This is a genomic window from Streptomyces sp. NBC_01716, from assembly GCF_036248275.1.
Taxonomy (GTDB): domain Bacteria; phylum Actinomycetota; class Actinomycetes; order Streptomycetales; family Streptomycetaceae; genus Streptomyces.
Window position 1 is genome coordinate 8,591,630 of sequence record NZ_CP109181.1, and the last position, 57,671, is coordinate 8,649,300.

Consider the following 57,671-nt stretch of genomic DNA (forward strand, 5'->3'; position numbering starts at 1 on the left):
CGGCCGGTTCCTACTGAGCGGTATCGCGGACACGTCCACCACCCTCGTGGTCGAGGGTGCAAGCGCGAACAACTCCAAGCGCAGTTACGGCCGTTACGACATCCGGATTAGCCTGAAGGCGGGTAGGACGGTCGATCTCGGGTTCCCGGTGTGGATGACGCCGCTGGACACGAAGAACACGGTGAGGTTCGCGGCTCCGGCGAAGGCCGATGTCGTACTGAAGACCCCGAAGATCCCGGGGCTCGAAGTCCGTATCCCCAAGGGCTCGGTCGTCCGTGATGAGAAGGGGAAGCCGGTCACGGAGCTGGGGATCACGGCGATCCCGATCGACCGGCCGCCGTTCCCGCTGCCGGAGAACGGCATCGTCCCGGTGTACTTCACCGTGCAGCCCGGCGGCACCTACGTCTTCCCCGAGGGCGCGCAGATCATCTACCCGAACTACACCCGTGAAGCCCCGGGCACCCGGGTCAAATTCCTCGACTACGACCCGAAGAAGAAGGGCTGGCACGTCTACGGCACCGGCGAGGTGTCGGCGGACGGCTCCCAGGTCGTACCGGACAAGAAGACCCGCGTCTGGGCATTCCACGGCGCCATGTTCAACACCGACGACCTGATCCCCTGGGACACCTCCTGGCTCCAGGACGTCATGGACTGGCTGTCCGGTGACCCGGTCGAGCTGTCGACGGGCCTGCTCACCGACTCCCGCACGGACCTGGCGGTGGCGGATTCGCGCGGTGGCGCGGAGCTCACGCGGACGTACTGGCAGGGGGACCCGCACCCGCGCGCGTTCGGCATCGGCCGCGACCTGTCGTACAACGTCTTCCTGAACTCCAAACGCCCCTGGCAGGAGGTCGATCTCTATCTGCCGGGCGGCAGCAAGGTCCACTTCACCCGCACATCACCCGGCACCGGCTGGAACGACGCCGTCTTCGAAGCGCTCGACACCTCGTCCGACTTCCAGGGTGTGAAGATCACCAAGGAGACGGGGCGTTGGGACCTGACGTTCCGTGACGGCACGGTGTGGGAGTTCCCGCAGTACGGCCCGCTCAAGGCGATCCACGACCGGCACGGCAACACGGTCAAGCTGACCAGACGCGCCGGCAGTGACGCCGACAAGGGCGAGATCACCCGGATCACCAGCCCCGGCGGCCGGTGGATCACACTCTCCTACGACACCCAGCACCGCGTCACGTCCGCGACGGACAACACAGGCCGCACCACCTCCTACACCTACGACGCCGGCCGTCTGGAGACGGTGAAAGATCCGGCGGGCAAGATCAGCCGGTACACCTACGACGGCACGTCGAACCGGATCAAGACGGCAACCGACGCCCGCGGCATCACGTACATGCAGAACGAGTTCGACGCCGACGGGCGGGTGAAGAAGCAGACGCTCACCGAGGGAGCGGAGTACTCGTTCGCGTACACGCAGACCGGCGCCGGGAAGATCACGTCGGCGAACGTGACGCAGCCGGGCGGCTCGGTCCGGCGGGTGGAGTTCGACGCGGACGGTTACGGCATCAAGGACACCGAGGCGTACGGAAGCACGCTCGCCCGCGAGACTCAGTATCACCGTGGTCCGAAGCACCGGATCGACGCGGTGACGGACCCGTACAACCGGCGCACGGAACTCACCTACGACGCCAACGGATACGTCACCCGCACTACCGAACTCGCCGGCACGGCACAGGCACGCCAGTCGGGTACAGCGGTCTACAACGGCCCCTACGACCAGCCGACTTCAGTGAGCGACCCACTGGGCAACACGACGACTCTCGGCTACGACGAGTCGGGTGATCTGCGGACGGTCACGGACCCGGAGGGCCGGGAGACAACCCTCACTTACACGTCGGACGGTCAGATCAAGACCGTGACGGACGCGTCGGACGCGGTGACGGAGTACACCTACCGTCACGGCGAGCTGGTCTCGGTGAAGGATGCGGAGGGCCGAACGGGGGCTCAGTTCCTGGACGCGGCGGGCCGCCCAACGGTGATCACGGACGAGGCGGGCTCGGTCACCACGCTCACGTATGACGCGCTGAACCAGACGCGGAAGATCACCGATCCGCTGGGCCAGTCGACGTCTCTGGACTTCGATGAGAACGGCAACATCAAGACGCTGACGGACGCCCGGCAGAACAGCACGAGTTGGGTGTACGACGACGCGGACCGTACGGAGTCGGTGACGGACCCGCTGGGCGCGCAGGCGCTGTTCGGGTACGACGCGGCGGGCCGGCTGACGAAGGCGACGAGCCGCTCGGGCCTGGTCGCGACAGCGGAGTACGACCTGCTGGGGCGGGCGAAGAACGCCAAGTACGGGGTGAACGCGGCGGGTGTGGCCGAGTCGACGGCCACGTATGCGTACGACGCGGTGGACCTGCCGAAGACGGTCACGGACACGCAGGCCGGCACGGAGAGCTTCGCCTACGACGCGTACGACCGGCTCAAGACGCTCAACGGCCCGACGGGCACGGTGGGTTACGACTACGACGGGGCGGACCGCCGCAAGGAGATGACGGCGGCCGGGACCACCACCACGTACGGCTACGACACCTCCAGCATCCTCACCTCCGTCACCTCGGGAAGCCAGGAGGTGAGCTTCGGTCTGGACGCGGTGGGCCGTGAGAAGACGGCGAACCTGCCGGGCGGCATCGCACGGACGACCACGCTGGACAAGACGGGCGTGGTCTCCGGAATCGACTACACGCGCGGTGCCGCTGCGGTCGGCGACCTCACCTACACCCGTGACACTCAGGGCTTGCAGACGGGCCTCACGGGCAGCCTGGCTTCCGTCGCACTCCCCGCCGCCGAAAACGGCGCAGTGTTCGGCAAGGACAACCGGGTGACGTCCCTGGGAGGCCGCTCGTTCACGTACGACGCGGACGGCCAGCTGAAGTCCGACGGCAAACGGACGTACGACTGGAACGCCCGCGGCCAGCTGTCCGGGGTGCAGTCCGCCACGGGCGGTCCGGCAAGCCAGTTCTCGTACGACCCCCTGGGCATCCGCAGTGGCAAAACGCTCGGCGACGCGACGCAGAAGTACCTGACGGACGGCTCCAACCCGCTGGTGGAGCAGGATGGTTCAGGCGCTGCGAAGGCGACGGTCGCCACGTCGGGCCTGGACGAGTACCTGACCCGTACGGAGAACGGTGCGACGCAGGTCTACCTGACGGACGCGCTGGGCAGTGTGGTGGGTCTGGCGAACGCGGATGGCACGGTCGCGACGAGCTACACGTACGACCCGTACGGCCAGCCCACCACGTCGGGTACGGCGTCGACGAACCCGTACACCTTCACGGGCCGCGAGTCGGACGGCACCGGCCTGCTCTACTACCGCAACCGCTACTACGACCCCGAGTCCGGCCGCTTCATCTCCCAGGACCCCATCGGCCACGCCGGCGGCACCAACCTCTACCAGTACGCCCTCAGCTCCCCCACGACCTACACCGACCCCACCGGCAACAGCCCGATGCTCGCCGGCTGCGTCATCGGCGGCCTCGGCGAGGCGGGCCTGGACTGGCTCGGCCAACGCCTCTCCGGCCGAAAGGTCAACTGGGGCCAGGTCGGCACCTCAGCGGCACTCGGCTGCGCCGGCGGCATGATCGGCAAGTGGGCATCTCTCGGCAAGATCGACAACGCCAAGTCGGCGATCCCTGGCCCGGGTTGTAGAGTCAAGATCCCCAACAGCTTCACGGCCGACACCCCGGTCCTCCTCGCGGACGGCACCCGCAAACCGATCAAGGACATCCAGATCGGTGATGAGGTCCTCGCGACGGATCCGGAGACGGGTGAATCGGGCCCCCGCCCGGTAACGGCTCTGATCAAGGGCGCGGGCGATAAACAACTGGTCGACATCACCCTCGACACGGGTAAGACCAGCACCGTCACCGCCACTGACGGCCACCCCTTCTGGGTCCCGGCCCTCGGCCGCTGGATCGAAGCTGGCGAACTCACCACCGGCCAATGGCTCCAGACCAGCAGCGGAACCTGGGTCCAGATTAGCGCCGTTACCCACCACACCAAACGCACGACGGTCTACAACCTCACCGTCAACGACCTTCACACCTACTACGTGCTGGCGGGCGACACTCCAGTACTTGCCCATAACATAGGCGGTAAAAAGGGTGGATACGGTGATGCATGTAAGCTCTTCTACCCTGGCAAGCATGCGGGTGGTTCGATCGATGCGCGCAACCAGTCGCGTGCATTCAATAGCGCAGAAATAGTCGACATCAATAAGATCGGCAACAAATTCGGCTGTCATACATGCGGCACCATGAGCTCTGGGTACCCGAATGGGACTTGGGTTAAAGATCATCAGCCTGTGTCGACATTTGTGGATAAATCGGTACCGCAGCAATTGTTCCCGCACTGTCGAAGGTGTAGTTCTCTACAGGGCATTGCGGCCGCACAGTTCAAACGCGACAAAATCAATCCGTACACAGACTTCTAGGGGTAACTGGTGGATGCGGAAGGCGGAGCCTCTTCCTTTCGAGTGGGGGTCCCGTGGGGGGTGCTTCGCTTCGAGTCGGTCGGTGGTGACGGAGATATTCCAGATATTGATCCGGTGGATTCTCCGGTTGAGGCGAACGCGACCTGCATGGTGATCGCAGTCGTTCACCCTGATATCGGGCCCGTTGATGTCACGGTTCTTCAAGGAGAGACCGGTGCAGAGGCGGCTGTTGGGATCTTCGACGGGCTGTTTGACGCTCCAAATGGTGAGGTCGAAGTGGCGGACCTTGTTGGTGAGGACTTCTGCCACCGATTCGCCGTGGCCGGATCCAGAGTCCGCGTAAGAGTCAGTGTTGACGATCCGCAGATGGCGCAGAGCGTCGTTCTTCGTATCACTGTCGAGTGAGTACGGTCGAAATCAGGAGGACCCAGTGCGACGCAGAACGGTGGTGGTTTCGGGGTCGGCGGCCGGACTGGGGCTCGTAGGGGGAGGCGTGGCCGCAGCGAACCTGAGGAGTGGCTCGTCGGAGGAGGAAAACAGCTTTGGAGCGGCAACAGCCCTTGGGGGGCTAGCCGTTGTGGGGGCCGAGCCGCCAGAGCGTTGCGTAGGAATCGTAGTGCTTGATCGTGGGCGCGCAGTGGGGGCGCTAGTTCGGGGTGTGCGGACCATTAGCGGGGATCGGATTTCCGTGACCTTCGGGGCGGGAGCGTCCCTTTTCGAGGGCGCCGGAGTTCCCGGGCCGCGGCAGTTGAAAGCGATGCCGTCCTTCCTCGGAGATCTGCTTAATCCCGCGCGGTCGCACGGTGATCTTCTCGTGCGGGTCGCGGGGGAGGATGCGGAGGCGGTGCGGGAAGCCGTGGAGAGAGTCAAGACGGTTGCCGCCGAGGCCGGTTGGGTCGTCCGCTGGGCCATCGAAGGGTTCCGGGCGGACAATCGTGTCGAGGAGGGTCGGGGGCTTTCCCGTAACCCGTTTGATTTCACTGAGGGGTTCGGGAATCCGGTGTCGGAGCGGGAGGTCGCTGACCGGGTCGTTGTGCGGGAGGGGCAGGGTGAGCCGGAGTGGGCGGTTGGGGGGAGTTATCAGGTGGTGCGGGTTATTCGGTTCGCGACGGAGTTGTGGGACAAGGATTCTGTGGATGAGCAGGAGCGGATTGTGGGCCGGCGGCGTGACGGGAGGTGGCTGGACGGGGCGCCGGTCAGTGAGGAGCCGAACTTCGCGGCCGACCCGAAGGGCCGGCTCACGCCTCTGGATTCGCATGTGCGGCTCGCTGCCCCCGACCGCCGCAATCCGCCCCCATTGGTGCGGCGTAGTTACAGCTACGACCGTGGTGACGGTGACACCGGCATCATCTTCAACTGTTACCAGCGGGACCTGGTCGAAGGTTTCGAGGCGGTCCAGAAGCGGCTTGAGGGTGAGGCATTGGCGAAGTACGTGCTCACGACCGGCGGTGGGTACTTCTTTGTACCGCCGCCTGGCGACGCGTGGATCGACGCCCTCAGCTAGAGATCGTGTGAACTCCCCTGACGGGCACGCACCTTCTCCGTACGCGCTCTCGCTGATGAGCCCCCGGCGCAGCCTGCCGCCTCACGTCACACGCCGCCCTGTGCCCGGGATGCGTGAGGGGTGGACGGGGCCGGGGCCCAGTGCACCTCTTCGCTGTCCTGGCTGAACCGCCATTGGGTGATGACGCCGGCAAGTACCAGTTGGTCGAGTGTCTGTTCCAGATCGTGAGGGTTGAGGCCGCAGGCGCGGGACAGGCGGTCGGTTTCAGTGCTGGAGTGCGCAGTCCCGGGGGAGCGGTGAGCGGTGAGGGCCAGGTGGGTAAGGCGCGCCGGGGGTGAATGGGCGCCCGGAGGCAGTGAGGCAATGATGCGCAGGGCCCAGTCGGCTGCTTGGTGTCGGTCGGTGCGGCTGGGGGCCTGGTTGAGGACGTCGGGGTCGAGGAGTTGAACGGTGCGGGCGTGGTGGCGGGGTGCGTTGTCTGCTGGTGTGAGGGGTTGTAGCCAGCGGGCCGCTTCGAGTTCTTGCCACGGGGCGGGGTCGTGGCGCAGGCGCATGCCGCGCAGGAGCCCGGCGGGCAGGTGGGCCTGTCCGTGCCTGTCGGTGCGCAGGGCGCATTGGAAGGCGAGCAGCCGGGCTTCAGTGCTTGCGTCGTGGGGGAGGGCGGCGGCGAGGTAGCTGAGCATTTCCTGGACGCGGAGCTGCCCGGACAGACCGCCGGGCCTTCTGGGCGGTCTTCTCCTGCCCGGACCGCGGCCAGAGGGCGCCGATCCGTTGGCCGTTGTGGCGGGGGTGGTGTCGGGGACGACGGCCGTGTACGCGGTGGCTGCGGCGCAGGCGGCACAGACGTCGGCGAGACGCCAGGTGCGGCCGCTGCGTTCGCGGGTGAGGGCGAGAAGGATCGGTCCGGCGCAGCCGCGGTGTCGGGGGTGCCAGTGGCAGCCGTGCTGGTGGCACTGGCAGGTCCGCAGGTGGCCGGGGAGTGCCGACCGGCGCGCGTGACGGGCCAGATGCGCGAGGACGGTGGCCCGTGCGGAGGCGGCCGCCACCGGGGTGGAACTCGTGGCGCACTGCGGGCAGTGGAGGGCCGGTCCGTCTGCGTGGGGGCGTAGTTCGACCGTCCAGGTGCGTCGCACCGTCTCGTATGCGGTGGTGCACAGCCTCATGGGGCGCGTGTTCCTCCTTGTCTGGCCGCGCCGGTACGGGGTCCTTCGGTGACCTGAGGCGGGGGAGCGGGGTGGTGGGCGCACCGTAGTGCAGATCTCTGCCCTCTCGTTCGGCCTACCGTCCCGCACAAGTAGGGCAGAGGTCTGCACTGACAGGGCAGGGGTCTGCACCTTCGGATGGGGAAGTGACGATCTTCCCGCCGGAACCGAACCTCGAAGCACTGCGCCTGGAGCTGGCGCGGCTGCGGGGCGATCACGGCTGGACCTATGACGAACTGGCCGCCCGCAGCGGCCTGTCACGGCGCACCCTCATCGAGATCGAGCAGGGACGCACCATCGGCACCCTGGCCACCTGGCACGCCCTCGCCCACGCTCTCGGCGCCCCGCTCGACGAACTCTTCGGCACCCTCTGTGCCGGCCACGAACCCCCAGCCCCGCAGGACGACTGAGACCGTTCGGCCCGCCTCTCAGGACCACGGGACGGATCACCCGTACCGGTGACGACCCGCGAACACGCGAGCGGGTGACCGTACGGGTGTGGCAGTGAAAGAGGCTGTCCGGGGGACATGTCCGGCCGCGACGCCCGCCGGGCGGCGTGCCGCCTGGCACGTTCGCCGCCATGCACTCCACACCCGCCTCGACCAGGCGCCGCTGGGACGGTACCCAGCCCCAGGCGCACCGTCACCACCGTCGGCTGCGGGTCGCGTCGACCAGTAGCAGCCGTCTCCTGCGCGCCGGGCAGAGCGGCCGTTGCACCGCGTGCGGCAACCTCATCGAGTGGTACGACCGCACCGGCCACCGGCCCGTCGCCCTCCACCCCCACGAACTACCTACCAGCGTGATTCCGTCGACCTGTCGCTGGCACGTCAGCTCCGGCACGGCCTACCCCGCCAGCGACGGCACGGCCTGGTGCCGGATCCCGCACCCGCTCCTGTGCCCCGGCCGCGAGGCACCTGATCCGCTGACACCGGACCTGGCCGAGTTCCGCCGTCGCCTCGCCCTGCGCACCCGCCGGATGATCGACACCGGCGCCTTCACCCCCACCACCGCCCAGCCCGCCCATTCCGAGTCCCAGGCGGAGGGCTGCCGCCCGGCCCGCCCCGTTGTGCAGATCCTCTACGGGCGCTACCTCGCCGACCGTCCGGTCGAGGACATCCGGTGCGTCGCCCAGACCCGTACACGCCGCCGCTGCACCCTCCCCGTTCTGGCCCCCGGTGCCCCGGCCGGCATCTGGACGCTTATGCCTGCCACCGCTGTGCGCGGGCAACTTGCCCTGCCCGGGACCGGTATGGCGGTCTACGACCTCACCCGCCTCCCTTACGCCGGGCAGCTGCGCTGGCGCACCCAGCACTGCCCCGCCCACGCCGCCACCCCCACCGGCGCCGACCTCGCGCTCGCCGACTGGAAAACCTTCGACCCCCTGCTCCACCACCAGCACATCCACCCCCGCCTGCCGCTCACGACCCCCGCCGGTGCCCGGAGGCAGGGATACGAACAGCTCAACTCGCCGCGGACCGGGGAGGGGTGACCATGGCCCGCCACGCCCTTGAGATCACCCTGACCCGGCCCGCCACCCCGGCCGAACTCGCCCGCGCCTCCCAGGCCCTGCCACTTGCTGCGAACCATGACACGACGCGCCTGATGACAGTGATCAAAGCCAGGAATCCCGGCCGGGCCCTGAACCGCGCCCGGCGCCGTCTCGAAGGACTGCTTCCCCTCGACTGTCTCAGCACCCATTACCCGGACCAGGCGGGACAGGTTCTTCTCTCTGTCGCCTTCAGCCCCGCCGCTGCCGCCGCGATCCGTCATGCCGCGGAACATGAAGGCCAGGAACCGAGCCTCTTCGTGGCGCAGGTCATCAGAAGGGCCCTGGCGGATCACGCCCGGCGGCAGGCCGCGGACCTGGAGCACGCCCTAAGCGAGCTTCTGACCCGTACCAGCCCCGACCGGCTCGTGGCCGCCGTCGGCCGCACCCTCACCCACACCACCGGAGAGCCCGCGTGCTGAACCCGACCGACGAACAGACCGCCGCTGCCGACGCCTTCACCACCGGGGGACACCTGGCCCTCCAGGCCGGTGCCGGTACCGGCAAGACCAGCACCCTGGTCCTCCTCGCCACACGGACGAGACGCCGGGGCCGCTATATCGCCTTCAACAAGGCCATCGCCCAGGGCGCCGCCGCCCGCTTCCCGCCCACCGTCACCTGCCGGACAGCCCACTCCCTCGCATTCGCCGCTACCGGCCACCGCTACACCCGCCGGCTCAACGGCCCCCGCCAGGCAGGGTGGAAAACCGGCAGAGATCTGGGCATCACCAAGAACGTCCGCATCGGCGAACGCGACGTCTCCCACAAGGCCCTGTCCCACGCCGTGCTGCGCACCGTCACCCACTACTGCCACTCCGCCGACCGTCACCTCAGCCGCTCTCACGTACCGCGCCTGCGCGGCCTCGAAGACCACGCCCTGCACGCCCAGCTCGCCCACGTGGTACTGCCGTTCGCCCGCAAAGCGTGGGCCGACCTCCAGCACCCCGACACCGGCGTCGTGCGCTTCGACCACGACCACTACCTCAAAATCTGGGCACTGACCGGCCCGAGAATCGAGGCGGACTTCCTCCTCCTCGACGAGGCCCAGGACACCAACCCCGTCCTCGAACAGGTCTTCACCGCCCAGCGCGACCACGCCCAGCTGGTGATGGTCGGCGACTCCGCCCAGGCCATCTACGGCTGGCGCGGTGCCCGCGACGTCATGACCGGCTTCGACGGCCACGCCCTGTCCCTGTCCCAGTCCTTCCGCTTCGGCCCCCGCCTGGCTACCGAAGCCAACCGGTGGCTGACCATCGCCGGCGCCCCCATCCGCCTGACCGGCACCCCCACCATCCCCACCGATCTCGCCCCCGCCGCCGCCCCCGACGCAGTGCTGTGCCGCACCAACATCGGCGCCATGACCCAAGTCATGAACCACCTCGCCACCGGCCAGTCCGTTGCCCTCGCCGGAGGCGGAGACAGCCTGCGCGCCCTGGCAGGCGCCGCCCGCGACCTCAAGGAGGGCCGCCCCACCTGGCACCCCGAACTCCTCCTCTTCGCCTCCTGGGGCGAACTCCAGGACTACGCCGAACACGACCCCGCCGGCGGCGACCTGAAACCGTTTGTCGACCTCATCGACCAGCACGGCCCCGAAGCGATCCTGGCCGCCGTCGATCAGCTCACCCCCGAAACGCGCTCCGACGTCACCGTCTCCACCGCCCACCGCGCCAAAGGCCGCGAATGGAACACCGTACGCATCGCCCCCGACTTCACCCCACCCAAAGACACCGACCAGAAAGACGACAACGGGCGCCCCGTCCCCGGCCCCATCGACGACACCGAAGCACGCCTCGCCTACGTCGCCGTCACCCGCGCCCGCACCCGACTCGACCTCGGAGGACTGTCCTGGATTCACCACCACCCCGACGGAAACCCCGCACCGCAGCCGGCACCGTCGCCACCATGAACACCAGACCGGACCACCGAACCGGGCAAGGCGTGCGCCGCCGGCACGCATGAGCTGATCCCGCGCATGGGTAAGCAACGTCTGCCCCTCACCGCCCAGGGGTACGAGCCGTAAAGGTAAGCACCACGTGCGGCCCTTCCCCGTAACGTTGGTGAGGCTCAGGTGAGCAAAGGTTGTCCGAGGTCTTCGTCGATGTTGCCGAACAGACGGTCCAGCGCCAAGTGACTCTGGGCCAGATGTTCGGTCGCCTTGTCAACGAGGTGAATCAGCGCGCTGACGAGATCCCAGGACGGATGTGCCGCAGGACCGCAGTCCCCCAGGGACCAGAGATCTGAAACACTCACTCACTCACTCACTCACTCACCAGCCCGCCGACGCCCGCCGCCCTGCGGGCGTGTGACCTCCGTCGGCGACACGACCCAGCCGAAACAGCTTCCACAACTCGTTGGGCACCAACCGCTCAGCAAGGCTCGTCATGCTCAGCACAACGAACGATCACGCCAAAAGAAACGACGACTTAGCCTCACCGGACCGCTGGGGCCCATCGACCTCGCCAGCAGCCAAGCCGTCCACGAGGGGAGCGACGAGGCGCGGGATGAGAGCCCGTCGAAGTGGGCCAGGCAGGTAGCACGACCGGATAGGAGAATGCCGAGACAGGCGACCGGCTCAGTCGGGGGATCGGGATCGTGACAGCGCCTGCAAGAGTTCAGAACCGCCGGACACCGGCAGGTTCAGGCGCCGTAACGTGGGCCGGTTTCCCGCAGCCGCACCCGTTCTCGCGCTATCTCCCGTTCGGAGCGCACCCACGTGGCCTGTGGGAACTGCTCTACAGAGGCGGGGAGTTGGGGCGCACGACGAAGAAGTTCGTCTGCGGCAACCTGGACCGGCGCTCACCCGGTACCGCGTGCACCGGGGGACCGGCCCGCGGGGAAGACCCGCTCGTGCCAGGTGCGGCAGACGAGGCGGCCCCGGTGGATCACCGCACGGTCCGCCCAGGCGTCCGCCATGGCGTCGGCGAGGGCGTTCGCCCGTACGGCCAGCAGCTCAGCGGGAGCTCCGGCTTCGATCGTCGTGCGGGCCAGGCCCATGGCCGTCCGGGCTGCTCCGCTGACGGCGTCGTAGGCGGAGCGCGGCGTCAGGTGACCTGCCAGGACCAGCAACGATGCCGTATCCATGGGGTCGAACCGGCCCAGCGGGTTGAACGGGTCCCGAGCGTTATCTCCACCGCCCGCCACGGTGACCCCGGCGGCGCGGAGCGCGGCGATCGCTGTGAGTCCTCTCGGTACGGCGCGGGTGTGGCCCCGGGCTTGGAGATACAGGTTAGTCTGCGGACAGGCCACGACGGAGATCCCGGCCTCGGCGACCCGGGCGGCCGTCCGCTCCACCAGCTCCTGCGGCTGGCTGCCGAGGCTTACGCAGTGGCTCGCGGTGACGTGGTGGGGGAAGCCGCTCCTCAGGACCCACTCGGCGAGTCCGCCGAGCGTGGTCGAGTCCGGGTCGAGAGTCTCGTCGACATGGAGATCCACTGGGCGCCCGGCCTCGGCCGCCGTGTCCATGAGGATGTCGAGGCACGCCGACGGATCGTCGTCCCGGTAGGGCGCACCGCCCACCACGTCGGCGCCCGCCTTGAGCGCGTCCGCGAGCAGAGCGCGGTTGCTGGCTCCGGCACGGCCGCGGAGCGGGAAGTCCACGAAGGCTACGATCTGGAGGTCAAGCCGCTCCGCCAGCAGTTCACGCGCTTCCGTCAGAGCTTCGACCAGCATCAGCCCGGTCGTCTCCCCGACGTCCACATGGGTGCGGATGGCGGTCGCGCCGCCCGCCAGGAGTTTGGAGGCGGCGCTCAGCGCCCGGTCTCGCACATCAGCCCGGGAGACCGTCCTGCGGGCTGTGTACCAGGACTCGACCGCGCTCTCCAGATCTCCTCGTCCTTGACCGTCGAACCTGCCAAGCAGGACCTTGTCGAGGTGGCAGTGGGGCTCGGCGGGGGCAGGCAGCAGGAGGTAACCGGTCAGATCGACGTGTTCAACGTTGGTTTCCAAGCTGCCGACCGGGCCGACGGCGTGGATGTGTTCGCGGCGCAGGAGCACGTCCGTCAGTGGGCCGTCTGGAAGCTGGGCGTTCGTCAGCAGCAACACGTGGGTCCGCCTCCGGGGTCACCGCTCGGATCCGTCGGGTACAGAAGGCCACGAGACGCCGCTGAAGAGATCGCCGGCGTCGAGTTCTCCCATGTCGGGGGTGACCACCTGGCCGTCGAGGTCCTCGTAGAGGCTGAAACCGACGAAGCTGATGCCCGTCGCCCGGACTCTGTCGGTGGCCGCTGCGGCGCTGCTGACGACTGCGGCCACCTCATGACCGGTGTCGCATCGGGCGGTGATCGCTTCTCTGGCTGCCAGCAGTGTGCCTCCGGTGGCCGCTACGCAGTCGATGTAGACCGTCGCTTGATAGCTGCCCCGCGGAACGTCCGTCATGTACTGGTGGTCCACGCGGAGTCGGTCGGCCGTGCGCCGCATACCGAGCACGCAGAAGTCGGCCTGCGGGAAGGCCGTCGCGAAGCCGGGGTACATCAGTGCGCCGCCCCGCAGCACGAACACGCACAACACGTCCCGCAGGGCACCGAGTTCGGCGCGCATGATCTCGGCGGTCCGCAGGCCCAGGACGCCGCCGATCCCGATGAGGCCGTGCCGGGCCTCGCCGGGATCGGTGGTGTGCTGCAGCCGGGCGTAACGCTTCTCGTCGTCGGGTGCTTCCGCTGCGAAGGTCACCGCGTTTCCCTGTTCCCGAGGATGAGGCCACAGCACATTTCCGCCACGTCGACCGCCGGATCGGCCAGCAGCCCGGCGAGCGGATGCTCCGCGTCGACCGTGGCACGGTTTCGGGTTACTTGTTGCTGGGCCGAGATCAGCGTGACGGCGAGCCGGACGTCGTCGGGGGCGAGTAGATCGTCCACCAGGGAAGCGGAGTCGTTCTTGGCCAGGGCTGCCGCATGGGTCTTCGGGGCCATTTCCATGACGAGGTCGGACAGGGCCCAGATTCCCTCGTAGACGAGCAGATGAGTGATGGGGTCGTCGAAGAAGTACGCCACCGCCTCGGCGAAGCTCTGCTTCTCCAGGAGGAGTTTGCGGTCGGGAGCGGTGCCGCAGAAGATCCAGAACGTTCCGTCGGAGTTGAGCGTGACGGCGACTCCGGTACTGGCCGTGTAATCCCCGCGAATCGCGTCGTTCACGGCGGTGGCCAGCGACAGGTTTCCAGGCTGGGACTCGAAGGGGCCGTAATACTCCCGGATGGTCTTGCTGGCGTCCCGGTGGTCCTCCGCCAGGCGAAGGGCCTTTCCGCTGCGCCGGAAGACATTGAAGGTCAGGGGAACGGTCTTGCCGCCGGGCAGCAGGAGCCGGCGGTTCCAGCCGTCCACTTCGGCGATGCCCGCGCCGAGTTCATCCGCGATCGCCCGGTCCACCGTGCCCATGTCCGGCTGAATGCTGCGTAGCCCTACAGCGAAGCTCGGCTGGGTCTCTGACCAGCAGCGAAGTACGTTGCCGTACTGCTCGATCCGCACCGGGCGGGGCGCGTTGAGGTGGTAGCGGTCGATGCTCAGCCGAAGCAGTAGCTCGGGGTTGACGGCATTGCGAGAGCGTGCTTCGTCGATCTGGCGCATCATGCGCGCCGTGCGTTTGGGGGTTGTGGCCCAGTGGCCGGCGGTGACGATTTCGATTCTTGGGACCTTGGCCGTCTCTAGGAGACGCAAAATGCTGGAGAACTTGAGAAAGGGTTCCCCCCCGCCGGTTATGTTGAGCTTCTGCGAGGAGGATTCTGAAATGAATCGGATCGCGTCCTCAAGCTCACTCTTGGAGAGTGCGGTCTTCTCTGATTTCCGCTCCAGGTCTGATGAATACATACAGTGCTCGCATGCCACCGGGCACAGTTCGCTCAGATGAATGAAGAAGCTCGATCCCTGAGTCGGAATATTTTCGAGCTGATGATGGAAGGAACGGAGAACCCGCTCGCGGGCGACCGAAGGGTCACGGAAAGCGTCCATGAGATGCGGATGATGCAAAATTTCCCTCCCCTAGTTGACGCATAGAATATCCTGCGTCGCGACCTATCGTCCGTCAAGTGATTCGAACGGTCGGGGCCGATTGGCTGGAAAGCGCTTGTTGCGTTCGAGCGGGCACGAAAGTCATGGCATCTGTTCGCTGTCGCCGTTCCCTCCGCCGTGTTTCAATCAGCGTGGCTGATCCGGGAATCGGGTGAATTAATGGCCCGTCGCCATTATTAAACGGAGGGAGTGCATCCGGATGTCGGAGCGGGCGGCGGTATCGGTGGTTCTGTCGGCCGGTGTGGCGGCCGCAGTGTCCCTGGGGAAATTCTCCCCTTTCCTCGACCAGGTGCGTGATGGGTTCCACCTGTCGCTGACAGGGGCTGGCTGGCTGACGTCCAGCGTCACGGTCGTGGCAGCGGTGGCCGCCACGACGGTCGGGCGATGGGCCGGGGCTGGCAGAAGCCGGTCGGCGCTAGCCCTCGGGCTGGTCACGATCGGCTTGAGCGGGCTCGGGACCTCCGTGTTCGCCAACGCCGCCTGGCAGCTGTTCCTCGCACGTCTGCTAGAAGCCGTTGGCTACGTGGCGATTATGGTGGCCGGTCCGGCTCTGCTGGCGCAAGTGCTTGATGTGGCCCTGCGCAAGTGGGCGCTGGCCCTGTGGGGGATGTGCATTCCGGCCGGACTCGCCGCCGCGGCGGCGGGCGGCCTCATGACAGGGGTCGGCTGGCGCGGGTGGTTGGTGGTGCCGGCGGTTGCCTCGCTCCTGCTGGCGGCTGCGGTGTACCGGGGGGCGCCACTGAGGGCAGCCGTACCGGGGGTGGACCCAGTTTCCGGGGGAGCGGACTTCGAGGAGGGAGCCGCAGAATCCGAGTCCACCGCTCGGTTGGGGGCGCCGGTGTGGCTGTTGGCGTCCGGCTTTGCGCTCGTCTCGATGGTCGGTCTGGCGGTGGTGACCTTGCTGCCAGCCTTCCTTACCTCGGAACAGAACCTGCCGCGGGGTCGCGCCGGTGCACTAACGTCGGTCGTGGCGGCCGCCAGTATCGTGGGCAGCGTGGTAGCTGGTCTCCTTGCTCAGCGCGGTGTCCGTGCCCAGCCGCTCTTCGTCTCCGCGCTGCTGATGCCTTTCCTGGGTGCGGGTGTCTTCCTCGGGCCGACGTGGCTCGCGTGCTTCGTCGCCGCTGGCCTTCTTATGATCGTCAACGGGATCGTGGTCGCCGCTGTCTTCTCGGCGCTGCCCTCGGTGGCAGGGATCTCGGGGGCCGGTATGGCAGCTGGCATGGTCACGCAAATCGGCAGCCTGGGGACTCTGCTGGGACCTCCTCTGTTCGGCGCGGCCAAGGACCTAGTCGGCTGGTGGGCCACCTTGCCTCTGATGACGGTGGCCGTGGTGCCGGGGCTGGTGGCCCTTTTGCTGGCGGTACGGCGTAGCATGGCGGCCACTGCGGAAAGCTGACGCCCCGCCAGGGGGGGGCACCGTCCGGGGGCTCAGCCGCTGCCACGATCGTGATCAGGGCAATGGCGGCGGGGGACCGTCTAAAACCTGTCCCGTAACGGGTCAGAGTGAGCAACAGCCCCATGGCCACGGGGCTGGCTCAGGTTTCGAGGCGGCCCGGGCACATCGCTGATCGCCGAAGGGTTTCCCGCCACTTGTCCCTCAAATCGCGGGATTCATCCATGGCGGGATCGCGACTTCCGCCGGGTGCGTAGGCCGGGGACCGGTCTGCGCGGAGCGGCACATGGGCGCAATACCAGGCCCGCTCGGCGCCTGCCTGCTCGGCGTCCGTGCCGTTCCGTAGATAGTCGAGCAGGGCGGTCATGACTTGGCGGCGCCCGAAGGCGTAGACCGCTGGTTCGACGAACCAGAGGCAGAAGCTGGGGTCCGGGTCGTAGACGGCTGCGGCCATCAACGGGGCGAAGAACTCTTCGGGCAGGTGGGCTCGTTCGAGCAGCGGCCTGCGCACCGCATGGGCCAGGTGCCGTGCGCGGCGTGTTTCCGGTATGTCGGCCGCGTTCCCGAGATCCATCAGCCGCGCCACCTCGGTGGCGCATGACAGGAATGAACGTGCAGCTGCCTTGTTGCGCTCTTCCTCGGCCATGGCGGCATTCTGGACCGGCTCAGGCCGAGAGGGTACGGGGCGATGGTTGCTTCTCACCGAGTGAAACGATCTTGTTGTGGCTGGTGTGATCACGGCGTCCGTGCCGTCCCGGATAGAAGCCCTTCACCGGGCTGAGCTCGCGCTGCTTCGGCAAGTTGGTTGTCTCGCTGCGACGAGCAAGACACCCCCTAAGGGCTTGCAGATCATTAACACGTTGTCTTGATCACGCTGCTGGGGTCGCCGCTCAGGGCTCGAGCGCGAGCCTGGAGGGTTGTGAGGGCGGAGGGCGGGGTGGCCGCCGGCGGGATGATGATGGTGTGCGCCTTGAGCAGTGTCCTGATCTTCAGCAGAGTGCGGTGCACGGCGGTCCGACTGCTGTCGAACAGCACGGTGAGGGGTTCCGCGGCCAGTGCGACCTGCGGGTGAAGGACGGCTGCCAGGACCTGTCGGGAAAGGCGAGCCGGGGCGGGCGGCCGTGCTTGACGTCGCCGTCGAGGGCCAAAGTGTCGGTGAGATCGCTCAGTTGCCGCCGGGACATGCCGGTCAGAGCGGGATCGGACAGGAGAGCGTGGTCCCACTCCGGGGCCGGCTCCTGCGGAGCCCGGGGGCACGGCTGGGGGTGAGGGCATAGTTCCAGTCGCCGTGGAGGGCGTGTCGGGTCAGTGGCAGGGACGCCATCTCCGCGTCGACGATCTGGACTCCGGTGGGTAGACGTTGGTGTCCAGCTCGGCCATGACACGCAGTCCGGTGCGGGTGGTGGTCGCGGCGATGAACTGGACGATGACTTCGTGGCTGGTCAGCGGGCGGCCGCGCCAGTTCATCGTGATGTGCGAGAAGAGCCGGTGCTCGCTCTTGTTCCGCTTCGATGTGCCCGGCGGCAGGTGGCACACAGTGATCGTAAGTCCTGTTGCGGCCGCGAGCTGGGCGAGTTCGAGCTTCCAGGCTCGGGTGCGGTAGCTGTTCGAGCCGCCCGCGTCGGCGGTGATGAGCAGTCGCGTCGCCTGCGGGTAGGCGGCCCGGCCCTGGCCGCACCACCAGCGGCGGATCGATTCCACCGTGAACGCGGCGGTCTCGTGATCGGTGCCCACGTTGACCCAGCCGGCGTTCGCCGCGAAATCGTAGATCCCTTACGGGGCGGCCTTGCCCAGCTGGGGGTCGGCGAAGTCATGGACGTTCACCGGCACCGGATCAGCCGCAGGCCGCCACTGGAGGCTGTTGTTCTTGAACTCACCGACGAGCTCTTTCTTCTTGGCGTCCACGCTGATCACCGGCTGGCCGGCGTCCCGGTGATCGCGAGCCTGCTCGTTGAGGTAGCGGAACTGGGCATCCGGGTCCGGATGTTGGCTTCCCTCGATGGTCTTGGTGTTGGCCTGCAGATGAAGCCTTCCTCCCGCAGCAGGTCGGCGACGGTGTCCGCACTGACTTTGTGTCCGGTCCGGGGCAGCTCCCGCGCCAGCGTGCGGGTCGACTTCACCGTCCACCGCAGCGGCGACATCGGATCGCCTCGCTCGTCCGGCTCGACCAGCGCCAGCAGTGTCGGCTGCAGCCCCGGATCGAGATCTGCGACCCTCTTGCGGCCTCCGCCCGGCCGCCGCACCCGCCTCAGAGGCTCCTCGCTGGCCTCCAGCTCGGACATGCCCTTGCGGACCGTGGTCTAACTGACCGAGGCCGCACGCGCCACGGCCCGGACACCACGGTGTCCCAGAACACGGGCCTCTGTGGCCATCAGCAGCCGTCGTTGCCGCTCATCCAGATGCGGGAACAACAACCGCGAACTTCGTGGCGAGTTGGGCATAGAGCTTATCCGGGATGCGCATACAACGAGCCATGGGACGGGAAGCAATACCTTGATGATCTGCAAGCCCTTAGCCTCGTGCCTTCTTGAGGGGTGCTGTCCGGCAGGTGGGCGAGAAGCAGAGAGTGGCTCTGAGCTGCAACGATAGGACTTACTGAGGGTCCTGTGCGTGGTAGCGGAGAGACCCTCTCCAGGTGAAAGAAACGCGGGTCCTGCCCACGTGTCCGTATCGATGGCGGCGGTCGCGGGGTGGTTGCCCAGGCCGGCTCGGCGTTGCTGGTCGATACCGTCCACAAGTCCGCCGGACACCGCAGTATCGGCGGCACTTACGCCGTGATCCAAGCCGTGGGCCGTGCAGGATCCGGGCAAGATTTTGCTGTGGCACTCGACGGGGGGCCGCCTGGCTGATGTCGGCATGCTGCGGGCGGAAGCGGGGGTGTTCGGCCCGGTGGCCTCCGATCCGACGGGCCCCCGTCTCGTCGCCGCTCTTGCCGCGTCCGGCCTGAAGGCTCTCGCTGCGATCCGGGCCACATGTCCTGAATACGAACGCGGGTCTGGGAGCTGGCCGGGGCCCACGCTCCGGCCGCGGACGGGCAGGTGACCGTGGACGTCAACGGCGTGCTGGCCCTTGCGCACTCCGAGAAGCGGTACGCAACCGCGACCTGGAAAAAGCCCTTCGGCCATCATCCGCGCCTCGTGTTCGTCATGGCGAAGCAGCACAGCGGATTCAGGTAGTTGAGGAACTGCAATGGACGGAGTGAGAAGTTCTGCACCTGACAAGGACGGAGACGTACCACCTGACGCGGCCTACCGATCCGCTCGTTTCGAGGCCGCCGAGGCGAGCGTCGTCGGCTTCGGTGGGGGAGCGGCTTCCCGGTTTCCGTGCGCCCTCTCGGAGTCATCAGGCGATGGGTAACGGCGTCCAGCACCCGAGGGCACCAGCCATATAAGTCTCGATTTACACTACAGAATCACAGGAGCAACGGGTTAACGTGAGGAACCGTTATCTCGGGCATGAACGGAAGGAGATGTATCATCATGCCGGAACCCATCTCCATCGAAGCGATCACGCGGAACAATATACGCCGATTTGCCATCGACCGGGAAAATGTGTTTTCCCTCCTCGGGAAGGAGTGGTCAATCTTGCCGAACGTATATCCGTCGGGCTCCTTCTCATCCACTGAATTTTTTACTTACCAAGACATCTACCCGCCAGCTGGCGGAAAATTCCTGGAGATCGGCTGCGGCGCGGGTGTTACTGCTGTCACTGCAGCCATATCAGGTTGTGACGCGGTGGTTGCGTCCGACATCAATCCGCAGGCGGTCCGCAATACTGGGATCAACATAGCCCGGCACGGTGTGGACGAAAAGGTAAGCGTACGCCACGGGGACCTATTCAGTGCTGTCAGAGTCAACGAGAGGTTCGACTGTATTTTCTGGAACTCCAACGGAATCGAGATGCCGTCCGACTACACGCACCAGTCCGAGTTCGAGAAAGCATTCTTCGATCCTGGGTACGAAAGTCATCGGCGATACGTAGAAGAGGGACCGAATCATCTGACACGCGGTGGGCGTCTGCTGATCGGATTCAGCGGGCATGGAAACGTCAGTCTGCTTCGTAACTTCGCCGAACGGACCGGGCACACGTTCATCGAGCGAGCTCGTTCGCAGTCCGCTACCCGAACCATCAAACATCCCCACCTGCTCCTCGAACTGGTGCCGACGTGATACCGCATTGATGGACGGCTGGAAACACGAGGATAGCGCGGCAGTTGTTGTCGGTCGCGCCCGCCGCATGAAAAGATCGCGCCAATCATATCACCGGACCCTGAGTGTCGGATTCGTGAGGCGCCTCACCACCGCTCGGTCTCGCCGAAGAAGTCTGGGATTCGTAGGGAGCTTTCAGACTCGTGAGCCTCATGGAGGATGAAGACACCTACCGCCAGATCGAGGACCCCGAGCCCGAACGGCGAAAAGACAACGGGGCGGCCCGGGTCGAGGGTCACCAAGTTGTTGAGGACGTCGGCAAGCGTGCCGGTGACGAAGTCACGGCTGCCTGACGCCTGCTCTGCGAGGTGGGGAGAGGTACTGGCCTTCAGGCAGTGACCGACGTCGTCGAGGATGTTCTGCGCTGCGAGTATCACCCGTGGTTCGAGGTCTCGTAGCGAGATGTTCAGGACGAGTTGGCCGGCTTCGAACGGCTTGGCAACGTAGGGCTGAAGTGCCGTGGTGGCGAACACGATCGTCTCGGCCTCCAGCGCGGCTGCACGGTCGGCGGTGAAATCGACGGGGACGCCCTGCGTCTGGTCGATATGGTCGGCGAGGGCGTTGCCAGAAAACTCGTCCAGGTCGTGAACCACGTAGGAGTCCGGCGTACAGCCGGCTGTATGAAGGTAGTTGGCGATGTTCCGGGCGATCACCCCGGCACCCACGACCGCGATCCTCGTCCCCCCGTACCCGCCGGGACGCAGGGCGCGCGCCGCCAGCGCCGCCGATGCGGCCGTACGTGCCGAACTGATGGTCGCGGCCTCGATACAGGCTACGGGATAGCCCGTCTCGTAGTCGTTGAGGATGAGCACGGCCGATGCCCGAGGTATCCCAGATTTCGTGTTCTCTGGGAAGCTGGCGATCCATTTGAGACCGGCAAACCGCACGTTGGCACCGAGATGAGCGGGGAGTGCGATGATGCGGGAATCTGAATTCCCGGGAAAGCGTAGAAAGTGGCTGTCCGGATTGACGGCCTCCCCCGCACTGTGGTGCAGGTACGTGTTTCTTACGATATCGAGAACCTTTTCTCTGTTACTCTCCAGGATATCTCGTGCCGTTCCGCCGGTGATGATGTCAAAACGCTGCACAGTTTCTGACTCTCCTTCGCTTACTTCTTCGGACCGTCGGAGACTCGCGGAACCAACAGTGTTTGCGGCCATCGCTCAGCCACCCACGTGTCGTTGTAGATCGTTTCGAGATAACGGTCCCCGAGATCTGGGGAGATAGCCACAATGATGCTGCCGAGCGGGAGTTCCTTGGCCATGCTCTGTACGGCGGCAAGTACGGTGCCGCTCGATCCGCCGAGAAGGATCCCGCGTTGGGCAGCGATCCTCCTACACATGGCGATGGTCTCGGATTCGGTCACGTGAATTACTTTGTCGATCTTCTCTTCGTTGAGGATTTCCGGCCGTCTGCTGGTGCCGAGTCCTGGGATATGGCGCCGGGTGGCGGGACCGCCGAATGTCACCGAACCCACAATATCGACCGCGATGATCCGGGTGGTCAGGCTGTGCTCCCGGACAAAATCCGCGCAGCCCATCAGCGTTCCGGTCGTCCCCGCGCCGATGAAGACATAGTCGACGTGGCCGAGTTCCCCGAATATTGATTGAGCTGTACGGTCCCGGTGGACCCGTGGGCCAGCCGCGCTGGCGTACTGGTTCGGCCAGTACAGACCGGGCTCGCGTGCGAGACGCCGGCGTATATACCTGACGCGAGACTGGAGAAATCCGCCGTTCTCGTCCACCGTATTGATGACGACGATCTCGACACCCAAGGCTTCCATGATCCGTACCGACTGGGCATTCGTGTTGGGGTCGGTGACACAGGTCAGGGGATACCCCTTTGCGGCGCACACCACCGCCAGGGCCACGCCGAGGTTGCCGGACGTCGACTCGATCAGGCGGCCGGGCGGAAACCACCCGGACGCCTCAGCTTCCGCTACCAGGGCGACAGCGGTCTTAAGCTTTACCGACCCAGCAGCGTTGAGGCCTTCGACCTTGAGGTAGACAGAGCTTCTGGGAGCTAGTTCGTCAAATCGGAGGAACAGGTCGTCGGGCACGATTTCGTAGATTTCATTGGCTATCACGATGACCCGATCGGATTCTTCCTGGCCCCGGACGGAGCCGATTTCTGTGCGGCAGCTCGCATGGCTGCGTAGGCGGCTTCCGAGGCGGCCTGCCGTTCCGGTGTGAAGGCGTCGCGCCTGAACTCGGGGGAGCCGTGCGGAGATGGTGCGGGGACGACACCCGCGTATGTGGTGTCGCGGCCTTCAGTCATGTCGTGCGCCACTGCCCTCAGGACGTTGAAGGCCAGCATGAAGGAGTGCCCCTTGCAGCTCCAGATGGATTCGAAGGTGAACGGATCAGTGAACGTCACGGCGCGCACTACGGGCCCGGTATCGACCCCGGTGTCGACGAAGTGGGCCGTCGCTCCGGCGGCGGCTCGGAACAGCGTGGGGTCCTGCAGAAGCGCGGTCTGCTCTATCGCGAAGGTCCCTCTGGCGTGGGGCAGCACAGCGGAATGGGCGTTGATGATGCGGGATTCCGTCATCTCAATCCACCACGGAGCCAGGATCCTGTCGAGGAACACGAAGAGGAACGGTCTACTCGGACCTGCGCACTGCGTGTCGAGCCACTTCCTGGCAGCCTCACTGTTGAGATTCCTGCCCAGGAAAACAGTGTCCGGATCCTGGGTCACCGTATGTCTTGGGACTCCGAAGTCCCTGATCATGGTCCGTTCGGTCTCGCTCAGATCGGGATACAGCTGGTACAGACGCTCCCACGCGCCCTCATCCAGAGACCGTTCGCCCTGATACGTCCGGTGGAAGTTGTCCCGGGCTATCCTGACGGCCTTCGGCAGTGGATCGTCCCGTAGGACAACCCCATGGAAGCTCTCTTTGGTGCCGAACTCGGCAAGCCAGTCGGTGACCAGATAGGCGGCGTGGAGGGTGTTCTCGGTGAGCAGGAAGTAGGGAGACAAGGAGCGGGACTTCCCTTCTGACCGCCGGCAGTGGTTGGCCGGCTTCTCGGTGATCGTCAGCCGTCATGGTTCAGTAGCAGCCCTCGTGCTCGCGGAGCGCTCGAACGCTCCGCCGTCGGCAATGAGGCGCACGGTCACCTGAGCCAGTCAGAGATGCCGCCCAGCAGCGGTGACCACGTAGTGGAGCGTCGGCCTGGCCGTACCGGACGCGTCCACCGTCGCGTGCCAGAATTGCGCCGTGCCACCGAGTTCTTTCAGCCCCTCGGTGGACGGACGCACGGCGTGAAGCCCCGCGCGGTGCGACGTGGACGGGGAGATTCAAGTAGGCCGGCAGTTGGCCGTGCTCGGGTGGAGGGCCGATAGCGGCAAACCGGTTCTGCAGGTCACGCAGTGTGGCCAGATACCGCACCGAGTGGTTCTCGGTGTCCGTGCTGGGGCATCTGCGTGCCTGCTTGCCCCTCGACCTACAGTCTTGTCTCCAGGGGCAGGTATCTGAGCTGGGGAGGCTTCCTATGTGGCGCGGCAGCCGGAGAGATCCCCGGAGGGCCGAAACCCCTACCGATGCCCATGCCGATGACATCGGGCGGGACGCCACTGCCGCTGACTGAAAACTGACTCATCGAATCCTTCCTCATAGGGCATAGAAGCAGGGCGGACTTCTCTTCATCCGGGTGACCGGGCAACGGATAAGAAAGTAACGAAGATCAGATGCCTCGGGCCAAGTCCAGTCACATTTCAAGCCATCGATAAGTGGATCAGAATGGATCTTGAGATGCTCGCTCCACTGGCAGTCAAGGTACGCATGCCCCAACGATTCGGCAATCCGTACACGCACCGTTGACGTCGTTCCGTCACGCATGTAAGGGTGTTTATGACCTTCAAGTGACTACCCCTAGGAGGGTGTACGGATGCTCAATACGCAGGCGGAGTTCGAGCACATCACTGATCCTTTCGCTATCCATCTCGCGCAGAATGCTCTCGCGGTGGAAAGTGTGCAGTCCCTCTACGAGAACGCGCCGAGGGACGGATACAAGCGGGTGGTGGTAACAGATCCGAACCATGACAAGCAGTACGCAATGAATCTGCTTTCGTTACAGAAGGGTGGAGAAAAGATTCCGGCAGTTACCGACTCGCTTTCCCCGCAGTGGGAGCAACTGCTTGAGGAGTTGCGTGGGGACAAGTTCGTTGGTTGGCTCGAACGCGGGACGGGTATCAAGCTGCGGCATCTCGCAGCCGAGATCGGGATTTACATTCACGACCCTGGTGACTTCATATCGGTCCACAAGGACAAGACCGACAAGGCGCTGACAGCCATCCTCTACCTCACGCCGTACTGGCCCGAGGATGGCGGCGGCCAGTACGAGGTGCGGAATTCTCCGGACCCTGTGGAAGAGCCCGCGCGTCGTATCTCTCCACGTGCTGGTCAATTTCTCGCCTTCCCGCCCAGCGAGAAGTCCTGGCACTCGGTGTCCGAGGTGACCGCCGGCGACGAGGTCAAACGCATCACCGTACAGCTGGAGTTCTGGCTGGAGGGCGGCGGCCAGCGGTCCGATTGACGGCCCCCAGCTGTGGCCTGCCCGACGAGGAGCTTGCCGTGGCGAGCATTTCGGCAACACCGGTCAGCGAGTCTGCCGAGGCTGCCCCTGGTTCATCGCCGCGCTCCGTCTCGCTCCCCTTCACAGATTCTGGACGAACGTATTAATGTCACCGTCGGCTGGCACGTTCTTATTTCTCGGGAACTGGTTTCTGGTTCTCGACGTTGCCCTGGCCGTGTCATTAAAATCTGAGTGCAGTCTCAAGGCGAACAGAATCCCCTGTGCGGGGGCAGTGAGATTCCGCACCGCGTCTGGCATTCAGAGACGGAGGCCCAAGCCGGATATTCAGTCTCTGCAAGCCGGCGCTCTGGCGGGAGCTAACAGGAAGCATGGCGCACCCTTCCATCGACGCACCTTTTCGAGTGAACAGGTTTAGTTGGTAGATGATACCGGCGTGACTCCGCGAGGGTGCCGCCATCGAATGAGTCACAAATTCGCGCCGAAGAATATCGAGGCTCCCGCAAGATCACACGCGGACATTCGGTGGACGAAGTATTGGGAGAGGTCCTGTGATCAGCCCGAAGACACAGCGCACGTCTGCATAGCTGATGGCGTGGCCCCCGGGACGATCCATGCACAACTAATTCCGCGCTGCTCGACCGTTCTCTTCTCGGCTGTCGCATCGAGCAAGCTACACAGCACCACACGGAATTCAATGTGTGTCGCGGCAGTCCGGCGGTTCCGGCTCGACAGGCCACCAGAACTCTCCTCATACGCCCCCAGGTGCCGGCGCCGGGCTAAAGCGCTGCACGCCCCCATCGCGGTCCGGCACGGCCGCCCCACAGACGAGAGGCTTTATGAGTGTTCCCGCCGACTACCGGGCCGGGACGACAGCAGTCGTCGAAGGCGGCCACACATTGCGAGGCCGTGTCACCGTACCGGGCAACAAACACAGCATGGTCCTCGGCTTCGCTGCTGGCGTGGCACTCGGCGCCGAGCTGACCCTGACCAACACTCCCTGGTTGTCCGAGCGCGACGTACTGGCGCACACGCTCAAGCTGCTCGGCGGACACGCCGAGTGCGAGAACGACACCGTCAGTATCAGGGGCGACATCACATCATCGAACCTCCCTGCTGCGGCCACCGGGGTCATCCATGGTTCGGTCTACCTGCTGCCCGCCGTCCTGGCCAACAGAGGCAGCGTCACATTCAGCGGATCTGGGGGCGACAGCCTCGGCTCATTCGAATGGGGCTATACCCGCCCCGTGAAGCACATGCTGGAAGTCTCAGAGGCCTTCGGCGCCCAGTGGGAGCGACGCGACGGACTCCTGCATGCCTGGACACCGAGACTGCGCCCCGCGACCGTGGACATCCTGCGCTGGTCGCAAGATCCCACAAGGCCGGCGGGTCCCTACGTCTCGGGAGCGACGAAGACCGCCCTGTTGATGGCGGCCGCGGCCCCCGGTTCGAGCCTCATCCTGCACCCCCACGAGAAGGAGGCATCACATGAACTGATCACCATGCTGCGGGCTCTTGGGATCCGTATCGACCAACAGGACGGCGGCTGGGTGGTGCACGGCGGTACGGCGCTGACCGCCGCTACTCACCGACTGCTGCCGGATCCGGTGGAGATGATGACCTGGCAGTCGTTCGCGGCGATGACCGGCTCCACGCTCACCATCGACTGTGGCGATCCGGCTCACGTTTTCACCTCCATCCATCGCGAGCTGAACTTCCTCAGCACCCTGGGAATAGAGCCCGTCTTCAACGAGGACACCGTCACCGTCGGTCCGGCAAAGCAGCGGTACGAGGGCACGGAACTGGTGGCCGAGTCGACGGGCATCTCGACCGACATCGCGCCCCTGCTCGCCGTCGTGCTGTTACAGGCCGACAGCCGGTCGGTGGTGGAGGACCGGGTCTGGGCGGGCCGTTACTCGTATGCCGACTCGCTGCGCCTCATGGGCGCGCGAATGGAAGTGACCGGGCGTAAGCTCACCATCGACCCCAGTGTGCTGCGCCCGGCGGATGTCGTGCTGCGCCCCACGGACACCCGCAGCACCGCCGTCTGTCTCGCGGCGGCCCTCGCGACCGAGGGCTCCAGCATGGTGGGCGGTCTCGACCACCTCATACGCGGGTACGAAGCTTTGCTGCCCCGGTTGGCCGCCGTCGGAGCCCGTATCGAGCTCGTTCCGGAAGATGCGAAATGCATCGCGTGACCGGGACCGGTGGCACCGAGGGCCGGACCGCGGTTCAGCAGTCATACGAGCAGGCCCCGCCGAAGAGTCGTCGTATCCGTACCGGAGACACCGTGCTCCCGCAGGTACGGCTCAACACCGCCGTAACGCTCGTCCACCATCACCAACAGCGGCTCAAGGGCGGGAGTTCCCAGCCTCATACGGCGGATCAACTCGGCCCCGTTGATGCCTCGCTGCCGCGCGTACGCGTCAACGGCGGGGGTGCAACCGCTTGCCGTCTCCAGTGCTGCGGTGTCGGCGGTGAGGATGTCGCGTACCGGCAGGCCGAGCAGCTTCAGGAGAAGCGCGACTACCACCCCCGTTCGGTCCTTGCCCAGCGAGCAGCCCAAGACGACGCCCTGAGACAGTCGGTCCGCCGTGACTCTGATGACCGCGGCGATCTCCGTGCCGCAGCTCCGGGCCATGTCCTGGTACAGCGACACGTAGTTGTCGGACGTGGGACGGCCCCTCAGCCGGGCCGCGACGCCCGGCATGTCGACGGGCACATGAGCCAGTCGCCGCCTGGCGCCCTCCGTCAACAGCTCCCGCTCGGGGCTGCTGCGCAGATCCACGGACCAGCGTCTGGGGGCCAGTTGGGCATCGGCGTCCGGGCAGCCTGCCAGCAGTGTCCAGCCCGTACGGAAGACCGATCCGGGGCGCAACCCACCCACCGCGTCGGCGACGTCGAAGACGTGGCCTTGTGAGATGAGGCATCCCTCATGAAGATCCTCGTACTGTGGCCGCCCCAGGTGCCCAGTTACTTCAACGCCGGTCATCATCTGACCGTCTTCAACGTTGCCAGTCATCTACGTACCGTCTTCCCGTCCGCGAGCGTCCGCGCCGTCGACGCGGCTGCCCTCAACGTCACCTGGAAAGCACTCGGTGACTTACTGATGGAGCAGCATGACGTCGTGGCTCTGGCCAACGACTTCGACTCCATCGACTCCCTGCACCGCACTGTGCGGTACACCAGGGAACTGGCGCCGAGGGCGAACATAGTCACCTTTGGCCGGCTGAGTTCGCAACTACCCGAGTTCTTCCAGCGGTTCGACCTCGACGCAGTCGTCGGGGCGGGCGATCCGGAGACGGGTGTCGAGGACTTCGTCCGGGCAGCGGCTGACGAGGCGCACACCGCCGCATCCGTCTGGTCTCGTGTGGCGGGCCAATGGCGGGCCCCTGTCGCTCCTCCCCGGCTGCTCTCCGCCGACGAACTGCCGCTTCCCGACGTGACAGAGATCCCTTACGGGGCCTACGAGCAGATGTACGCCGACGACACAGCCCGCTTCTGTGGAATTCCCCAGCGGCGGGAGCTTGTCGTCCCCGTCGCACGCGGCTGCCCGGTCGGCTGCGACTTCTGCGACATCCCCGGCCGCGAGGGCAGGACCGAGCGGCGCCAGCCGATCGACCGGCTCATCGAGTTCATTGAGAGTGCGACTCGGGAACTCGACTTTGAGTACGTGTCGATGTACGCCCCGACGTTCACCCTGCGTCGAGCCTGGTCCTTCGACTTCTGCGACGCGTACGAAAAGTCCGCGATCGGTCTGCCGTGGAAGTGCACCACGACCCTGCATCACCTCAGCGATGAGCTGGTGGGCAGGATGGGCGAGACGGGCTGCGTACGCATCAGCGTAGGTCTCGAAACACTGGAATCCTCAGGACATGCCGCCCTGCCGCGCGCCAAACACATCGAGCAGGAGCGCTTCCGGACCACGGCGGAGGCATGCGAGAAGGCCGGCGTCGAGCTGAACTGTTTTGTCATTCTCGGCCTCCCCGGCACGTCCACCGAAGGGGTGGAGAACACCATCAAGGCCGTACGCGAGGTCAACGGGCGGGTCAGGCCCACGATCTACACCGACTTCGGGCGGATGAGCGCGGCCATGGATGAGGCGTCGATCGCTTCCTTCAACCGCCAGCTCTTTCAGCCCGACCAGTGCCCACCGGACGCCGAACACTACTACCGCGTCCTGTTCGACCCGCTCGCGCCGATCACCCCCGTCTCCGAGAAGATCCCTCGGAGGACGCCGAAATGACTGCCCCGCCTCCCACCGCCGGGCTGTCCCGACACCACGAGGGCCGGGCGCCGGACTGGATCGATGAGCTGTTCCTCGGCACCACCACCGGCGTACGCGCGCAGTGGCGGCACCGGGCCGGCGGTACCGTCAATCTCGCGAACAACGAGATGCACCACCCACGGGTCGAGGAACTGATCGTCAAAGCGGTCCGCAAACTGGGTTCCGCCCACTGGAACTCCTACCCCGACTACGCGTACGAACGGTCGCGGTTCGCCGAGATCGTGGGCGTGCCTGCCGAACGGCTGCTGTTCACCGCGGGCTCCGACCAGACCTACCTGGCCGTTTTCCGTGCGCTCGCTCGCCGCGGCACCCACCTGCTTACCCAGCTTCCCAACTATCAGCAGATCTTCCCGTACGCGGAACTGGCGGGGCTCACTGTGCGAGGTGTCGATTACCGGCCGGGAACCGGCTTCCCTCTCGACACTCTCCTCGGCGCGGTTGCGCGTACTCCCCCCGGCAGCCTCGTGACCGTGTCGAACCCCAATGGTCCCACCGGCGCTTGGTGGTCGACCGACGAACTGACCACCCTCGTCGATGCGTGCGCCGAGCGGCGCTGTCTGCTCCTGATTGACGAGGCATACGGCGCCTTCGCACCAGAGACCGTGCTGCGCCGCGCGGTGGACTGGTCCCATGTCTTGGTCGTGCAGTCCTTCAGCAAGGGGCACGGACTCGCTGGCGCGCGCTTGGCCGTATGCGTGTGCGGCAGCGCCGAGGTCGCCGACCACATTCAGCGGTGGAACGTCTCCAACCCGGTCAGCGGCCCTTCCCTCCAAGTGGCAGCCGAACTCGCTCTTCGGCGAGAGGAATTCCGCGCCATTCATGCCGAACTGGATTCCTCCCGGACTCGGTTGCGCGAGGAGGTGCCCGACCTCGTCGGAGGCAGGGCCGAGACATCATGGGGAAACTTCGTGCCGGTGCGCTGCCCGGACCGGCGGAGCGCCGCCCACACAGTCGAAGGACTGGCCAGGCGAGGATTCGCGATCCGCCACCTCGAACGGTTCGGACTACCCGAGCACATCCGGATCTCCACCGCCGACCTGGCCACCACCGAGCGTCTGCTGAGGTCCTTGCGGGAGACCGTCCACGACGTGCGGGGGAGGCACCAGGCGTGCTGACTCCTCGTGAAACCAGCGCCGGGCCGACGGCCTACAGTGTCCTGGCCGACGCCCGCCGCGTCCTGGTCATCGGCTCTCCCGGCTCGGGCAAGACGACATTCGCCACGTGTCTGTCTGCCGTCCTGACGCTTCCGGTCCACCATCTCGACAACCTCTACTTCACCGTCGCCTGGCGCCCGCGCCCCACACCCGAATGGCACCGGACGGTGGACACCCTGTGCGCGGCCGTCGAATGGATCATCGACGGTAATCACGCCGACACCCTGGAAAGAAGGCTGCCGCACGCCGATGCCGTCATCGTCCTGAACAGAGCGCCCATCCTGTGCCTGGCGTCCTACATGCGGCGGCTGCTGAGATACGCCCGGACCCCGCCCGAGGCGCTGCCGCACTACATGCGCCGCGACGATGGCGGACGCGCTTTGGCCGACCGGCCACTGGCCTTCTCCCGCTTCATCCTCTCCTTCCGGCACCGCTCCTTGCCCGGCATGGCAGCGGCTTTCAAGGCTCACCCGGACATCGCCGTCGTCGAGCTGCGTACCAGGGCCGACATGAAAATGCTCCTCGCCGAACTCGGCAACTCCCCGGGGAGGGACGCCACATGCTGAATCTCGCCGCATTCGAATCGGCCACATTGCGCACGCTGCCCTACAGCTGGGGCAACGTCGGGCAAGTCTTCGCCACCGAGGAGGCTGCACGCGAAGTGGCCGCGTCCTTCCCGATCGGACAGGCCCGGATGCGCGAGTCGAAGCCGGCGGCGAACAAGGCATACCGAATGCTCTCCTGCCCGCTGGTCGAGGGCGGAGAGCGCTTGGACGCCGTGCACCGATTGGACGCCAGGTGGCAGGATCTGGTCGGCGAGCTGCTTTCCCCCTCCTTCACCGGAGCGTTGGTTACAGCGACCGAACTGCCCCTGACGGAGACCTCCCTGGAGGTCCGGGCCTCCGCCTACAGCACCGGCTGCTTCCTCGGCCCGCACACCGACCGGTCGGACAAGATGCTGTCCGTCATTCTCTACCTGGAACCGGACTGGTCACCAGAAGACGGCGGAGAACTGAGCATCCTGCGCACGGATGACCCACACGACGAGGCCGCCCGGATCGAGCCACGCCTCAACACCGCTGCTCTCCTTGTCCGTTCTGAAGGCTCCTGGCATCAAGTTCTCCCCGTGCGGGCCCCCCGGTCAGGCCTGCGCCGAAGCGTCCTCGTCCACTACTGGCGGTGACCGCCCGCACGACCAGTCCAATAGCCTCTGGAGCACGCGTGAACCACACAGTCCCCACCGCCACCCGACCGGATACCGACAGCGCAGGACGATTCCAGGCCTACGGCACCCATCAGCTCGACCAGATCGCCAAGCGGTTCGGACTGACCGGGGACACGTTGGAAGCCGTACGGCTGGTTTCGCTGGTGCTGCCCTTCCGGGTCAACGAGTACGTCCTGCGCAACCTCATCGACTGGGACAATGTTCCGGACGACCCGGTTTTCCAACTGGTCTTCCCTCAGCCGGGAATGCTCTCGCCGGCCGATGAGGCCCGGCTCACCGAGGAACGCCGACGGGCCGACCGACGGTCGCTGGCCATGCTGGTCGCCGGCATCCGGGCCCAGCTCAACCCGCACCCCGGGCACCAGGCCGAGCTGAACGTGCCCCACGACGAGCGCGGCGCGCTGCCGGGGACCCAGCACAAGTACCGCGAAACCCTTCTGTACTTTCCCTCCAGCGGCCAGACCTGCCACGCATACTGCACTTACTGTTTCCGCTGGGCGCAGTTCGTCGGGGAGGCGGACCTGCGCTTCGCCGCGTCCAGCCCACACCGAGCCGTCAGCTATCTGAGGCAGCACCCCGAAGTGAGCGACGTCCTGGTGACAGGCGGCGATCCGATGGTGATGTCCGCGAGCAGGCTGCGCGAGCATCTGGAACCGCTGCTTGACGTGGCTGGGGTGCGCACCATCAGGATCGGGACCAAGTCGGTGGCGTACTGGCCGCACCGCTTCGTCACAGACGTGGACGCGGACGGCACCTTGAAGCTATTCGAGCAGGTGGTGCGCTCGGGTCGCACACTGGCGATCATGGCCCACTTCAGCCACAGCTGCGAACTCGCCCCCGACGTCGCCCGGCGGGCGCTCGCACGGATCCGAGAGACCGGGGCCGTCGTCTACTGCCAGGCGCCGCTGATCGCCCACGTCAATGACGACGCCGGGGTGTGGGAGCGGATGTGGCGGACCGAGCTTGCGGTGGGCGCGGCTCCGTACTACATGTTCGTCGCGCGTGACACCGGACCGCGTGACTACTTCAAGGTGTCGCTGGCGCGCGCGGCGGACATCTTCAGTGAGGCGTACCGGAACCTGCCGGGGCTCGCTCGCACCGTCCGTGGGCCCGTCATGTCCACCACGGCGGGCAAGGTCGTCGTCGACGGTGTCGAACGAGGCCCTGAAGGCCGTTTCTTTCAGCTCCGTTTCCTCCAAGCCCGCGATCCGGCCCTGGTAGGCAGGCCGTTCCGGGCTCACTACCGGGCGGACGCCGCCTGGCTGGACGAACTGCAGCCGGCTCCCGGCACCCCGGCCGACCTCGCCGCCGCCGTCACCGACCCCGTGCCGTCAGGCTCGCACGCACCCGCCGGGGAGGAATCATGACGGATAGTCTTCAGGCTGCGCCGAATCTGGCGCTGAATGAAATCGTCGCGCGGCGTCGGGCCGCGGGCGAGCCTCTAATACATCTCGCCTTCGGCGAGGCACGGTTACCTGTCCCGGCGGAGGTATTGGACTGGCTGAGCACCGGTGCCCGCCGAACCGAATACGGCCCCGTCGCCGGCGACGAGCGGGTCCGCTCCTCCCTCGCCCGCTATTTCGACCGGCGTCGGCTTCCCACCAGCCCCGAGCAGATCGTCGTCGCCCCGGGCAGCAAGCCGCTGCTCATGAGTCTCATGGCCGTCGTCGATGGAGATGTGCTGCTGCCGAGCCCGTCCTGGGTCACATACGAGCCACAGGCCCGGCTGTTCGGGCGGCATGTCCACCGTGTGCCGGTGCCGGCGGAATACGGCGGCGCCCCTGACCCCTCGGCCCTACGGGAGAGTATCCGCACCGCCCGTAGGGGCGGCGGCAACCCACGGCTGCTCGTGCTCACCCTTCCCGACAACCCCACCGGCACCCTTCCGCCCCCCGAGGCGATCCGCCAGGTGAGCGCCGTGGCTGAGGAGGAAGACCTGCTGATCGTCTCGGACGAGATCTACCGCGACATCCTCCACGACCCCGGCCTTCCCTTCCTCAGCCCGGCGGAGGAGGCCCCGGAACGCACCGTCATCTGCACCGGACTGAGCAAGAGCCTGGGGCTCGGCGGCTGGCGGATCGGCGCCGCCCGCTTCCCCGTTGGCAGGCGAGGCGACCTCCTACGCACCCGTACGGTCGCCGTGGCCAGTGAAGTCTGGTCCACGCTGGCCGGCCCCATGCAGGAGGTTGCCACCCGCGCCTTCGACGAGCCCAAGGTGATCACCGAACACTTCCTGGCCGGGGCGCGGCTGCACGGCGCCGTCACCCGCGCCGTACACACTCTGGTCACCACAGCGGGCGCGAGCTGCCGGGCCCCTCAGGGCGGCTTCTACCTGTATCCGGACTTCGAACCCGTACGCGAGAGTTTGGACGAGCACGGTGTGACGGACTCGGTGTCACTGCAGCGGCACCTGCTCGACAACCTGGGCGTGGCCGTCCTCGGCGGTCATCACTTCGGTGACGACCCCGGCGCCCTCCGCTTCCGGATCGCCACCAGTCTGCTGTACGGGGACGACAGCGCACAGCGCGAGCGGGCGCTGACCGCCGAAGCTCCGCTGTCCACACCACACATCACCCTGACGCTCGACCAACTGGCAGAAGCCTTCGACGCGTTGACGCCCCGGAAGGGGATCCATGTCTGAACTCATCGACGACTACCGGATGCTGGCCGGGGCGGTCGACATACTGCGCCGGTACTGGGGCGGCAGACAGGTGATCCTGCTGGCCAACCATTTCACTCACAGCACTCAACTACTCATCGACGAGGTCACCGCGTGTGGCGCCACCCTGGTCGGTGTCGTCACCCGACCGCGGCGGGCACCGGAGCCACGCGTGCCCACCTGGAGTTGCGCCGAGCGCGGTATCGACCTCGCCCCGCACGAGTTCGAACCCTTCCTGGGCAGCCCCCCAGACATGCTGAGGGAATGGTTGGACGACATCGACCCGGCCCGGTCCTGCGTTGTCCTCGGCAGCATCTGGACCACTATGTCCCACCTCTGCGGCCGACCCGTGCACGGGTGGCGCAGGCCCGAGTGGGTCGCGTGGGAGGACAAAGTCCGTATCGAGCGACTCTGGGCGGACCTTGGTATCCCCTCACCACGCCACGTGGTGATGTCTGTGGACGATCCGGGGCTGCGCGAACAAGCGACAGCGCTCGACGGCGGTCGAGGTGTGGTGATGGCCATCGACTCCAGCCAGGGGGTCCCCGGCGGTGGCGGCAGGGGACTCCGCTGGGTGAGAAGTTCCGCCGAATTTGATGCCGCACTGAAGTTGTTCACAGGCAGGACTCGGCAGGTACGGATCGCCGAGTTTGTCGAGGGCGTTCCATGCAGCACCCAGGCCCTCGCGCTCGACACCGGCATCGCCGTGTTTGAGCCGGCCGAGGAAGCGATGCTCCGCGATCCGCGCTTCGGCGAGTTCCGCTACTGCGGTACGTCCACCTCGTGGCGGCCTCCCGATCAGGTGAAGGCCGCCATCGAGACCTACGCGCGTGACGCGGGCCGCCGACTGGATGAACTGACCGGCTATCGCGGGATCTTCACCGTCGACGGGCTACTCACCGACCGGGGCTTCCTCGCCACTGAGCTGAATCCGCGAGGCGCTGGCGGTCTGGGATTCCGCCCTGGCTGGCCCGAGTTCCCCACCTATCTTTTTCACCGCGCCGTCCAGGAGAACGTGCCCGGGATTGTCGACCTCCCTCCCGAGTCGGTCCAGGCCACGTTCCGCGACGTCATCGCCCGCCATCCGTCCTTCTCGGGCACCATCCCCCTGGGCACCGGCCCGGTTGCGGCGGACGTGGTTCGGCCAGGGACGGACACACGGGCGTACACCACCAAGCCGAGTGGCGCGACCGTCCGGTATCGGGTGGGCGGGCAGACCGTCCGTGTGATCGACGTGGCACCCTCATCCGCCGATGGCACCGTGGGGTCGGTGATCGCGGAGTTCGTCGGCCTCCTCGGCCATCCGGGTCTGGTCAGCTTCAGCGATGACTCGGTCCGCTCCACCCTCACGTCCGCCGATAGGGCCACGGACGGGATACGCACTGCCAGGACGCGAGGTGCGCGTTGACGTACCTGGTGATGAACCGACGGCCGATCATCGAGAATCTCGCCGAGTGGTTCCCCCGGTCCAAGGAAGGCTTGGTGGTGGTCACCGACCGTAGCGCGCTGCGGGGCATCGACACCGATCGGATGGCCAACTCCTTCCGGGCCTTCGAGGTGACTGACGACTACGGCGGCAAGGCGACGGAACGCCTAGTCGAATCGTTGTGCCAGGAACACGGCGTTGAGCGTATTCTCACCACCGCCGAGGTCGATCTGGTTCGCTCTGCGGAGCTGCGGGGACGTCTGGGCCTGCGCGGCCAGAACAGGGCCAGTGCCGTCGCGTACACCGACAAGCACGTGATGAAGACTGCGGCTGCCATGGCGGGACTTCCCACCGCCCCAATGCGTACTGTCCACGACGCCGCCGAACTGACGGCGTTCGCCGACGCGTACGGACTGCCCGTGGTCCTAAAGGAACTCAACGGGGCGGCGGCCATCGGTATGTCCGTGCTCAAGAACGACACCGACCTCGCCAGGGCCGCCAGGCGGTGGGGGCAGGGGGGTCCCGGAGGTGTCATGCTCGCTGAGTCGTGGATCGACGGCGACGTTTACCACGTGAATGGCCTGGTGGCCAGGGGCTCCGTCCTCCAGAGCTGGCCATGCCGCTACCTGCACACGCAATGGAGCAGCTATCACTCAGCGGCACCCTGCATCAGCGGGATGCTGCACCCGGACGAACCGCTGTTCGCCCGTCTGCAGAACGCCACGGCCGCCGTGACGGCCGCACTACCCACGGCATCAGAAGTCCTACCGTTCCACGCCGAGTTCTTTCACAGCACCGACGATACGATCATCCTGTGCGAGATTGCCTGCCGGGCCGGCGGCGCGGGAATCATCGAGATGCACGAGCGCGCCTTTGGCCTCAACCTCTACCACGCCGGCCTCAAGGGGCAGGCGGACCGAGCTGACGACATCCTATGGACCGGCCTCAACACTCGCGGCGGGTACGGCTGGTTTCCACCCCAGGCGGGTGTACTGCGGCAGTTGCCGTCCCACTGCCCGCTGCCCCGTGCGGTCGAGTACACCACCAGCGGGGAAGTGGGGCGCCGTTACCCCGGCCCACGCTCCGCCGTTGACGCCGTCGCACAACTCCACTTCGACATCGCCGAGGACGAGGACCTGCTGTCCGTCCTGCGGGAGGTGGACAACTGGTGGACCGGCGCCGTGCGTTGGACATGACATCACCGATCAACTGGAAGGACCTGACCTGCCATGACCTCTTCGACCCCAGCAACTGCCGGCCCGCGTGTGAGTACGGAACTGACCCCGGACAGTCTGCTCGATCTGTCGACGCGAGACATCGCCGCGATTCATGTCGAGGACTTCTACCCCAAGGACATGGCCCGGCGGGTAGTCAAGAGCGCGATGACACACGAAGCGCTCGGTACCTACCGGAAAGAACTCGCCAGCAGCGTCGGCCGCATACACACACCACACGTGGACACGGCATGGGATCCCAAACTCACCGACGCCTACCACCGGCAGGCCGTGCACGCCGTCCACGACGTGCGCTCCATGTTCTACCCGCATCTGTCACCCATCGACCATCTCCGGCTGGTGCTCCAGGAATTCTGGCCTGCGGGCGCCAACCTTCTGCGGCTGAACGGCCGCACCTGCTTTGTCGGCGCGCTGCGCGTCTTCACACCGGGTGCGTCACAGCTCTTGCCGCACAATGACCGGCTGCACCAGGAGACGGACGCTCCGGAGGCGCGGGGCCTGACTGAGCAGATCACCGCCAACGTATATCTCCAAGTACCTGAGACCGGCGGCGATCTTCACCTGTGGCTGCGGGAGCCCGACCAAGCGGAGACCGAACGCATACTGGCAGTGGAAGGGCTCGATCCGGGCAGCATCGAACCACCAGCCCTCACGATCCATCCCCGCGCGGGTGATCTGATCATGTTCAGCTCTTCCATGCTGCACGCCGTTTCGCCCAGCCCGTCCGAGCCGCGAGTCGGAATGGCGGCGTTCATCGGCAGCAGGGGGGCGAACTACCCTCTAGTCTACTGGAGTTGAACAGCGACGGAACAAGGATGAAATGTCATGATGCCACAGGAACGTCAAGAGCAGGAGATCCCCCGCGTCTCGATGACCGACGAGGAGATCGAAGCGGCGAACCTGAAGACGCCCCCGGTACTCAACAGCAAGATCAAGCTGACGGAGTACACGCCGGAATGGGCCACCGCGTTCGCGGAGGAAGCCCGCCGGATCGGCGACGAACTGGGCACACTGCCGCACCGGATCGAACACACCGGATCCACCTCGGTACCCGGGTTACCCGCCAAACCAGTCATCGACATCCTGCTGATCGTTCCCGATTCGGCCGACGAGTCCGCCTATGTGCCCGCTCTGGAGTCCATCGGCTACACGCTCGCGGTCCGGGAGCCCGACTGGTACGAGCACCGCGTTCTGCGCAAGCCCGACCTCGCCCCCAGCGCCGAGTCGGCCAACCTGCACGTGCTCTCCACTGGCTGCCCCGAGATTCAGCGCATGATCCTTTTCCGCGACTGGCTGCGCGCCCACACTGGCGACCGCGACCTCTACGCCCAGACCAAGCGGGACCTCTCGCAGCGGACGTGGACGTACATGCAGCACTACGCCGACGCGAAGAGCGCAGTCATCGCGGACATCCTCGAACGTGCCATGCGAGCTGAACCTCCCAGCGCCCATGGCACCTCGTGAAAGGTGATCTCAGCCTGCTGCGGGAGCGGGATTTCCTTCTGTTCTTCCTCGCCCGCACCTCGTCCCTGACGGGCAATGTCATCGCACCGCTGGGGCTCGCCTTCGCCGTGCTGGCCTTGCCTGACGGCTCTCCGTCCCAGCTCGGACTATTGCTGGGGACCCGCACAGTCGCGCAGCTCGGTCTGATCCTGCTGGGCGGCGTCCTCGCGGACCGGTTCCCCCGCCGGCGTCTGATCATCGTGGGGGAGACCGTCGCCGGGTGCTCCCAGGCCCTGACCGCCGCCGTGTTCCTGCACGGCAGCGTGCCGATGAACCTTCTGATCGTCCTCGCCGCCGTCAACGGCGCGTCCTCCGCCGTCAGCCAACCAGCAGCCACCGCGATCATTCCCCAGCTCGTCGACGCCGAACGCATCCAGCCCGCGAACGCGTTGCTGCGCCTGGCAGCCAACCTCTCGCGTATCGGAGGCGTATTCACCGGCGGAGTACTCATCGCGGCCGTCGCGCCGGGCTGGGCCCTGGCCGCCGACGCCGCCACCTACTTTTTTTCCGCCGTGCTGCTGATGTTCAGCCGCCCTCGTACGCTACCGCGGGCACTCACGGCGACAGAAGCGCCGCCGACCAGTTTCCTCAGCGAACTGCGCAGCGGCTGGACAGAGTTCTCGTCCCTGCGCTGGATGTGGCCGGTCGTAAGCCAGTTCGCAGTCGTCAACGCCTCCTTCGGAGGAGCCATCATGGTGCTCGGCCCGGTGGTGGCCGAGCAGGAGTTGGGCGGCGCGGTCGCCTGGTCGGTCGTCCTCGCCGCCCACTCGGCCGGGTTCGTCCTCGGCAGTCTGATCGCGATCCGCATCCGGCCCCGCTACCCCCTGCGTACAGGCGTTTTCGTCACCTTCGGCTTCTTCCCGGCCTACGTGTTCCTCGCGGCGGGCTCCCCAACCTGGCTCATCGCCACCAGCATGCTGGCGGCGGGCATCTGCATTGATGTGTTCGAGGTCCTGTGGAGAACCACGGTCCACACCCATGTCCCCGAGCATGCCATGTCCCGGATCAGCTCATATGACTCGCTGGTCTCCTTTATCTGCACACCTCTGGGCCTCGCCGTGGCAGGCCCGGTGGCCGCCCATATCGGCATAGCCGAAACACTCCTGCTCAGCGGTGTACTCGTCCTTCTGGCCAGCACCATCCCCCTCTTCTTCTCGGCCGTCCGCACCCTCCCGGCGCGTAGCACCCTCCCGGAACATGTACCGGGATAAGAGCCGATTGACGGGTGTGCTCGACCCACGAGAAGACGTGGCCAGCGAAGCCGGCGCCGCAGCAGGCGCCTCATCGGGCTAAAGCGTGTTGCAGAAGGCTGTGAATCGGGCATTTCCTTTGTATGGGTGGGGTGTTGAGGGTTGAGCCGTTGTGGGTGGAGACGTTCACCGGGTTGCGGATGCGGCAGTTCGATCGGCTGCTGAAGGTGGTCCGGGAACGGGGCGGGAACGGTCCCGGTGGTGGTCGGCCGTGGTGCCTGCCGCTTTCGGACCGTGTGCTGCTGGTGGCCGTCTACTACCGGACGAACCTCACCATGCGACAGCTCGCCCCGCTGTTCGGCGTCTCGCCTGCGACGTTGTGCCGGGTGATCCAGCGGTTGCGGCCGCTTCTCGCGATCGAGCCCGCGTCCCGGCCCGCTGACGCGGTCGAGCGGCTGTGGATCGCGGACGGCACGCTCATCCCCGTCCGTGACCGGAAAGTCGGCGCGTCCTCGCGCAACTACCGGTTCTCGGCGAACGTGCAGGTCGTCATCGACGCCGACACCAGACTGGTGATCGCCGCGGCGATGCCGGTACCGGGCAACACCGCCGACGCGAAGGCCTGGCGGGACTCCGGCCTGGCCACGGACTGCGAGGGCGTGACCGTCCTCGGCGACGGTGCCTACATCAACACCGGACTCGTCGTCCCGCACCGCAAACGCCCCGGACGGGCCCTCCTGCCGGGCGAGGAGGACGACAACGCCGAGCACCGACGGGTGAGAGCCCGCGTGGAGCACGCCTTCGCCCGCATGAAGCACTACAAGATCCTCCGCGACTGCCGACAGCGCGGGTCCGGACTCCACCACGCGGTCCAGGCCATCGCCCACATGCACAATCTCACCCTCGCCGCATAACCAAACCAGCCGAGAACCCAGCCCCGGCCCGCCCAGACACAACCTTCTGCAACACGCTTTAGTTCATCGACGGCCTGTTCCTCAGGCGTCTCCTTGCCCCCACCTATCGATGACGGTGGACAAAGACGTTCACTGACCCGCGGCTCTGCGCGGCGGCGAACGCCTCGCCCAGCGGCCGGACCTACGACGGCCCGGTGGGCAGCAGCGTTGTGCCGCTGCCACGGCGCACGCTGCCGACGGCAACACATGTGAGCTCGACGAGGAGCCGACAGTGACCAGACCCACAGGCGCGCCCCCTCACCCACTCAACTCCGGTGTGCATGTCGACCTCAACCCGGCCACCGCCGTCGTGCACAACGCCCGGTACCAGGCCGACACCATCGCCATCAGCTACCCCGGCGGGCGCCTCACCTACGCCCAACTGGACGACAAGGCTGCCCGGTTCGCGACCGGTACTCGCCGACAGCGGCACCACACAGGGCGACCGGGTCGCCTCCCTCGGACTGAACAGCAGCGCGATCCTGGTGACCATGCTTGCCGCGTTCCGGATCAGCGCCCTCTCCGTGCCGGTCAACTTCCGACTTGCGGAGTCCGAACTCGCGAGTGTCCTGGAGCGCAGCGGCACCGAGGTGATCGTCTGCCAAGAAGGGCACCGCACCGGTGTCGAGGCCCTGCGCGCGCGGACGCGCATCACCCGCTTCCTCCTGGCCGATGACGATCCCGAGGCGCCGACCGAGGGAGCATCGGGCCGGGAGTCCTGGTCCCCACTGATCTCGGCAGCAGCTCCGACTCGGCAGGTGCCCTCAGCTCACCGACGCCCCTGCGATCCTGATGTTTGCCTCGGGCACCACCGGGACGCCCAAGGGCGTGGTCCTCACCCACGGCAACGTCTGGTGGAACGCGGTGAACGTCGAGATGCGCCTCGACACCCGCCGCGGGGACATGACTTACGCCGCCGCCCCCTCTTTCACATCGGAGCCCTCAACAGCTTCGCGATCCGCACCCTGGTCCGTGGCGGCGCGATCGCCGTACTGCCGTCTTCTCTGGGAGGTTCCGCTGTCTCTTGTGAGGGGGACGAGTTCAGCAGGACGGGGACGGGGGCAGGGGGCCGGTATGGCATCGGCAGGTGGCTTCGAGTCGGCCTTGAAGCGTGCTCGGACGTCGCGGAACTGGACGTTGGAGGACGCGGCCGAGCGGTTGAATGTGATCACTGGGGGTGCGACCGATGCCAGCCTGATAAGCGGATGGGAGTCCGGTAGGCGTCGTACTGGTGCTCGCAACCGGGTGGCGTTATGCCAGTTGTACCGGGAACGGTCGGAGGTGCTGTTCGGGCATCAGGACGGCGCGTCCATCAGCGTGTTGGAGGAGTCCGGGACGGATGTGGTCGTGCGGGTCCTCACCCGCTGGGCCGATCTGATGGAGGCCATGATCGAGGTCGTGGTGACCGCGAGGGAGTGGCTGATCGTGACCGGCAGCCGCTCCCGGGAGAAGGCGTACCTGTCGGCGATAGAGACTACGGTGGCCCAGGTTCCCGACCTGGTGCACTACCGCGTCCTGTACGGCCCGCCCCGGTACCAGGAGCTGACCGGCCATCTGCTGCGGCTGCTGGAGCTGCGCGATCCGGGTGAACGCCGCAACGGCGTTCAGACGCTGCGCATCGGCGTCGTGGAGCAGCCGTCGGCGATGGAACGCTTCTTCGTGGCCTCCGAGTGCGCGGCGGTGGTTCCGCTGCCGTCGTTCCACGGCGCGGAGGGCTTCGACTGCGGCATCCTTCTGGGACGCGAGGCTGCGGTCGGGCTGGTCCAGCACGGCCGCGAGGCGTGTGCGTCGGCCCGGCCGGTGGAGACCACCGAAGCGGTCCTCGCACTCACCGCGCGCGGGAAGACGACGGGCAGGCGAGGAGAAACGTGAGCAAGAACAGCGTGGTGGATCAGGCCCGCGGCCGGGCGGCGTCGGTGGTCGACTTGGCGCAGCGACTGGTGCGGGTGCCTTCCCGCGGCGGCCTGGACCCGTACGGTCCGGTCCTGGAGGTCCTGGAGGAATGGCTGTCCGGCCACGGCCTGCCGCACCGGCGCCTGATGAGCCCGACAGGCGACCTGGTGGGCCTCGTGGTGGAGATCGCCGGCCCCGCACCCGGGGCGTGGTGGGCGCTGGACGCCTGCGTGGACACCGCGCCCTTCGGCGACGAGAGCGCCTGGACGTTCCCGCCGACATCCGGCGACGTCAAGGACGGCTGGCTGCAAGGCCGGGGAGCGGCCGACTCCAAGCTCGCGGCCGCCATGTTCTGCCACATCGCCGCCGACATCCACGCCCAGGCCAGTGACCTGGCCGGGGGACTGGCGGTGCTTCTGGACGTCGACGAGCACACCGGAGGTTTCGGCGGCGCCCTGTCCTACCTCGCGGACCCGGACATTCCTGTCCCGGCCGGCGTGATGATCGGCTACCCGGGCATCGACGAAATCGTCGTCGGCGGCCGCGGCCTGTGGCGCGCACGGGCCTCGGTCTCTGGCTGGTCCGGCCACTCCGGCGCCAGACGCCCCACGACCGGCGCGATCTCCCGCGCCGCCCGCCTGATCCAAGCCCTGGACAACATCGTCCTCCCACCCCGGGCTCCGGATGACCCCTTCCCCCTGTCGCCCAAGGTCTCAGTCACCGCCTGCCACAGCGGCGAAGGATTCTCCGTGGTGCCCGACCTGTGCGTCCTGAACATCGACGTGCGTCTCACACCGGCCTTCGGCGCCGATGACGCCCGAAAGCTCGTCCACGACATGATCACCGCCCTCGACCGGGACATGCCCGGCCCGAGGCCCACCAGTGTCGAAGTCGTCGCGGAATGGCCGCCGTTCCAGCTCCAGCCCGGCCAGGAACCGGCCGCCGCACTGTTCCGCGCGGCCAAGGAAGCCGGACTCAACCCCCGCGCCAAAACCGCCGGCCCCTCGAACATCGGCAACCTGCTGGCCAGCCACGGCAACATCCCCGCGACCGCCGGCTTCGGCGTCCCCTACGAAGGACTCCACGGCCTCGACGAACGCGCCCATCTCGCCGAACTCCCCCAGGTCTACACCGTCTATCACCAAACGGTCCTCGACCTGCTGCGCCCCGCCTGACATCCCAGATCCGTACCAGCCCTGTTCCACCCCTCCTCCCAGCAAGTCCCCAGTTGCGTCTCTGTCCGCCCCGGTGCGGGCGCGGTCCCATGGATACGGCAACCCGCGCCGGACCCAGGAGGTTTCGCGATGGACACCACAACACCAACCGGCCGCAGCCCGGCGAGAGCGGCGTGGGAGAAGACAGGAACGGCACTGATCCCCGGCGTCCTCACACCCGCACGCTTCAATACCCTGGTCACCGAAGCACACGACCTGCTTTCCCAGGCGACCCCGCACATTCACGAGCACACCGCCGCGCACCGCGACGGCAGTTTCGCCTCACCGGTCCACTGCGCCTTCGTCCCGCCCGGCCCCACCCTTCAAGCCCTGGCCTACGACCGCACGTTTCTTACCACCCTGCGGGAGGCGACCGGTATCACCCGGCTGATCCCCCGCGGCGGGGCAGTCGTCCGCTACCAGGAGGGCGATTTCCAGGGCCTGCACACCGACTCGGTGAAGTCCACGGTCACCGTGGCGTTCGCGCTGACACCGGACCTCCCGCCGATGGGCTGGGCACCGCACCTGTACAACGCGCACCCGGACGACCTGAGCCAGGTCGTCGCCGATCACGGCATCTTCCCCGAAGGGGAGGCTTTCACCACGCTGCCCCACCCCTACGGGGACGGCAGCGTCCGCGCGTTCGCCGGCTACAGCGTGCCGCACTGGCGCCCGCGCCAGACGGTAGAGGGCCTGCTCGTGACGATGTCGTTCCTTGACCTGTGAAAGCGCCGGGGATGCTGCGCTCCACGTGGCTGGCCGAGGGCCGCGTGGAGGTGCCGCCCGAGACGGTCGAGCCCGGACTGTGGGAGGAGATCGCCGAGGAGGCCGAGCGGTGCGAACCGCACGCGGTCGTGCGCCACAACCAGCGGCCCGGCCTGCTGGCGATGCGCGACGGGTCGATCACCTCGCCGCAGCGCTGCCGGGTCCACCCCGGCGGCAAAGCCCTCAACGCCCTGGCCCGGTCCAGGACGCTCGCCGACTTCGCCGGAGAGGTCACCGGCCGCAGAAATCTGACGGCGATCCGCTTCGGCCTCAAGTACTACGCCCCCGGCGACTACATGCACGTCCACCGAGACGACGGCAAGTGCGAGATCACCCTCTCCACCGGCCTGACCCCGGGACTGGGACCGATGGGCTGGCTGCCCCGTCTGCGGCACCTGAGCACCCGCGAGGTCACCGATCGGCTCGCGGACACCCCCTACCCCGAGGGTGAGCTCTTCCCGATCCGCTACCGCGAGCTCACCGCGTTCGACGGCGGCCGGATCCCCCACTGGCGTACCCCGCTCGACACCCGGTCGCGCGAGGTGCTTCTCACCATCTGCTACGCCGACCTGACGCCGTAGTAGCCGACACCACCAGGAGGACACGCTCATGCCCGAGCCCATGACCACCCCGCTGACCGCCCCGAGTGACCCGGCGGACTTCATCACCGAACTCCACGCGGACGGCATCCTGCCGCAGAACTCCGGCGGCGACCCGGCCGTCCCGGACTCCGCGTTCCCCGACACCCACGTCTACCAGCAGCCCGGCGTCTGACCGACAGCCCCGCCCGGCCGCCGCCACCGCGGAAGGTGGGCTGGCGGCCGGGCCCGTGGAATCCTCCAGGGAGGCAAGCCCATGCGTACGGCTCTCTTCGACGGCACCCACCGCACCCTCCCCCGGCCCGGACATGGCAGGCCATCAAGCCACTGCTCCCCGCCTACGGCATCACCCGCGTCGCCGACGTAACCGGCCTCGACGATCTCGGAATCCCCGTCACGATGGTCGTACGCCCGCTGTCCCGGACCCTGTCCGTCGCGCAGGGCAAAGGCATGAGCCTGGACGCGGCACGCGTCTCCGGCGCCATGGAGGCCCTGGAGGTCTGGCACGCGGAACAAGCCGTGCCACCCGCCGACATCCGGCGCGTCCCGGCTGCCGACCTTGGTCTGCCTTACTCGGTGGGCGAGTTGGAACAGCACGCGGGCGCTCTGGCGACGGACCGGACACGACTGGACTGGATCACGGCCCGCTCCACCGTCGACGGCGCCGTGGTGCCGGTGCCCGCCGCGGCGGTGCGGCTCGGCCGGCAGGAGCACGACGACTGGCGCCTGCATCTGCCCAGTGCGTCGACCAACGGCCTCGCGTCCGGCAACACCCGCGCCGAAGCGCTGGCGCACGGCCTGGCCGAGGTCATCGAGCGCGACGTCCTCAGCACCGTCCCCCGCGCTGGCGGCCGGGTAGAGCTGATCGACCCTGCAACCGTCGACGGCGAGCCCGCGGTCCTGGTCGACCGGCTGCGGCGGGCCCGGGTATGGGTGGAACTGACCTGCCGGCCCAACCGGTTCGGCGTGCCGGTGATGTGCTGCCACCTGTGGCGCGAGGACCAGGCGGCCGTCCTCGTCGCCGGCTCGGGCGCCCACCCTGATCCCGCGGTCGCACTGACGCGGGCGATCACCGAGGCCGCCCAGTCCCGGCTCACCCTGATCACCGGCAGCCGCGAGGACACCCACCCCGCCGTTCACCGAGCCGGCGCCAGCGTACGGCTCCCGCCCGCCCGCCACCTCACCCGCACCCCTGGTGGCGTGGCCGGACACAGCAGCCCGCTACACCACGACGCACACCACCGACACCGGCACGGCCGCGCACCTGGCCGCGTGCGTCACGGCCGCCACCGGCATCCCGCCCCTCGCCGTCGATCTGACCTGGGGCCCATACACGCGTGAGGAGTTCGCCGTGGTCAAAGTGATCGCGCCCCGCCTGCGCTACGACGCCCGGCACACCGTCCCCCGACGCACGGCGGCCGACCGATGAGCGTGCACGTGTTCGCCGGACCCACCATCCCCGCCGCCCGGGTAAGCGAACTTCTCCCCTCCGCCTGCCTCCATCCGCCGGTCCGGCACGGCGACCTCTTACGTCAGCAACTCGCCCCGGGCGAGACAGTGTTGATCATCGATGGCCTGTGGCACCAGAGCGCCCCTGTCCGGCACAAGGAAATCCTGATGCTCCTGGCCGAAGGAATCGCCGTCGTAGGCGCCGCGAGCATGGGAGCCCTGCGCGCCGCCGAACTCGAACCGTTCGGCATGCTCGGGATCGGCGCCGTCTTCCGCGCCTACCGCGACGGTGTCCTGGACGCGGACGACGAGGTAGCCGTCGTCCAGGGCCCTGACGGACAGGCACTCTCACACGCCCTGGTGAACCTGCGCACGGCCCTGCACCGCGCCGCCGGGGCCGGCCGGGTCACCACCGCCGAGGCTCATGCACTCGCCGACCTCGCCCGGGCCCTGCCCTACCCACGCCGCTCCTGGAACGCGCTGGCCCGCGCCGCCGACGGTGCCGGGCTGCGTGAGGCATACGGCCGCGCCAACGCCTGGCGCCTCGCGCACCCGTGGGATCAGAAACGAGAGGACGCCGAAGAGGCCCTGCGCACGCTGGCCCTGCGCACACCGGGATCGGCGGATACGAGCGGGTGGTGCCATGAGCCGTGGCGGACCAGCTTCGTGCGGTACTGGGAAGCAGCCCACCGGACAACCCCCGGTACGGGTGCGCCCTTCCTCGCGCACCTGACGCACCAGCAGCTCTACGACTTGGAGTTCGGGGCCCGGTGGCACAGGAGGGTCCTGGCCCGCATCGCGGAAACCAGCACCACACGGGAGAGCTCAGGAACTGCCGAAGCGGCGTTGGGGGCGGCGGCCGAGGCGGGCCTCATCCCGAATGCCCTGTCTCCTGTTCAACTCGCCCATTGGCTGACCGAGCATGAGCGCCACACGCTCGACGAGCGGGAGATGCTGATGCGCGTGATGGTCCGCTCCGCACGGCTCGACGGAGCGTGGACGATCTGGCCCACGTCACTTCGAGACGCCGGGGACCTGATCAACCCGGAACTGCCCACGGCCACGGCGGTCGAGGAGGCGTTTCGCCTCAACGCGGCCACCGAGGCGGCGAACCCCCTGCACAGCACCGCCCACCTGGCACCAGACCGGATCGCTGCCCATCTGCTCGACCGCTGGCATCTCGCGCGGGACGCCGACCGGCCGGTCCGCGACGCCGCCGCTCGCGACCGTGCATTCCGCGACTTCGCCGGAGCCGTGGAAGCAGCCCGGACGTTCTACCTCGGCGCCGTCGCCAACTCCTCGGCAGGCAAAGCTGGTGGCGGGGCGAGCGTCAGCGTCCGCACCTGACGCATCAGCAGCGGAACGACGACCGCCACCGCGACCATCACGGCGCCGGCCGCGAGAACTTTCCGCATCCCGAACGTGCCTGCGAGCGGCCCGGCCGCCAGGTAGCCGACCGGCACCGGCACCAACTGCCCCAGCGTCGACCAGGACAGGACACGCGACAAACGGTCCGCCGGAATCCGCTCCTGAACCAGACCCGACCACGCGGTCATGCTCACCGCGAGCCCCGCGCCGGCCACCACCACGGCGGCCACCAGCACCGCCAACGGCGCCCGCGCGCCCATTGAGGCCAGCGGCAGGCCCATGCAGCCAGTACCCAGACACACCACGACGCCGACCAGACGCGGCTTCCACACCAGCGCGACAGCCGCCCCCGCCAAGAGCCCAGCCGCGAAGCCGGAGACAACCACCCCCCACAACTCAGGGCCGCCCAGGATCCGTTCGCCGTAGACAGGGCCGAGCATCTGGTAACCCACCAGCCACACCGGCACGACCACCGAACCCTGAAGGACCATCACCCACAGCCAGCGACGCGAGCGGAAATCCGCCCAGCCCTCCCGCAAATCGGCCACGAACCCCCTCCGGACTTTTGCCCGCGCCGGGCCCAGACCCATCCGCGCGCACAGCACGGCGGCAGCGGCGAATGTGAGCGCATCCCAGCCGATCACCCAGCCCGGCCCGACGACCGCCACCAGTACGCCACCCAGAGCCGGACCCGCGACCTTCACCGTGTTCTGCCCCAGCTTCAGCAGCGCGTTCGCGGCGTGCCGCATCTCCGCCGGAACGACATCCACGACGACCCCGCCGGCCGCCGGGGTGAAGAACGCGCTCGCGGCGCCGCAAACAGTCGCCATCGCCACCAGGTGCCACACCTGCGCGGACCCGGTGAACAGCAGGACCGCCGCAGTGGCCTCCGCGAGCGCCGAGACGGCGTTCGTCCACACCATCACCCGAGCGCGGGACCAGCGGTCCGCGACCACCCCGCCCACCAGCAGAAGCAGAATCTGCGGAGCGATCCCCGCCGCGAGCACCAGACCGAGCCCGGTCGCGCCGCCGCCAATGTAGAGCACAGCGAACGCCAGCCCGATCGAACTGACCGCCGACCCTGTCCACGACAGCATCCGCGCCGCGAAATGCAGCCGGTACGAACGGACCGAGAGCGGCGCACCGGCAGCTCGCAGCCGAGCGGACCATCCCACACGCGGCACCGGCGCCGACGAAGAACCCGAACGCGGCGACACCTTGCACATGATCCAACTCCACCCAGGACGTACGAGGCCCCGGCAGCACACACCACCGGGACACCCGCACAACCTAGAGCACCACCAAGATCATGTGGCCCGCACACCCTAAACAGACGTAGCGACAGCGGGGTGATGGTCCTTGGTGTCTTCCTGGACGTCTGTACCGCGCCGTGCTTCTTCCTCACCCACGTGACCTTCGAGCTGGCCGAAGGACGCTCAGGGGATGTCGTAGAACGGTCCCAGGCTCGGACGTTGCCGAGGGACTCGTCCGGCGGGGCCGCCGACTACTCACCGTTCGGCTCGAACACCTTCGGGGAGACTGGCTGACGCGGTGTGCGGGCCTTGTCGTCCACAGGGAGGACTCCTGCCTGGGTGAGGTCCGCGTCCGTCACCATGGCTTCCGCAAGGATGCGGTGGAGCAGCGCCCTCTGCGTGTAGGCGATCTCCATTAGTCGGCGGAGCACTGTGAGCAGGTCGATGAGTTCGACGCCCCACTCGTCGGGCCACCGCCTCACGTGGATGTCGTCCAGTGGGCTCGTCTTCCTGTTGTCCGGCCGCGCCTTGCGGTAACCGAACCACTTCTTGAGGACGTTCATTCCGCCCACGTCATAGGACCACACCTCGGCAGGCACCGGCCCGAAGGCACCGTGACCGACGTGAAGGGTCTGGGTGTCCGCGTCATAGCGCATATCGCCCGGGACGTTGTCACCGACGGGTGCCAGACACCTGACCCTCCGGGCGTCACCGGGCTCGTAGGCGACGGAGGCCTGGTGACGTCCGGAAGTTGAGTCGAAGCACACCTCGCCGTAGGTGGATGCCCACAGCACCTCCTCGCCGAGGCGCACGGCCGCTTCCCAGAGCCTGGGGTTGCGGGTCAGAGGCACCCGCACGCCCGAAGTGAGGAGCTCTTCCTGGAAGTGCTCGGTGAAACCGGAGTGCCCGGCTACCGCCACGACGTACGCGGCCACATCCTGGGCGCTCACCCGGCTGTGATTCAGGTGGGCCGAGAGGACCGGCAGCAGCCGCGGTGGGACGTTACTGGTGCCGTCCGGGTGCAGGACGGGGTGCACCCGGCCACCTCGCCCGTTGAAATGGTGCATGTCCGGGAGGAGGCTGGTGGCGACGACAGCAGGCCCGGATTCGATCGGATGCCCCGATGGCTGGTTGAGGAAGACCTGACCTGACTGCAATGCCGCCCAGAGCGCTGGGCGCGGCCGGTCGATGACACGATCGTCGGCGACCAGCCATTGCCGGTCGAAGCTGCGCATGCCGATGCGCACGACTTCCGCGAGCGTGGAGGTCTCTTGGCTGATCGGCACGCCGTGCGAGGAACGACCGGGCAGCCCGCCCCGGATTCTGTCCGTGGATCGGTCCCTCGTCTCCTTGAACAGCTCGGCTTTGACCGCGGGATCCTCTTCGCCGATGAGCTGGTTCCAGCGCTGCTCCAGGATCTGCTTGCCCGGCGACACGACCCATCCCCGGTGCGTGGCCACGCCTAGGCTCCCCCAGGGGAAGAGATCGCTGAGTGCGGGGTACGCATCCCAGTCGGAACGCGGGGCCGGGGTGAAGGGAGCGGTACTGCCCGTACGGGTGGTCCGCCACTCGCCCTGGTCCGGCCGCACGGTCTTGAGCTGCTCGAATTTCTCGGTCCGGGGACTGTGCGCGCCCAGTGCCCGACCACCCAGCTCGAGCAACTTCGCACGCGTCTCCGCATCCGTCGAGTAGACGACAGTCCCCGCCATGCCCCGTGTCAGCAGAACCTTGTAGGTGTTGCGGATTAGCCGGTCCGCCTCCTCGTCCGCCACTGTGCGCCCGAGCACAGGATCCTTGGAAGACTTCCGGTCAGTGACGAATCGATCGCCTCGCCAAACCATGTCGGGCCCGATGACGACTCCGCTCCAGTCGAACTCGAAGCCCTGCGCCGTGTAGATGCTGCCCACCTGACCGGATCCGGCCGGATCGGTGGCCCACAGCGCGGCAGGAGGCGCCCCGGACACCGAACGGTCACCGCGCAGATTCCATGGGCGGGCCCAGCCACCGATCATCACGTCCAGAGGAAGGGGGTCGCCCGGCCTGGGCTCCGGCGACCAGGGCCAGCAATAGCCCGCGGTCATGCGGGCACCGTACCCTTCGCTTCGGCGGTCTTCCAGGAACGCCTCCATCTCCTCCGGGCTGTCGGCAACGAGGAGTTGCATCCGGCCGTCCGGTTTCCAGAGCGTGGGCCCGCTCGCCTCCAGCCCGAGGAGACGCACCACCCAGTTCAGGTAGACGTCGCTGCCGCCGTAGCGGAACTGGCTGTCCAGCGCTACGACCCGGAACGGTAGCCCCTTCCTCCCGGCCGCCCCCACGATCTCCGCCACGGTGCCTATCTCGCCGGGGCGCACCACTTGGTGCTCGTCGAGGAGAAAGACGGGGACACGTGCCACGTCGATGAGTTCATCGATCTGTGGGCGTCCGGTGTGCAAAGAGGCCCGGGTGTAGCGGTTGGCGGAGGTCTCGCGGATTCGGTGGGCCTCGTCGCAGATCAGAACGTCGAGGGAGTTCTCCTGGGCCGCCATGAAACTGTTGAAGTACTTGAAGAGGTCCTGCACTTCACGCTTGCGGCTGCCTGCGGCCTTGCGCAGGGTTTTGGTGAGCGACTGCGAGCCGGTGGCATGCAGGGCCGGTACGCCCTGCCGGTACAGCTCGCCCAGCAGGTGGAGTGCGATCACGCTCTTGCCGGTCCCGGGGCCCCCGGTGATGACGACGACTTCTTTGTGAGCGGAGTGCTGTGCCTTCCGTACTGCGTTGAGAACCGTGCGATAGGCGATCTGTTGTTCGTCCAGGAGGGTGAACTGCCCTTCCTCCATTTCCTGGGCCGCGACAGCCGTCAGCTTGCTCGGGGGGAGGAGCTTGGCCAGGAGGAGTTGGTCGGCCGCTTCTGCTTCCGAACGTCCGCTGTTGAACCGCCCACGCAGGTACGTGAGGAACTCCGCCCGGTGTTCACCGGTGAACAACTGGCTTCCGTCCTCGTGTTCGATGTCCCGCAGCCCGTCCACTCCGGCCTCGGTGGCGTTGGGCAGGTAGACGGCCCCGCTGACGCTTTCCGGGTGCCTTGCCAGCAGGCTGTTGAACTTGACCAGGTACTCGCGGTAGCGCTGTACCTGGTCGATGGGGTTGAGGACGAGGAACGTGTCGGTGCCGGCAGAGCACAGAGCCGGATCGTTCGTGTCCGGTCTGGCCACAGTCCACTGTTTCAACTCGACGAGCACATAGGACGGAGCCGAGCGGACGGGGTCCAGACCGGACAGGATCACGTCTATTCGTCTGCTGTTCATCGGCAGGGTGAACTCAACGAGCATCTCGACCTCGGAGAGTCCGGCGTCGATCAGGCATCCCGCCAATGCGGGAAGACCTCTTTCCCAGGCTCGGATCTGCGAAGAAGCTGGCCTGTGTCCGAATGCACGGACGTAGCGGTCGCTGAGGAGTAGGAACAGCGAACCGTCCCGTGCGTCGGCGGCGACCGCTCCTGCGGACGCCCGCAGCAGGGCCGCGCCGGATGCCGCGGACATCTCCCGGACACTGGCCGGTGTGCTTGCAGCGTTGGACGGCGGCCTGCCGTGGGTTCTGTCCTGGGTGGTGGGGCCGGCCACCACCGCGAAGGGCGAAGCCTCGTCCGACAGTCTGATTGTTCCCGAGGCATCGGCCATGAGCGCGGAGAAGTCCGGCAGCCGGCCGAGGTACGGCTCGAGGGCTCGGCCCACGGCCTCGGTGATCTCTTGGGTCTGTGTCCTGCTGAGCGCACTGGACAGGAGTTCCCGTACACCGGGCCGGAAGTCGTAGAGGCCGTCTCTACGCAGCGATTCCGGGAACCCTTCGAGCGTTTGCTCGTCGTCGAGACGCTCCAGCAGTCCCCCGAGCAGCACCTCGGCGACGTGTGCCGAGGTGGCCTCGGGAAGGGTGGCACTGCGGACGAGTTGCATCAGGAGCGGGCTGAGGGGCCTGATCGCGGAAAGCCGAACTGCCAGACGGTAGGCCTGCGGGGAAAAGGACCCCCGGAACACGGCGATCAGCCGGTCCGGCGGTACGGTCGCCGGGGCAGGTCCCGCTTCCGCCGCCCCGGCGCTCGGAGCCCCCAGTGCTGTTGCCTCGACGAGGTGGGGGACGGCGGGCCCGGTCAGCAGCTGCGCCCACGACGCCAGCGAGGACGGCGACAGGGCGAGCACCGGCAGAGATAGTCGGTCCGAAACGACTTCCGCCCGTTCACCTGTCAAGGGGTCCAGCATCAGAACCTGATCTGTAGTCGGGAAGCGTTTGGTTGCCCTGAGCAGGTGCGGCTGCGGCTGAAACCTCGTGGCGCGCCACAGGCGCTGCGGCAACGGGTTGAGAACCGCGACGGGCCCACGTGCTCCCCAGGCTGCGACGGCGGCGGCTGTCGCAGGGCTAGTCCAGGCCGGATGAACGCCGTCCGTCAGCAGGAAGGTGACCGATACCCCGGCACCGTTCCTGTGGTGCCGGGGGCTTAGCTTCTGCGGGGTGAATCTGCTGACGTGGACGGTGCGGAAATCGCCGCTGCGTACCAGCAGGCCGCCGAGTTCTGGCACCAGTGACCGCCACACGCGCATGGACGCAGAGTCGTCGACCAGGAGTACGGCTGCGTGCCACAGCTCTCGCTCGGGGCGCAGCACCACGTCGAGGGTGCCCGATTCCGCGGTGAGCCTGACGGTGGCCTCCACATCGACGACCTTCCGATGCAGGTGATCCCGGTGCTGGCGCAGGGGTCGGAGCGAACGGGCCAGGTTGTGTGCTCCGGGCAAGGCCCGAGGACCCGGGACACGCACGGCACGAGCGGCCGTTCCGGTGGCGGGTTGGGCTGTCCTGCTGTCGGGGAGGAGGAACCGGCGTCGCCCCGTTGCTGGTTGTTCCGTCGGGCTCGTGGGGGCAGGTCCGGAACCTGTCGGGTCGAAGCCCTGCTCATCGTCTATCTGCCCGACATCGTCGGCCTGGGGTCCGGCCTCTTCGGCCTCCGCCGGATCCGGCGCCGTCGCGTCGCCCGCTCCTGTCCGGGCTCCTCCTATGACACGGGCCAGGAGGAGGACGTCCAGGAGCTCCTCGCCGCCGAGCGGGTAGCCGAGACCGTCCAGGACCCCTCGCAGTCGGTCGATCACGCCGGGAAAGCCTCGTCGAGACGGTGCATGACGGCGTTGATCAGCTGCTCGCGGCTCAGATCGGCTCCCGTGACGCGCAGGTGAACTGCGGCCAGGAGCTGATCGGTGGCAAGGGTCTGCACGGCCGCTCTCTGCAGGAAGTTCTGGATGAGGTCCTCGGCGTCGGCGAGCGCCTCGGCTCCAAGGTGGAGGCGGACGATGTCGCGGAGCTTCTCCTCGTCCGGGTCCGGCAGATCGAGGCGCACACAGCGACGGAGGAAGGCCGGGGGGAAGTCTCGTTCTCCGTTGCTGGTCATAACCACGATCGGAAAGTGGCTGCACGACATGGTTCCGCGGTGCACCTTGGCACGTTCCCTGCTGCCGGTGACCAGCACGTCGACGCTCTGCTGGTCCTCGGGAAGCCGCGTGAGTTCGGGGATCTCGAACGCTCCCTCCTCCAGTACTACGAGGAGGTCGTTCGGCAGATCGATGTCGGCCTTGTCCAACTCGTCGATGAGCAGTACTCGGGGGCGATCTGTGGCAGCGAGTGCCGTGCCCAGCGGGCCGAGTCGCAGGAAGTCGCCGATGCCCGATCGGCGGCCTTTGGTGCGATGCCTCAATTTCCTGGAAGCGTCACGCGTGGCTCGTGTCTCGCGCTCCAGCGTAGTCTCGCGCAGTCGGCCCACGGCGTCGTAGCGGTAGAGGGCGTCCGTCAGCGTCGAGCGGCTGTTGACCGGCCAGCGCAGTACGTCACCCAGTTCCAGATCTTCGGCGATGGCATGGGCGAGGGAACTTTTGCCGGTACCGGGACGCCCAGTTACCAGCAGAGGGCGGCGCAGGTGGAGTGCGGCGTTGACGACTGCGACGTGTTCCGGGCCCAGTAGGTACTGCTGGGCCGTCGGAGTCCGCGGCGATCCGGAGAGGCTTCGCCACGGTGGCGGAGCGGGCAGTTCGGCCGGTCCACGGAACACCCACCAGTCCTCGGTTGCCGCGCTGGGGTCGTGCTCGGGCACTGAGCTGTGCGACACGGTCGCTCTCCTTGGCATGTGTGTTCAGGGCTGGGTGAGGGCCCAGGCATCAGGAGCAAACGGTGGCGGTCTGTGGTCCGGCCCGTCGTACAGGAGTGAAAGCCGACGCCCGTGGTGGGTCGGGCAGTCGGGGTCGGCCAGGGCTTTGGCCCGTTCCAGCCGTACCGTCTCCGGCAGCTTCGTGTGGCTGATGCCTTCCACCAGTTCGAGCAGCCGTTTGGCTGTCTCGGTGTCGTGGTCCTGCCGGTGCCACAGGACGGTGTGCACACCCGCCTGGAGGCATTGCCGGAGCACCTGGTTCTGGTGCTGCTGCTCGCAGCACATGATGACGACGCCGGCGTTCGGAACCGCCTCGAGCTGCGCCTGGGCAACGCCCGGGCGTGCCGAGCGCTGGTCGAGGACGATAGGCCGGGACAACGGGAGTGCTTTGGTGCGCCGCTTCCACCCGGCGTAGGTGTCCCGCGTCCGTCCGGAACTTCGCAGGACGACCCGACGGTTGATACCCAGGTAGAAGTCGCCGTCTTCTTCGTTTCCCCTCAGATGCCAGGTGTCCACGTCGAGCCGCAGCCAAGGAGGTGCCAGGAAGAACTCCACCAGAGCCTGATCCGTGTGCTCGTGCACCTTGGTGCGCAGCACTGCTCTGACGCCTTCGACTACCTGCTCGCTGGATACCTCCGAGTCCTGCACTAGGACGAGCTCGTGGCGGTCGGCACCGCTATAGACCCATATCTGATAGGTGAAGCGATGCCCGGGGGCGATGGGCAGCAACTCGACCTGGATGCGGGGAGACGCTGCGGCGGTCTCAGCGGGACCGCCGCAGGGAGTCGGACGGATGTCGTCGCGGAACTGGTAGACGGCGGCCTCAGGTATTCCCAGCCGCGGTGCCACCCTGTCGACCCAGGCGTCCAGTTCCTCCGACAGAGGATTCCCAACGGAGTGCTCTGCAAGGCTGATTCGGACAACTGCCTGGAGGAGCGGCGGCATCAACCGGTTGTCGGACGGGTACCCCTCGAGGAGGTCAGTGACGTCCATCAGTCCAGAGACCAACGGCAACTCGTCGGCGTACGGGAGTACGGCACGCAGCAGATCCTCGGGGTCGGTCTCACGGCACTGGGTGAGAAGGCCGACCAGTTCACGCCGCTGTTGCGCCGTGAGCGTCTCCCTCGGGCTGACCACACGTGCCGCGCGCAGGAGTCGGTCCCAGGCGGCCTTTTCGTCCGAGGAACCGAGGGCGCCGGTGTCCATCAGGTACTCCCGGACCACTTCCAGCAGTTCCGGCACGCCGCGTCGCACGCCGACGGCGAGGGTAAGCAACCGGTGATGATCCGCTGCCTGATGGATGGACTCCCTGCCAAGCTTGGCGGACAGCCTGACCTCACACTTCAGGACGGCCTGAGTGCCCGGCAAAAGCCTTTCCAGGGCGGCCAGCGTCTGCTGCCGGCCCTGTCCTGCTGTGGGCACCTCGACCGGTGGAAGGTCCGGCAGCTCGGCCTCGATGGCGGGCAGGCCGATCGCGTACAGCGGGCACCGTGCCACCGGGCTCTTGCCGGGCGCGTCCACGTGTGTGGCGACCACGATCCCGACGACGGCCTCGCGGTCTCGATCCCAGAGCGGCCCACCGCTGTGTCCTTCCCGGGCCTCGCCTGCGTCGACGTCCAGCACGATCCAGGGCTCAGCTACCGCACGCGGCGTTGCGGTAATGGTCGTTGCGGGATGGCCGCTGGCCCATAGCGCTATGACGGAGTGCCCGTCCCGCTCTGGAAGAAAGGGCGCCGGCTCCGCACCGTCGGGAGGGGGCTCGGCGAGTCTGAGCACAGCCAGGTCGCCGAAATACGGAAACGGAAACTTGCCTGCGGTCTCCGCGTGACCTCTCTGGGGCGAAGGATGTGCCCGCGGCGGACGCCACATCGCCTGTTCGACACGTCCGAAAAACTCCCGGTCTGCGGCCACATGGGGCATCCGTAACCGGACGACGTTCCCCTGTCCCGGTACAGAGTCTTCGAAACGGTGTCGTCCCAATGCGCTGTTGATGACATGGGCACAGGTGAGGACCAGGGAGTTAGAGATCAGAACGCCAGCGCCGACGAACTCTTTCTGCCCTTGGACGGACACGAACGACCGGCGAAGTGCCGCGTCACTGTGAGTGGAAGGGATCACCCGGTACAGCCTTCCGTCACGACGCGGAGGGAGAAGCCGCCCCGTTCGCAGCCGCCCTGTTCAGGGAAGGCAGCTCTTCCGGGACGGGCACGTCCGGTGAGTCGGTGAAGTTCCAGGTGGCGGATACGGTGAAACTCGCCTCACCCTTCCCCGAGAAGACCCCGAGGCTGAAATCGCTCCCCAAGGTCACGCCGAACTCGACGGTGACCTCGTTCGGCCGCCGGGTCGATTCGGTGAACGACTGGTGGATTCCGTCAAGCACGCCGCCCAAAGGACGCAGAGCCTCGGCGAGCGCTTCGCCGCCTCGGGTGAGGGCCTGCGCCGCACGTTCGTTGACGCTCACGGGCAGGGCTGATCCGAAGTCCGCTGGAAGGTCGAGAGG

Annotated in this window: 46 protein-coding genes and 4 pseudogenes (2 of these 50 running past the window's edge); 33 read left to right on the forward strand and 17 right to left on the reverse strand. The window is 67.1% G+C overall.

Annotated elements, in window-relative coordinates; all coding sequences use genetic code 11:
- The 3 genes from OIE74_RS38185 to OIE74_RS38195 form a co-directional block, all read left to right on the forward strand.
- Window positions 1–4,453, forward strand: partial view of an RHS repeat-associated core domain-containing protein gene (locus tag OIE74_RS38185; protein ID WP_329392110.1) — the 3' portion only. It extends 2,414 nt beyond the left edge of the window; only the last 4,453 of its 6,867 coding nucleotides appear in the window; its start codon lies beyond the left edge, outside the window; the stop codon is at window positions 4,451–4,453.
- 60 nt (window positions 4,454–4,513) lie between these two features.
- Window positions 4,514–4,858, forward strand: a complete 345-nt coding sequence (locus OIE74_RS38190) for a hypothetical protein (RefSeq protein ID WP_329392111.1) — start codon at window positions 4,514–4,516, stop codon at window positions 4,856–4,858.
- Between the two features lie 253 nt (window positions 4,859–5,111).
- Entirely contained in the window at window positions 5,112–5,957 is an 846-nt protein-coding gene (locus OIE74_RS38195; RefSeq protein WP_329392582.1) for a Dyp-type peroxidase, read from the forward strand.
- An 86-nt stretch (window positions 5,958–6,043) separates the two neighbouring features.
- Here the strand turns inward: OIE74_RS38195 and OIE74_RS38200 are convergent, their stop codons facing one another.
- Entirely contained in the window at window positions 6,044–7,120 is a 1,077-nt protein-coding gene (locus OIE74_RS38200) for a hypothetical protein (protein WP_329377101.1), read from the reverse strand.
- A 185-nt stretch (window positions 7,121–7,305) separates the two neighbouring features.
- Here OIE74_RS38200 and OIE74_RS38205 point away from each other — a divergent pair, with 185 nt between their 5' ends.
- The 4 genes from OIE74_RS38205 (at window position 7,306) to OIE74_RS38220 (ending at window position 10,611) form a co-directional block, all read left to right on the forward strand.
- Entirely contained in the window at window positions 7,306–7,569 is a 264-nt protein-coding gene (locus OIE74_RS38205; RefSeq protein ID WP_329377099.1) for a helix-turn-helix transcriptional regulator, read from the forward strand.
- Between the two features lie 170 nt (window positions 7,570–7,739).
- Window positions 7,740–8,648: a DUF6083 domain-containing protein gene (locus OIE74_RS38210; protein WP_329377097.1), complete on the forward strand. Its 909-nt coding sequence runs from the start codon at window positions 7,740–7,742 to the stop codon at window positions 8,646–8,648.
- A 2-nt stretch (window positions 8,649–8,650) separates the two neighbouring features.
- Window positions 8,651–9,127 (forward strand): hypothetical protein, encoded by a 477-nt coding sequence (locus OIE74_RS38215; protein ID WP_329377095.1) that lies wholly within the window; start codon window positions 8,651–8,653, stop codon window positions 9,125–9,127.
- Window positions 9,124–10,611: a UvrD-helicase domain-containing protein gene (locus OIE74_RS38220; protein WP_329392115.1), complete on the forward strand. Its 1,488-nt coding sequence runs from the start codon at window positions 9,124–9,126 to the stop codon at window positions 10,609–10,611. Before OIE74_RS38215 ends, OIE74_RS38220 begins: the two co-directional genes overlap by 4 nt.
- A 158-nt stretch (window positions 10,612–10,769) precedes the next feature.
- Here the strand turns inward: OIE74_RS38220 and OIE74_RS38225 are convergent, their stop codons facing one another.
- The 4 genes from OIE74_RS38225 to OIE74_RS38240 form a co-directional block, all read right to left on the reverse strand.
- Complete coding sequence (locus OIE74_RS38225) at window positions 10,770–10,955, reverse strand: hypothetical protein (RefSeq protein ID WP_329377093.1); 186 nt, start codon at window positions 10,953–10,955, stop codon at window positions 10,770–10,772.
- A 546-nt stretch (window positions 10,956–11,501) separates the two neighbouring features.
- Window positions 11,502–12,746, reverse strand: a complete 1,245-nt coding sequence (locus OIE74_RS38230) for an amidohydrolase family protein (RefSeq protein ID WP_329377090.1) — start codon at window positions 12,744–12,746, stop codon at window positions 11,502–11,504.
- An 18-nt stretch (window positions 12,747–12,764) separates the two neighbouring features.
- Window positions 12,765–13,373, reverse strand: a complete 609-nt coding sequence (locus OIE74_RS38235) for a uracil phosphoribosyltransferase (protein ID WP_329377087.1) — start codon at window positions 13,371–13,373, stop codon at window positions 12,765–12,767.
- Complete coding sequence (locus tag OIE74_RS38240; protein WP_329377085.1) at window positions 13,370–14,644, reverse strand: 4Fe-4S cluster-binding domain-containing protein; 1,275 nt, start codon at window positions 14,642–14,644, stop codon at window positions 13,370–13,372. The genes OIE74_RS38235 and OIE74_RS38240 overlap by 4 nt, the downstream gene beginning before the upstream one ends.
- Window positions 14,645–14,903: 259 nt before the next feature.
- Between OIE74_RS38240 and OIE74_RS38245 the strand changes: the two genes are divergently transcribed.
- Entirely contained in the window at window positions 14,904–16,100 is a 1,197-nt protein-coding gene (locus OIE74_RS38245; RefSeq protein WP_329377083.1) for an MFS transporter, read from the forward strand.
- A 139-nt stretch (window positions 16,101–16,239) separates the two neighbouring features.
- Here OIE74_RS38245 and OIE74_RS38250 read toward each other — a convergent pair whose 3' ends face one another.
- Both OIE74_RS38250 and OIE74_RS38255 read right to left on the reverse strand, forming a co-directional pair.
- The gene (locus OIE74_RS38250; protein ID WP_329377081.1) at window positions 16,240–16,743 is read right to left on the reverse strand and encodes a hypothetical protein; all 504 of its coding nucleotides are present in this window, start codon (window positions 16,741–16,743) and stop codon (window positions 16,240–16,242) included.
- 659 nt (window positions 16,744–17,402) lie between these two features.
- A pseudogene (locus tag OIE74_RS38255) lies at window positions 17,403–18,379 on the reverse strand (ISAzo13 family transposase).
- 387 nt (window positions 18,380–18,766) lie between these two features.
- Here OIE74_RS38255 and OIE74_RS38775 point away from each other — a divergent pair.
- Window positions 18,767–19,243, forward strand: a pseudogene (locus OIE74_RS38775) (IS1380 family transposase); the annotation flags it as partial.
- A 333-nt stretch (window positions 19,244–19,576) separates the two neighbouring features.
- A complete protein-coding gene (locus tag OIE74_RS38265) occupies window positions 19,577–20,266 on the forward strand; it encodes a class I SAM-dependent methyltransferase (protein ID WP_329377077.1) in 690 nt (229 codons plus the stop codon).
- Window positions 20,267–20,391: 125 nt separating this feature from the next.
- Here OIE74_RS38265 and sbnB read toward each other — a convergent pair whose 3' ends face one another.
- From sbnB to OIE74_RS38285, 4 genes are all read right to left on the reverse strand, one after another.
- A complete protein-coding gene (sbnB, locus tag OIE74_RS38270) occupies window positions 20,392–21,393 on the reverse strand; it encodes a 2,3-diaminopropionate biosynthesis protein SbnB (protein ID WP_329377075.1) in 1,002 nt (333 codons plus the stop codon).
- Between the two features lie 20 nt (window positions 21,394–21,413).
- Window positions 21,414–22,391: a 2,3-diaminopropionate biosynthesis protein SbnA gene (gene sbnA, locus OIE74_RS38275; RefSeq protein WP_329377074.1), complete on the reverse strand. Its 978-nt coding sequence runs from the start codon at window positions 22,389–22,391 to the stop codon at window positions 21,414–21,416.
- The gene (locus tag OIE74_RS38280; protein ID WP_329377072.1) at window positions 22,388–23,284 is read right to left on the reverse strand and encodes a formyltransferase family protein; all 897 of its coding nucleotides are present in this window, start codon (window positions 23,282–23,284) and stop codon (window positions 22,388–22,390) included. The genes sbnA and OIE74_RS38280 overlap by 4 nt, the downstream gene beginning before the upstream one ends.
- A 147-nt stretch (window positions 23,285–23,431) precedes the next feature.
- Window positions 23,432–23,563 (reverse strand): hypothetical protein, encoded by a 132-nt coding sequence (locus OIE74_RS38285; protein WP_329377070.1) that lies wholly within the window; start codon window positions 23,561–23,563, stop codon window positions 23,432–23,434.
- Window positions 23,564–24,192: 629 nt separating this feature from the next.
- Between OIE74_RS38285 and OIE74_RS38290 the strand changes: the two genes are divergently transcribed.
- The gene (locus OIE74_RS38290) at window positions 24,193–24,840 is read left to right on the forward strand and encodes a 2OG-Fe(II) oxygenase (protein ID WP_329377068.1); all 648 of its coding nucleotides are present in this window, start codon (window positions 24,193–24,195) and stop codon (window positions 24,838–24,840) included.
- An 836-nt stretch (window positions 24,841–25,676) separates the two neighbouring features.
- The gene (locus OIE74_RS38295; RefSeq protein WP_329377066.1) at window positions 25,677–27,035 is read left to right on the forward strand and encodes a hypothetical protein; all 1,359 of its coding nucleotides are present in this window, start codon (window positions 25,677–25,679) and stop codon (window positions 27,033–27,035) included.
- A gap of 41 nt (window positions 27,036–27,076) precedes the next feature.
- Here the strand turns inward: OIE74_RS38295 and OIE74_RS38300 are convergent, their stop codons facing one another.
- Window positions 27,077–27,715: a tyrosine-protein phosphatase gene (locus tag OIE74_RS38300; protein ID WP_329377064.1), complete on the reverse strand. Its 639-nt coding sequence runs from the start codon at window positions 27,713–27,715 to the stop codon at window positions 27,077–27,079.
- Between the two features lie 57 nt (window positions 27,716–27,772).
- Here OIE74_RS38300 and OIE74_RS38305 point away from each other — a divergent pair, with 57 nt between their 5' ends.
- The 21 genes and pseudogenes from OIE74_RS38305 to OIE74_RS38405 all read left to right on the forward strand — a co-directional run bounded on the left by OIE74_RS38305 (window position 27,773) and on the right by OIE74_RS38405 (window position 47,737).
- Window positions 27,773–29,083 carry a B12-binding domain-containing radical SAM protein gene (locus tag OIE74_RS38305; RefSeq protein ID WP_329377062.1) on the forward strand — a complete coding sequence of 437 codons (1,311 nt, stop codon included), beginning with the start codon at window positions 27,773–27,775 and terminating at the stop codon, window positions 29,081–29,083.
- Window positions 29,080–30,240 carry a pyridoxal phosphate-dependent aminotransferase gene (locus OIE74_RS38310; protein ID WP_329377060.1) on the forward strand — a complete coding sequence of 387 codons (1,161 nt, stop codon included), beginning with the start codon at window positions 29,080–29,082 and terminating at the stop codon, window positions 30,238–30,240. The genes OIE74_RS38305 and OIE74_RS38310 overlap by 4 nt, the downstream gene beginning before the upstream one ends.
- On the forward strand, window positions 30,234–30,845 hold the full coding sequence (locus tag OIE74_RS38315) for a hypothetical protein (protein WP_329377058.1): 612 nt from the start codon (window positions 30,234–30,236) through the stop codon (window positions 30,843–30,845). The genes OIE74_RS38310 and OIE74_RS38315 overlap by 7 nt, the downstream gene beginning before the upstream one ends.
- Window positions 30,839–31,462 carry a 2OG-Fe(II) oxygenase gene (locus OIE74_RS38320; protein ID WP_329377057.1) on the forward strand — a complete coding sequence of 208 codons (624 nt, stop codon included), beginning with the start codon at window positions 30,839–30,841 and terminating at the stop codon, window positions 31,460–31,462. The genes OIE74_RS38315 and OIE74_RS38320 overlap by 7 nt, the downstream gene beginning before the upstream one ends.
- Window positions 31,463–31,500: 38 nt before the next feature.
- Window positions 31,501–32,871: a KamA family radical SAM protein gene (locus tag OIE74_RS38325; protein ID WP_329377055.1), complete on the forward strand. Its 1,371-nt coding sequence runs from the start codon at window positions 31,501–31,503 to the stop codon at window positions 32,869–32,871.
- Window positions 32,868–34,145 (forward strand): pyridoxal phosphate-dependent aminotransferase, encoded by a 1,278-nt coding sequence (locus tag OIE74_RS38330; protein ID WP_329377053.1) that lies wholly within the window; start codon window positions 32,868–32,870, stop codon window positions 34,143–34,145. The genes OIE74_RS38325 and OIE74_RS38330 overlap by 4 nt, the downstream gene beginning before the upstream one ends.
- Window positions 34,138–35,571, forward strand: coding sequence for an ATP-grasp domain-containing protein (locus OIE74_RS38335; RefSeq protein ID WP_329377051.1), 1,434 nt, complete (start codon window positions 34,138–34,140; stop codon window positions 35,569–35,571). The genes OIE74_RS38330 and OIE74_RS38335 overlap by 8 nt, the downstream gene beginning before the upstream one ends.
- Window positions 35,568–36,785, forward strand: a complete 1,218-nt coding sequence (locus tag OIE74_RS38340) for an ATP-grasp domain-containing protein (protein WP_329377049.1) — start codon at window positions 35,568–35,570, stop codon at window positions 36,783–36,785. The genes OIE74_RS38335 and OIE74_RS38340 overlap by 4 nt, the downstream gene beginning before the upstream one ends.
- 33 nt (window positions 36,786–36,818) lie before the next feature.
- On the forward strand, window positions 36,819–37,622 hold the full coding sequence (locus OIE74_RS38345; protein ID WP_329377048.1) for a 2OG-Fe(II)-dependent halogenase WelO5 family protein: 804 nt from the start codon (window positions 36,819–36,821) through the stop codon (window positions 37,620–37,622).
- A gap of 27 nt (window positions 37,623–37,649) precedes the next feature.
- Window positions 37,650–38,288: a GrpB family protein gene (locus OIE74_RS38350; protein ID WP_329377047.1), complete on the forward strand. Its 639-nt coding sequence runs from the start codon at window positions 37,650–37,652 to the stop codon at window positions 38,286–38,288.
- Window positions 38,285–39,538, forward strand: coding sequence for an MFS transporter (locus tag OIE74_RS38355; RefSeq protein WP_329377045.1), 1,254 nt, complete (start codon window positions 38,285–38,287; stop codon window positions 39,536–39,538). The genes OIE74_RS38350 and OIE74_RS38355 overlap by 4 nt, the downstream gene beginning before the upstream one ends.
- 122 nt (window positions 39,539–39,660) lie before the next feature.
- A complete protein-coding gene (locus tag OIE74_RS38360; protein WP_329377044.1) occupies window positions 39,661–40,431 on the forward strand; it encodes a transposase family protein in 771 nt (256 codons plus the stop codon).
- 320 nt (window positions 40,432–40,751) lie between these two features.
- Window positions 40,752–41,135, forward strand: a pseudogene (locus tag OIE74_RS38365) (AMP-binding protein); the annotation flags it as partial.
- A gap of 127 nt (window positions 41,136–41,262) precedes the next feature.
- Window positions 41,263–41,334 (forward strand): annotated as a pseudogene (locus tag OIE74_RS38370) (AMP-binding protein); the annotation flags it as partial.
- Window positions 41,335–41,751: 417 nt separating this feature from the next.
- A complete protein-coding gene (locus OIE74_RS38375; RefSeq protein WP_329392583.1) occupies window positions 41,752–42,342 on the forward strand; it encodes an XRE family transcriptional regulator in 591 nt (196 codons plus the stop codon).
- Window positions 42,339–43,538: a M20 family metallopeptidase gene (locus OIE74_RS38380; protein WP_329377043.1), complete on the forward strand. Its 1,200-nt coding sequence runs from the start codon at window positions 42,339–42,341 to the stop codon at window positions 43,536–43,538. The genes OIE74_RS38375 and OIE74_RS38380 overlap by 4 nt, the downstream gene beginning before the upstream one ends.
- A 129-nt stretch (window positions 43,539–43,667) precedes the next feature.
- Entirely contained in the window at window positions 43,668–44,303 is a 636-nt protein-coding gene (locus OIE74_RS38385; protein ID WP_329377042.1) for a hypothetical protein, read from the forward strand.
- Between the two features lie 11 nt (window positions 44,304–44,314).
- Complete coding sequence (locus tag OIE74_RS38390; RefSeq protein WP_329377040.1) at window positions 44,315–44,923, forward strand: hypothetical protein; 609 nt, start codon at window positions 44,315–44,317, stop codon at window positions 44,921–44,923.
- A 28-nt stretch (window positions 44,924–44,951) separates the two neighbouring features.
- Window positions 44,952–45,116, forward strand: a complete 165-nt coding sequence (locus OIE74_RS38395) for a hypothetical protein (RefSeq protein WP_329377038.1) — start codon at window positions 44,952–44,954, stop codon at window positions 45,114–45,116.
- Between the two features lie 35 nt (window positions 45,117–45,151).
- Window positions 45,152–46,282: a YcaO-like family protein gene (locus OIE74_RS38400; RefSeq protein WP_329392112.1), complete on the forward strand. Its 1,131-nt coding sequence runs from the start codon at window positions 45,152–45,154 to the stop codon at window positions 46,280–46,282.
- Between the two features lie 84 nt (window positions 46,283–46,366).
- Entirely contained in the window at window positions 46,367–47,737 is a 1,371-nt protein-coding gene (locus OIE74_RS38405; RefSeq protein WP_329377034.1) for a TfuA-like protein, read from the forward strand.
- On the opposite strand, the gene OIE74_RS38410 is transcribed toward OIE74_RS38405, so the two are convergent.
- The 5 genes from OIE74_RS38410 to OIE74_RS38440 all read right to left on the reverse strand — a co-directional run.
- Window positions 47,665–48,984: an MFS transporter gene (locus OIE74_RS38410; protein WP_329377032.1), complete on the reverse strand. Its 1,320-nt coding sequence runs from the start codon at window positions 48,982–48,984 to the stop codon at window positions 47,665–47,667. The genes OIE74_RS38405 and OIE74_RS38410 overlap by 73 nt on opposite strands.
- A gap of 278 nt (window positions 48,985–49,262) precedes the next feature.
- On the reverse strand, window positions 49,263–54,125 hold the full coding sequence (locus OIE74_RS38780; RefSeq protein WP_443075985.1) for an SAV_2336 N-terminal domain-related protein: 4,863 nt from the start codon (window positions 54,123–54,125) through the stop codon (window positions 49,263–49,265).
- Window positions 54,122–55,150 (reverse strand): AAA family ATPase, encoded by a 1,029-nt coding sequence (locus OIE74_RS38430; protein WP_443075984.1) that lies wholly within the window; start codon window positions 55,148–55,150, stop codon window positions 54,122–54,124. The genes OIE74_RS38780 and OIE74_RS38430 overlap by 4 nt, the downstream gene beginning before the upstream one ends.
- A gap of 6 nt (window positions 55,151–55,156) precedes the next feature.
- Window positions 55,157–57,289 carry a VMAP-C domain-containing protein gene (locus tag OIE74_RS38435; RefSeq protein ID WP_329377029.1) on the reverse strand — a complete coding sequence of 711 codons (2,133 nt, stop codon included), beginning with the start codon at window positions 57,287–57,289 and terminating at the stop codon, window positions 55,157–55,159.
- 16 nt (window positions 57,290–57,305) lie between these two features.
- Window positions 57,306–57,671, reverse strand: partial view of a CU044_2847 family protein gene (locus tag OIE74_RS38440; protein WP_329377028.1) — the 3' portion only. Its footprint extends 135 nt past the window's final position; the window shows 366 of its 501 coding nt (coding positions 136–501); its start codon lies off the right edge, out of view — the gene reads right to left on this strand; its stop codon occupies window positions 57,306–57,308.

Excerpts from the sequence above, each read along its gene's own strand:
- OIE74_RS38345 (WP_329377048.1), top strand. The coding sequence starts at position 36,819 with ATGACCTCTTCGACCCCAGCAACTGCCGGCCCGCGTGTGAGTACGGAA.
- OIE74_RS38335 (WP_329377051.1), top strand. The coding sequence starts at position 34,138 with ATGTCTGAACTCATCGACGACTACCGGATGCTGGCCGGGGCGGTCGAC.
- OIE74_RS38310 (WP_329377060.1), top strand. The coding sequence starts at position 29,080 with ATGACTGCCCCGCCTCCCACCGCCGGGCTGTCCCGACACCACGAGGGC.
- OIE74_RS38240 (WP_329377085.1), bottom strand. The coding sequence starts at position 14,644 with ATGGACGCTTTCCGTGACCCTTCGGTCGCCCGCGAGCGGGTTCTCCGT.
- OIE74_RS38330 (WP_329377053.1), top strand. The coding sequence starts at position 32,868 with ATGACGGATAGTCTTCAGGCTGCGCCGAATCTGGCGCTGAATGAAATC.
- OIE74_RS38395 (WP_329377038.1), top strand. The coding sequence starts at position 44,952 with ATGCCCGAGCCCATGACCACCCCGCTGACCGCCCCGAGTGACCCGGCG.
- OIE74_RS38265 (WP_329377077.1), top strand. The coding sequence starts at position 19,577 with ATGCCGGAACCCATCTCCATCGAAGCGATCACGCGGAACAATATACGC.
- OIE74_RS38410 (WP_329377032.1), bottom strand. The coding sequence starts at position 48,984 with ATGTGCAAGGTGTCGCCGCGTTCGGGTTCTTCGTCGGCGCCGGTGCCG.
- OIE74_RS38290 (WP_329377068.1), top strand. The coding sequence starts at position 24,193 with ATGCTCAATACGCAGGCGGAGTTCGAGCACATCACTGATCCTTTCGCT.
- OIE74_RS38295 (WP_329377066.1), top strand. The coding sequence starts at position 25,677 with ATGAGTGTTCCCGCCGACTACCGGGCCGGGACGACAGCAGTCGTCGAA.
- OIE74_RS38250 (WP_329377081.1), bottom strand. The coding sequence starts at position 16,743 with ATGGCCGAGGAAGAGCGCAACAAGGCAGCTGCACGTTCATTCCTGTCA.
- OIE74_RS38390 (WP_329377040.1), top strand. The coding sequence starts at position 44,315 with ATGCTGCGCTCCACGTGGCTGGCCGAGGGCCGCGTGGAGGTGCCGCCC.
- OIE74_RS38245 (WP_329377083.1), top strand. The coding sequence starts at position 14,904 with ATGTCGGAGCGGGCGGCGGTATCGGTGGTTCTGTCGGCCGGTGTGGCG.
- OIE74_RS38360 (WP_329377044.1), top strand. The coding sequence starts at position 39,661 with ATGGGTGGGGTGTTGAGGGTTGAGCCGTTGTGGGTGGAGACGTTCACC.
- OIE74_RS38430 (WP_443075984.1), bottom strand. The coding sequence starts at position 55,150 with ATGCCAAGGAGAGCGACCGTGTCGCACAGCTCAGTGCCCGAGCACGAC.
- OIE74_RS38215 (WP_329377095.1), top strand. The coding sequence starts at position 8,651 with ATGGCCCGCCACGCCCTTGAGATCACCCTGACCCGGCCCGCCACCCCG.
- OIE74_RS38320 (WP_329377057.1), top strand. The coding sequence starts at position 30,839 with ATGCTGAATCTCGCCGCATTCGAATCGGCCACATTGCGCACGCTGCCC.
- OIE74_RS38405 (WP_329377034.1), top strand. The coding sequence starts at position 46,367 with ATGAGCGTGCACGTGTTCGCCGGACCCACCATCCCCGCCGCCCGGGTA.
- OIE74_RS38305 (WP_329377062.1), top strand. The coding sequence starts at position 27,773 with ATGAAGATCCTCGTACTGTGGCCGCCCCAGGTGCCCAGTTACTTCAAC.
- OIE74_RS38385 (WP_329377042.1), top strand. The coding sequence starts at position 43,668 with ATGGACACCACAACACCAACCGGCCGCAGCCCGGCGAGAGCGGCGTGG.
- OIE74_RS38200 (WP_329377101.1), bottom strand. The coding sequence starts at position 7,120 with ATGAGGCTGTGCACCACCGCATACGAGACGGTGCGACGCACCTGGACG.
- OIE74_RS38210 (WP_329377097.1), top strand. The coding sequence starts at position 7,740 with ATGCACTCCACACCCGCCTCGACCAGGCGCCGCTGGGACGGTACCCAG.
- OIE74_RS38350 (WP_329377047.1), top strand. The coding sequence starts at position 37,650 with ATGATGCCACAGGAACGTCAAGAGCAGGAGATCCCCCGCGTCTCGATG.